The sequence below is a fragment of the Streptomyces sp. NPDC043685 genome, assembly GCF_056436585.1.
This window is the reverse complement of the sequence record NZ_JBWKCH010000015.1, coordinates 1-55067: the sequence shown is the minus strand read 5'-3', so window position 1 is coordinate 55067 and position 55067 is coordinate 1. Positions and strand designations below refer to the sequence as shown.

The 55067-nt window shown below is 72.3% G+C and carries 53 protein-coding genes and 1 pseudogene (1 of these 54 running past the window's edge); 23 read left to right on the top strand and 31 right to left on the bottom strand.

What is annotated here, in order from left to right:
• A protein-coding gene (locus AC0665_RS36135; protein ID WP_478706656.1) for a hypothetical protein crosses the window boundary here: on the bottom strand, positions 1-1644 show its 5' portion. Its footprint begins 78 nt before the window's first position; the window shows 1644 of its 1722 coding nt (coding positions 1-1644); it begins with the start codon at positions 1642-1644; the stop codon falls past the left edge of the window.
• A 180-nt stretch (positions 1645-1824) separates the two neighbouring features.
• Here AC0665_RS36135 and AC0665_RS36130 point away from each other — a divergent pair, with 180 nt between their 5' ends.
• The 3 genes and pseudogenes from AC0665_RS36130 to AC0665_RS36120 all read left to right on the top strand — a co-directional run.
• Complete coding sequence (locus AC0665_RS36130) at positions 1825-2055, top strand: hypothetical protein (RefSeq protein ID WP_363122374.1); 231 nt, start codon at positions 1825-1827, stop codon at positions 2053-2055.
• Between the two features lie 262 nt (positions 2056-2317).
• Complete coding sequence (locus AC0665_RS36125; protein WP_366053800.1) at positions 2318-2728, top strand: VOC family protein; 411 nt, start codon at positions 2318-2320, stop codon at positions 2726-2728.
• 132 nt (positions 2729-2860) lie between these two features.
• A pseudogene (locus tag AC0665_RS36120) lies at positions 2861-3091 on the top strand (sugar ABC transporter substrate-binding protein); the annotation flags it as partial.
• A 7-nt stretch (positions 3092-3098) separates the two neighbouring features.
• Here AC0665_RS36120 and helR read toward each other — a convergent pair.
• Positions 3099-5258 (bottom strand): RNA polymerase recycling motor ATPase HelR, encoded by a 2160-nt coding sequence (helR, locus tag AC0665_RS36115; protein WP_478706655.1) that lies wholly within the window; start codon positions 5256-5258, stop codon positions 3099-3101.
• Positions 5259-5449: 191 nt separating this feature from the next.
• Between helR and AC0665_RS36110 the strand changes: the two genes are divergently transcribed.
• Positions 5450-6331, top strand: coding sequence for a Gfo/Idh/MocA family protein (locus AC0665_RS36110; RefSeq protein WP_478611107.1), 882 nt, complete (start codon positions 5450-5452; stop codon positions 6329-6331).
• A 12-nt stretch (positions 6332-6343) separates the two neighbouring features.
• Here AC0665_RS36110 and AC0665_RS36105 read toward each other — a convergent pair whose 3' ends face one another.
• On the bottom strand, positions 6344-7231 hold the full coding sequence (locus tag AC0665_RS36105) for a GNAT family N-acetyltransferase (RefSeq protein ID WP_478706654.1): 888 nt from the start codon (positions 7229-7231) through the stop codon (positions 6344-6346).
• Positions 7232-7531: 300 nt separating this feature from the next.
• On the opposite strand from AC0665_RS36105, the gene AC0665_RS36100 reads away from it, so the two are divergent.
• Entirely contained in the window at positions 7532-8632 is a 1101-nt protein-coding gene (locus AC0665_RS36100; RefSeq protein WP_478611184.1) for a PP2C family protein-serine/threonine phosphatase, read from the top strand.
• Between the two features lie 66 nt (positions 8633-8698).
• Here the strand turns inward: AC0665_RS36100 and AC0665_RS36095 are convergent, their stop codons facing one another.
• Positions 8699-8935, bottom strand: a complete 237-nt coding sequence (locus AC0665_RS36095) for a chaplin (protein WP_468412737.1) — start codon at positions 8933-8935, stop codon at positions 8699-8701.
• A gap of 219 nt (positions 8936-9154) precedes the next feature.
• On the opposite strand from AC0665_RS36095, the gene AC0665_RS36090 reads away from it, so the two are divergent.
• Complete coding sequence (locus tag AC0665_RS36090) at positions 9155-9361, top strand: hypothetical protein (protein ID WP_468412739.1); 207 nt, start codon at positions 9155-9157, stop codon at positions 9359-9361.
• A 99-nt stretch (positions 9362-9460) separates the two neighbouring features.
• On the opposite strand, the gene AC0665_RS36085 is transcribed toward AC0665_RS36090, so the two are convergent.
• Positions 9461-9967 carry a DUF5709 domain-containing protein gene (locus AC0665_RS36085; protein WP_468412741.1) on the bottom strand — a complete coding sequence of 169 codons (507 nt, stop codon included), beginning with the start codon at positions 9965-9967 and terminating at the stop codon, positions 9461-9463.
• A 392-nt stretch (positions 9968-10359) separates the two neighbouring features.
• Between AC0665_RS36085 and AC0665_RS36080 the strand changes: the two genes are divergently transcribed.
• On the top strand, positions 10360-11826 hold the full coding sequence (locus tag AC0665_RS36080) for an APC family permease (RefSeq protein WP_478706653.1): 1467 nt from the start codon (positions 10360-10362) through the stop codon (positions 11824-11826).
• 11 nt (positions 11827-11837) lie between these two features.
• Positions 11838-12809 carry a hypothetical protein gene (locus AC0665_RS36075; RefSeq protein ID WP_478706652.1) on the top strand — a complete coding sequence of 324 codons (972 nt, stop codon included), beginning with the start codon at positions 11838-11840 and terminating at the stop codon, positions 12807-12809.
• Positions 12810-12816: 7 nt separating this feature from the next.
• On the opposite strand, the gene nicT is transcribed toward AC0665_RS36075, so the two are convergent.
• From nicT to AC0665_RS36050, 5 genes are all read right to left on the bottom strand, one after another.
• Positions 12817-13968 carry a Nickel transporter NicT gene (gene nicT, locus AC0665_RS36070; RefSeq protein ID WP_478706651.1) on the bottom strand — a complete coding sequence of 384 codons (1152 nt, stop codon included), beginning with the start codon at positions 13966-13968 and terminating at the stop codon, positions 12817-12819.
• A 148-nt stretch (positions 13969-14116) separates the two neighbouring features.
• On the bottom strand, positions 14117-14965 hold the full coding sequence (gene prcB / locus AC0665_RS36065) for a proteasome subunit beta (RefSeq protein WP_478706650.1): 849 nt from the start codon (positions 14963-14965) through the stop codon (positions 14117-14119).
• 75 nt (positions 14966-15040) lie between these two features.
• Entirely contained in the window at positions 15041-16519 is a 1479-nt protein-coding gene (locus AC0665_RS36060) for a hypothetical protein (protein WP_478706649.1), read from the bottom strand.
• A gap of 103 nt (positions 16520-16622) precedes the next feature.
• Positions 16623-18977 (bottom strand): glycoside hydrolase family 65 protein, encoded by a 2355-nt coding sequence (locus tag AC0665_RS36055; RefSeq protein ID WP_478706648.1) that lies wholly within the window; start codon positions 18975-18977, stop codon positions 16623-16625.
• A complete protein-coding gene (locus tag AC0665_RS36050) occupies positions 18974-19711 on the bottom strand; it encodes a beta-phosphoglucomutase family hydrolase (protein ID WP_468639588.1) in 738 nt (245 codons plus the stop codon). Before AC0665_RS36050 ends, AC0665_RS36055 begins: the two co-directional genes overlap by 4 nt.
• A gap of 118 nt (positions 19712-19829) precedes the next feature.
• Between AC0665_RS36050 and AC0665_RS36045 the strand changes: the two genes are divergently transcribed.
• The 3 genes from AC0665_RS36045 to AC0665_RS36035 all read left to right on the top strand — a co-directional run bounded on the left by AC0665_RS36045 (position 19830) and on the right by AC0665_RS36035 (position 21691).
• On the top strand, positions 19830-20486 hold the full coding sequence (locus tag AC0665_RS36045) for a nucleoside/nucleotide kinase family protein (RefSeq protein ID WP_468639590.1): 657 nt from the start codon (positions 19830-19832) through the stop codon (positions 20484-20486).
• Between the two features lie 22 nt (positions 20487-20508).
• The gene (locus tag AC0665_RS36040; RefSeq protein WP_478706647.1) at positions 20509-21111 is read left to right on the top strand and encodes a hypothetical protein; all 603 of its coding nucleotides are present in this window, start codon (positions 20509-20511) and stop codon (positions 21109-21111) included.
• Positions 21112-21181: 70 nt separating this feature from the next.
• A complete protein-coding gene (locus AC0665_RS36035) occupies positions 21182-21691 on the top strand; it encodes an N-acetyltransferase family protein (RefSeq protein ID WP_478706646.1) in 510 nt (169 codons plus the stop codon).
• A gap of 53 nt (positions 21692-21744) precedes the next feature.
• On the opposite strand, the gene AC0665_RS36030 is transcribed toward AC0665_RS36035, so the two are convergent.
• The 5 genes from AC0665_RS36030 to AC0665_RS36010 form a co-directional block, all read right to left on the bottom strand.
• A complete protein-coding gene (locus AC0665_RS36030; RefSeq protein WP_478706645.1) occupies positions 21745-23472 on the bottom strand; it encodes a hypothetical protein in 1728 nt (575 codons plus the stop codon).
• 2 nt (positions 23473-23474) lie between these two features.
• Positions 23475-24377, bottom strand: coding sequence for a carbohydrate ABC transporter permease (locus AC0665_RS36025; RefSeq protein WP_468412763.1), 903 nt, complete (start codon positions 24375-24377; stop codon positions 23475-23477).
• On the bottom strand, positions 24374-25285 hold the full coding sequence (locus tag AC0665_RS36020; RefSeq protein ID WP_468412765.1) for a carbohydrate ABC transporter permease: 912 nt from the start codon (positions 25283-25285) through the stop codon (positions 24374-24376). The genes AC0665_RS36025 and AC0665_RS36020 overlap by 4 nt, the downstream gene beginning before the upstream one ends.
• Before the next feature lie 123 nt (positions 25286-25408).
• Positions 25409-26731, bottom strand: a complete 1323-nt coding sequence (locus AC0665_RS36015; protein WP_468414827.1) for an ABC transporter substrate-binding protein — start codon at positions 26729-26731, stop codon at positions 25409-25411.
• 274 nt (positions 26732-27005) lie between these two features.
• Positions 27006-28127 (bottom strand): ROK family protein, encoded by a 1122-nt coding sequence (locus AC0665_RS36010; protein WP_478611130.1) that lies wholly within the window; start codon positions 28125-28127, stop codon positions 27006-27008.
• A 240-nt stretch (positions 28128-28367) separates the two neighbouring features.
• Between AC0665_RS36010 and AC0665_RS36005 the strand changes: the two genes are divergently transcribed.
• Both AC0665_RS36005 and AC0665_RS36000 read left to right on the top strand, forming a co-directional pair.
• Positions 28368-29267 carry an N-acetylglucosamine kinase gene (locus AC0665_RS36005; RefSeq protein ID WP_468414829.1) on the top strand — a complete coding sequence of 300 codons (900 nt, stop codon included), beginning with the start codon at positions 28368-28370 and terminating at the stop codon, positions 29265-29267.
• Positions 29268-29489: 222 nt separating this feature from the next.
• Positions 29490-31406 (top strand): phosphatase PAP2 family protein, encoded by a 1917-nt coding sequence (locus tag AC0665_RS36000; RefSeq protein WP_478706644.1) that lies wholly within the window; start codon positions 29490-29492, stop codon positions 31404-31406.
• 205 nt (positions 31407-31611) lie between these two features.
• On the opposite strand, the gene AC0665_RS35995 is transcribed toward AC0665_RS36000, so the two are convergent.
• Both AC0665_RS35995 and AC0665_RS35990 read right to left on the bottom strand, forming a co-directional pair.
• The gene (locus AC0665_RS35995) at positions 31612-32013 is read right to left on the bottom strand and encodes a DUF3662 domain-containing protein (protein ID WP_468414831.1); all 402 of its coding nucleotides are present in this window, start codon (positions 32011-32013) and stop codon (positions 31612-31614) included.
• A 53-nt stretch (positions 32014-32066) separates the two neighbouring features.
• Positions 32067-32228, bottom strand: a complete 162-nt coding sequence (locus tag AC0665_RS35990; protein WP_366053782.1) for a hypothetical protein — start codon at positions 32226-32228, stop codon at positions 32067-32069.
• A 155-nt stretch (positions 32229-32383) separates the two neighbouring features.
• On the opposite strand from AC0665_RS35990, the gene AC0665_RS35985 reads away from it, so the two are divergent.
• The 4 genes from AC0665_RS35985 (at position 32384) to AC0665_RS35970 (ending at position 37055) form a co-directional block, all read left to right on the top strand.
• Complete coding sequence (locus tag AC0665_RS35985; protein ID WP_366053781.1) at positions 32384-33301, top strand: MurR/RpiR family transcriptional regulator; 918 nt, start codon at positions 32384-32386, stop codon at positions 33299-33301.
• Positions 33302-33561: 260 nt separating this feature from the next.
• On the top strand, positions 33562-33942 hold the full coding sequence (locus AC0665_RS35980) for a hypothetical protein (RefSeq protein WP_363122526.1): 381 nt from the start codon (positions 33562-33564) through the stop codon (positions 33940-33942).
• 44 nt (positions 33943-33986) lie between these two features.
• Positions 33987-34553 (top strand): antibiotic biosynthesis monooxygenase, encoded by a 567-nt coding sequence (locus AC0665_RS35975; protein WP_478706643.1) that lies wholly within the window; start codon positions 33987-33989, stop codon positions 34551-34553.
• 105 nt (positions 34554-34658) lie between these two features.
• Positions 34659-37055 (top strand): SpoIIE family protein phosphatase, encoded by a 2397-nt coding sequence (locus tag AC0665_RS35970; protein ID WP_478706642.1) that lies wholly within the window; start codon positions 34659-34661, stop codon positions 37053-37055.
• A 249-nt stretch (positions 37056-37304) separates the two neighbouring features.
• Here AC0665_RS35970 and AC0665_RS35965 read toward each other — a convergent pair whose 3' ends face one another.
• On the bottom strand, positions 37305-37793 hold the full coding sequence (locus tag AC0665_RS35965) for a flavin reductase family protein (RefSeq protein ID WP_468414835.1): 489 nt from the start codon (positions 37791-37793) through the stop codon (positions 37305-37307).
• Between the two features lie 9 nt (positions 37794-37802).
• Complete coding sequence (locus AC0665_RS35960; RefSeq protein ID WP_478611145.1) at positions 37803-38501, bottom strand: peptidoglycan-binding domain-containing protein; 699 nt, start codon at positions 38499-38501, stop codon at positions 37803-37805.
• A 232-nt stretch (positions 38502-38733) separates the two neighbouring features.
• Between AC0665_RS35960 and AC0665_RS35955 the strand changes: the two genes are divergently transcribed.
• Positions 38734-39402: a TetR family transcriptional regulator gene (locus tag AC0665_RS35955; protein ID WP_468414848.1), complete on the top strand. Its 669-nt coding sequence runs from the start codon at positions 38734-38736 to the stop codon at positions 39400-39402.
• Between the two features lie 151 nt (positions 39403-39553).
• Positions 39554-39964: a Zn-ribbon domain-containing OB-fold protein gene (locus tag AC0665_RS35950; protein WP_363122531.1), complete on the top strand. Its 411-nt coding sequence runs from the start codon at positions 39554-39556 to the stop codon at positions 39962-39964.
• Between the two features lie 7 nt (positions 39965-39971).
• Here the strand turns inward: AC0665_RS35950 and AC0665_RS35945 are convergent, their stop codons facing one another.
• The 3 genes from AC0665_RS35945 to AC0665_RS35935 form a co-directional block, all read right to left on the bottom strand.
• On the bottom strand, positions 39972-41309 hold the full coding sequence (locus tag AC0665_RS35945; protein ID WP_478706641.1) for a Gfo/Idh/MocA family protein: 1338 nt from the start codon (positions 41307-41309) through the stop codon (positions 39972-39974).
• Between the two features lie 64 nt (positions 41310-41373).
• Complete coding sequence (locus tag AC0665_RS35940; protein ID WP_478611149.1) at positions 41374-41754, bottom strand: PPOX class F420-dependent oxidoreductase; 381 nt, start codon at positions 41752-41754, stop codon at positions 41374-41376.
• Between the two features lie 29 nt (positions 41755-41783).
• Positions 41784-42959: a MalY/PatB family protein gene (locus AC0665_RS35935; RefSeq protein ID WP_478706640.1), complete on the bottom strand. Its 1176-nt coding sequence runs from the start codon at positions 42957-42959 to the stop codon at positions 41784-41786.
• A 24-nt stretch (positions 42960-42983) separates the two neighbouring features.
• Here AC0665_RS35935 and AC0665_RS35930 point away from each other — a divergent pair, with 24 nt between their 5' ends.
• Together AC0665_RS35930 and AC0665_RS35925 are read left to right on the top strand one after the other, a co-directional pair.
• A complete protein-coding gene (locus tag AC0665_RS35930; RefSeq protein WP_478611154.1) occupies positions 42984-43973 on the top strand; it encodes a hypothetical protein in 990 nt (329 codons plus the stop codon).
• Between the two features lie 122 nt (positions 43974-44095).
• The gene (locus tag AC0665_RS35925; RefSeq protein ID WP_478706639.1) at positions 44096-45442 is read left to right on the top strand and encodes a S1 family peptidase; all 1347 of its coding nucleotides are present in this window, start codon (positions 44096-44098) and stop codon (positions 45440-45442) included.
• A gap of 32 nt (positions 45443-45474) precedes the next feature.
• On the opposite strand, the gene AC0665_RS35920 is transcribed toward AC0665_RS35925, so the two are convergent.
• From AC0665_RS35920 to AC0665_RS35895, 6 genes are all read right to left on the bottom strand, one after another.
• Positions 45475-46299 carry an EamA family transporter gene (locus AC0665_RS35920; protein ID WP_478611160.1) on the bottom strand — a complete coding sequence of 275 codons (825 nt, stop codon included), beginning with the start codon at positions 46297-46299 and terminating at the stop codon, positions 45475-45477.
• A 70-nt stretch (positions 46300-46369) separates the two neighbouring features.
• A complete protein-coding gene (locus AC0665_RS35915) occupies positions 46370-46528 on the bottom strand; it encodes a hypothetical protein (RefSeq protein WP_180989589.1) in 159 nt (52 codons plus the stop codon).
• Between the two features lie 216 nt (positions 46529-46744).
• On the bottom strand, positions 46745-47440 hold the full coding sequence (locus AC0665_RS35910) for a L,D-transpeptidase family protein (protein ID WP_478706638.1): 696 nt from the start codon (positions 47438-47440) through the stop codon (positions 46745-46747).
• Between the two features lie 183 nt (positions 47441-47623).
• Positions 47624-48538 (bottom strand): SDR family oxidoreductase, encoded by a 915-nt coding sequence (locus tag AC0665_RS35905; protein ID WP_478706637.1) that lies wholly within the window; start codon positions 48536-48538, stop codon positions 47624-47626.
• A 90-nt stretch (positions 48539-48628) separates the two neighbouring features.
• The gene (locus AC0665_RS35900; RefSeq protein ID WP_468414844.1) at positions 48629-49258 is read right to left on the bottom strand and encodes an MBL fold metallo-hydrolase; all 630 of its coding nucleotides are present in this window, start codon (positions 49256-49258) and stop codon (positions 48629-48631) included.
• Positions 49258-50346: an S-(hydroxymethyl)mycothiol dehydrogenase gene (locus AC0665_RS35895; protein ID WP_478706636.1), complete on the bottom strand. Its 1089-nt coding sequence runs from the start codon at positions 50344-50346 to the stop codon at positions 49258-49260. Before AC0665_RS35895 ends, AC0665_RS35900 begins: the two co-directional genes overlap by 1 nt.
• 159 nt (positions 50347-50505) lie before the next feature.
• On the opposite strand from AC0665_RS35895, the gene AC0665_RS35890 reads away from it, so the two are divergent.
• Positions 50506-52260: an ABC transporter ATP-binding protein gene (locus tag AC0665_RS35890; RefSeq protein WP_478706635.1), complete on the top strand. Its 1755-nt coding sequence runs from the start codon at positions 50506-50508 to the stop codon at positions 52258-52260.
• 59 nt (positions 52261-52319) lie between these two features.
• Here AC0665_RS35890 and AC0665_RS35885 read toward each other — a convergent pair whose 3' ends face one another.
• Entirely contained in the window at positions 52320-52607 is a 288-nt protein-coding gene (locus AC0665_RS35885) for a hypothetical protein (RefSeq protein WP_366053769.1), read from the bottom strand.
• A gap of 173 nt (positions 52608-52780) precedes the next feature.
• Here AC0665_RS35885 and AC0665_RS35880 point away from each other — a divergent pair, with 173 nt between their 5' ends.
• The gene (locus AC0665_RS35880; protein ID WP_478706634.1) at positions 52781-53146 is read left to right on the top strand and encodes a nuclear transport factor 2 family protein; all 366 of its coding nucleotides are present in this window, start codon (positions 52781-52783) and stop codon (positions 53144-53146) included.
• A 60-nt stretch (positions 53147-53206) separates the two neighbouring features.
• On the opposite strand, the gene AC0665_RS35875 is transcribed toward AC0665_RS35880, so the two are convergent.
• The gene (locus AC0665_RS35875; RefSeq protein ID WP_478706633.1) at positions 53207-54250 is read right to left on the bottom strand and encodes a CU044_5270 family protein; all 1044 of its coding nucleotides are present in this window, start codon (positions 54248-54250) and stop codon (positions 53207-53209) included.
• Positions 54243-54803, bottom strand: coding sequence for an RNA polymerase sigma factor (locus tag AC0665_RS35870; protein ID WP_468414847.1), 561 nt, complete (start codon positions 54801-54803; stop codon positions 54243-54245). The genes AC0665_RS35875 and AC0665_RS35870 overlap by 8 nt, the downstream gene beginning before the upstream one ends.
• Between the last annotated feature and the right edge of the window lie 264 nt (positions 54804-55067).

Here is a 55067-nt window from a genome sequence, read left to right as displayed (position 1 = left end):
GGTCAGGACGTCGAGGTGCTGGTAGCCGTCGGCGACCACCGGGTGCAGGTCGGCGGGGACCCGGCCGGCCAGCAGCCCCTCACCGGCGAGCACGGTGAGCACCGGGTTGGCCTCAATCCCCTCGGGGTGGACGACGAGCTTCTTCACCTGCGGCGAGGTGGCCAGCTGGATGTCCGTGACGAGCTTGGTCGGGAAGTACTGCTCGGTGAAGTCCAGCGGCTGCTCGGCGAGACTGCGGGCCAGTTGCCGCACATCGGTGACCTCCTCGCCGGCGCCCGTGAACGGGGTGCCGTCGGCCGACCGGTGGCCGGGGTCGTCCGGATCGCCGACGCGGTCGTAGTTGCGCCAGGTGTAGAGCGGCCCCTGCGGCTTGCCGGGGATGGCCTTGTACGCGGTGCCGTACAGCCCGGCCTGCTGGTCACCGCCGTTGGCGACGGGGAAGGTCTTGTCGACGACGGGCCCGCCGTCGAAGAAGCCGACGCTGGTCTGGAGGAACGCCAGCGGTACGGAGTTGTCGTCGAGCAACGCCCCGAGCACCGCCCCGTTGGTGAGCCGGAAGTCCTTCACCGAGGGTGTGCCCGTGAGGAAGGCGGCGGTGTCCTTGGAGAACAGGAAGCGGTTGGTGGCCTCGATGTTGAGGCTCCTGGGCAGGTAACGGGGCAGGTCGGCCTCGCCCTCCAGGTCGTTGAGGGCGCCCAGGCCCGCGATGCCGAGCAGGGTCATGGTCTCGGGGTTGAGCAGCACCGGCGCGGACAGCGTGCGGGGCAGTACCCCGCTGTCGAGCCCGGCCTGCACGACGCCGTACCCGAGGCCGATGTCGGGGAGGTTGGTGTCGTCGGGAATGCTGCCGCTGAGGTCGGCCAGCGAGGTGGAGACGGTGGTGTCGAGGGCGAAGTAGCCGGCGCACTGGTTGTATCCGGCGTCCGCGGTGGTGGCGCGGTTCCCGTCGAAGTCGGCGGTGGCGAAGTAGCCGGTGATGACACCGCCCAGCGAGTGCCCGCCGCACAGCACCTTCCGCTTGCGCTGGGCCTGGGAGGGCAGCTCGGCGGTGAGCAGGTCGTACTGGTCGCGTACGGTCTGCTCGATCCCGAGCTCGGCCATCCAGCCCAGTTGTCCGTTGCCGACGAACCCGTCGAACGTCCGGCCGCCGACCGGCTTGCCTCGGTAGTAGTAGTCGACCGCCGCGTGCTGGTCGCCGGAGGCGATGCCGGTGCGGTCCTCCAGGCAGTTGGAACGCCTGTCCAGGGCCCAGAACTCGATGTGCCGTCCTTGCTCGGCGGCCTTCGCGACGGTGTTGCGGGCGACGCTGTCGAAGGCGCCCGCTCCCTCCAGGATGCCGGGCTGGGCGATGAGGATCCGGTCCGCGTCGGCGGACGCCGCCGGCCCGTCGGCGGAGCGGTAGCGCAGGTACGACAGCCAGTCGCACGCCGCCGGACGGGCCCCGGCCGACTCCGGCAGCGGCACCTTCACCCGCACCACCGATTCCTTCACCGCGGTCACCGGGGAGGTCGATCTCACCGGTGTCTCGGTGCGGGCCGTGTCGGCCCGGGCACCCGGGGCGGCGGCCGTCAGTGTCCCGGTGGTCAGCAGCACCGCCAGCACGGCACCGCCCCACTTCCCTCTGCACATGCGGTTCATGTCCATGCCACGGACGCTAGGGCGGTGGCACGGCCGTTCTCAGGCGGTGCTGATGAGAACTCAGCTTCCGCCTCGCGCCTTGTCACCGGCGCACAGCGGCCCCGGCGCCCGCGCCCGGCACGGGTCCGTACCGCTTCTGGACGCCACCGAGCTGCGAACCGGCCGTTTCGGGAGCATGGTGGGGCTATGGACGGTCAACCCCCTGTGGTCGTGCAGCCGCCCGCGACGGACGGCGGACGGCTGGTGACCATCCGCGGCGAGCGCATGGGCGTCGCCTACAGCCTCTTCGACGTACTGGACCTGCTGCACCGCGAGGGCCTGCCCACCACCGACACGGCCGTCGACGACACCGAGCTGATCGAGTGGCAGGGCGGCGGCCCCTACGACTGGAACAACGGGGCGTCCGAGGAGGCATGAGCCCCGGCGCCCCGACCCCGGCGCATCCAGCCTCGCGACGGGTTGCCCCACGGTGAACCGACGACCCGGCCCGCCCCCGGGTGCCGGCCCCGCCGTACTCCCCCGGCCGGTGCTCGACCTGAGTACCACCCGGGCACGGACCGGTCGCGGCTCTCCCCAGGGCCCTGCTCCGCCCCGTGCGCGCCCCGCTCGGCGCGCCGACGCCGGTGCTCGGCGATACGCTGCGCGGAAACCCACCTTTGCCCCTTTCTGGGAGGTTTTCATGGCCTCGCGTCTCAACCCGTACCTCACCTTCAACGGCGACGCCCGGCAGGCGATGGAGTTCTACAAGGAGGTCTTCGGCGGCACACTCGACCTCAACAGCTACGGAGACTTCGGGCAGGCGGACGCCCCGAACGCCGACAAGATCATGCACGGCATGCTGGAGACCCCTGCCGGCTTCACCCTGATGGGCGCCGACAACCCGCCGGGCACGGAGCCGGAGCAGGGTGGCTCCTACTCCGTCAGCCTGAGCGGCGACGACGACGCCGAGCTGCGCGGCTACTGGGAGAAGCTGTCCGAGGGCGGCTCGGTGTCGGTGCCGTTGGAGAAGCAGATGTGGGGTGACGTGTTCGGCATGTGCACGGACCGCTTCGGCGTCCCGTGGATGGTCAACATCAGCTCGGAGAGCTGAACGCCGAGCCCGGCACCCCGGACCGTCCGCCCGAGGCCGCTCGCACACACGGTTCACCGCCGGCGTGTACGGGCGGCCTCGTTTTGTCGGTACGTCCTGACAAAGTGGTTGACATCCCTCGTGGACAGCCGCACCGCCGCCAAGCCGAACGCGATGAAGGGCGTGGTGGCGAAGGCCGAAGCGGCCGGCATCCCCCTCGCCGGCTTCAACTCCGGCCTGGACGACTGGAAGAGACTCGGCATGCTCGAGTACGTCGGCCACGACGAGAACATCGCGGGCCAGGCGTCCGGCGAGCGCCTCGGGCGGCCGGGCGCCGAGCACGCCGTCTTTGTCGTCCCTGGCCGCCTGAGCCGCCCCGCCCGGGCGTACGTCAGGAACTGGTGAGGACCACGAGTTCCTGCGTGGCCCGGGTCATCGCCACATAGCGGTCGACTGCGCCCTGGACGCCGTCGCCGAAGTCCTCCGGGTCGACAAGTACGACCAGGTCGAACTCCAGCCCCTTCGACAGCTCCGGCGTCAGCGCGCGCACGCGGGGCGACGCCGACCGGAACGCGGGGTCGCCGATGACACAGGCGATCCCGTCGGCGTGTTCGGCCGCCCACCGGTCCAGGACGGAGTGCAGCTCCGACCTGGAGCCGTGCCGGACGGGGACACCGCCGCTGCGGATCGACGTCGGCACGTTGGCGTCCGGCAGCACCGCCTTGATGACCGGCTCGGCCTCCACCATGATCTCCGCGGGTGTCCGGTAGTTGACGGTCAGGGCGGCCGACTCGACGCGGTCCAGACCGACCCGCTCCAGCCGTTCCCGCCACGACTCCGTGAACCCGTGGCGGGCCTGGGCTCGGTCCCCGACGATGGTGAAGCTGCGGGACGGGCAGCGCAGCAGCAGCATCTGCCATTCCGCGTCGGTCAGTTCCTGCGCCTCGTCCACGACGATGTGCGCGAACGGCCCGGCGAGCCGGTCCGGGTCGGCCGTCGGCAGGACGCTCTCGTCGACGAGGGAGTTGCGCATGTCCTGCCCGCGCAGCATGACCAGCACTCCTTCGCCGTCGTCGTGGCTGTGGGCCTCCAGCAGGTTGTCGATGACGTCGGCCATGCCCTCCCGCTGGGCGGCGACGGCGGCCTCCTGACGGCGCCTGCGGCGGGAGGTCCGCGGATCGCCGAGCCGCTGGCGCGCCGCGTCCAGCAGGGGCAGGTCGGACAGCGTCCATGCCTGGGGCTGTGCGCGTTGCAGCCTGCGGACCTCGTCGCGGTCGAGCCAGGGCGCGCACCTGCGCAGGTAGGCGGGGACCGACCAGAGGTCCCCGACGAGGTCGGCCGCTTCTAGCACGGGCCAGGCACGGTTAAAGGCCTCGAACAGCTCCCGGTCCCGGGACAGCGCCGTGCGCAGCGATGTCTCGGACGCCTCGCCCTCGTGCTTGTCCACGAGGATCGTGAGCAGTTCCTCCCACACCTGCTGGCGCGCCTCGTTGTGCGGTGTGCCCGGCTCCGCCGCCTCGAACGCCGTGGCCCAGTCGTCGGGGCTCAGCGGGATGCCGGACCAGTGGGTCGTGACCGTCATCGCCTCGGTGGGTGGCTCCTCGTAGAAGCGGACGGCCTCCTCGATCGCCCGCACCATGTCCGCGGAGGACTTCAGGCGCGCCACCTCCGGGTCGGTCTCGGCCTGCGCGCAGGCGCCTTCGTCCACGAGGTCGCGCAGGATGCAGGTCTGCACGCCCTCCTCGCCGAGGCTGGGCAGGACGTCGGAGACGTAGGACAGGTAGGGCCGGTGCGGGCCCACGAACAGCACACCGCCCCTGCGGTGCTGTGCCAGGCGCGGGTCGGAGTGGAGAAGGTAGGCCGAGCGGTGCAGGGCGACGACGGTCTTGCCGGTGCCGGGGCCGCCGTCGACGACGAGGGCGCCGCGGGAACCGGCGCGGATGATGGCGTCCTGGTCGGCCTGGAGGGTGGCGAGGACGTCCCGCATGCGGGGTGAGCGGTGGGTGCCGAGGCCGGCGATGAAGGCGGACTGGTCGTCGAGCGCGGCGTGCCCTTCCAGTCCGTCGGCGGTGAAGACCTCGTCCCAGTAGTCGCCGACCCGGCCTTCGGTCCAGCGGTACCTGCGGCGGCTGGCCAGGCCCATCGGGTCGGCGTGGGTGGCCCCGAAGAACGGCTCGGCCGCCGGGGAGCGCCAGTCGACCAGGAGCCGGTGCCCTTCGCTGTCGGTGAGGCCGAGCCTTCCCACGTACACGGGCTCGGAGCCGTCGGCGCCGACCATGCGCCCGAGGCACAGGTCGAGTCCGAAGCGGCGCAGGGTGCGCAGCCGGGCGGTCAGCCGGTGGATCTCGGCGTCCCGGTCCATCGCCTGCCGTCCCTTGCCGCCGGGCGCCCTGCGCGCGGCTTCCAGACGGCCCGACAGTTCGGCGATCGACTGTTCCAGGCAGTCGGCGACGGCGGCGAAGTGCTGTTCGTCCCCGGCGATCAGCGCCGGTTCGGCCTTGTGCGCGAGGCGGTCGGGAAGATCGAACGCGCTCGTCGTCGCAGGGGTCACGTCATGCTCCCGTTTCCGCAGGTCCTGGGCCTAGGCCGGACATTGTGCGGGAGCCGGGGGGCCTTGCCGCAAGGCCCCCTGTGGGCTATAACTTGAGAGTGGCAAGGAGAGCGCTCCTTGCCTTTTCTGTTGTCCGCCGGTCGTTTCCGTGTGGCACGCTCTTCGTTCCGGAGGCGTGGAGAGGCGGCGGCATGCGCATAGGACTGCTCGGTACCGGACCCTGGGCCCGGCTGGCCCACGCGCCCGCGTTGAGCGGGCACGGGGAGCTGGACTTCGCGGGGGTGTGGGGCCGTCGCCCCGAGGCGGCGAAGGAACTGGCCGAGCGGTACGGCGTCCGGGCCTACGACGACGTCGACGAGCTGTTCGCCGACGTGGAGGCCGTCGCCGTGGCGCTGCCGCCCGAGGTGCAGGCCTCGCTCGCCGCGCGGGCGGCGCGCGCCGGATGTCACCTGCTGCTCGACAAGCCGCTCGCGCCGACCGTGGAGCAGGGGCGGGCGGTGGTCGAGGCGGCCGGGGAGGCGGGGGTCGCCTCGGTCGTGTTCTTCACGACCCGTTTCCAGCCGGAGCCGGCGGCGTGGATCGCCGCACAGGCGGCGCAGGGAGGCTGGTTCACCGCGCGCGCCGAGTGGCTCGGGGCGGTGTTCACCGGCGACAGCCCCTTCGCGACCCCATGGCGGCGGGAGAAGGGCGCCTTGTGGGACGTCGGCCCGCACGCGCTGTCCGTGCTGCTGCCGGTCCTGGGGGACGTGCGGCGGGTCACCGCGGCGGCGTACGGGCCCGGCGACACGTCCCATCTCGTCCTCGACCACGCCGGTGGCGCGTCGAGCACCCTCACCCTGAGCCTCACGGCGCCGCCCGCCGCCGCGGGTGCCGCCGTGGAGCTGCGGGGCGAGGCCGGCGTCGCGGTGCTGCCGGAGAGTTCCGACGGCGCGGTGCCCGCCCTGACGCGGGCCGCGGACGCGCTGCTCGACGCCGCCCGGACCGGCCGCCCGCACGCCTGTGACGCGGCGTTCGGGCTGCGGGTCACGGAGATCCTCACGGCCGCCCAGGATCTGCTGACCAGCGGATCCTAGGCGGCTGGTGTCCTACACCGGGGTGAAGTCGATCCGTTCCCTCACCACCGGATAGCCGGCCTTGGCGAAGTTGGCCGCCATGGGGAAGTTGCCCCGGTCCGTGGCCGCCGCGATGAACTCCGCCCCCTGCTCGACGAGGAAGTGGGTGCAGTCGGCCAGCAGGTCGTAGGCGTAGCCCTGCCCGCGCTGGTCCGGCAGGACCCCGATGAAGCCGACGCAGGGGCCCGAGGGGTTGTGGGCGGGGATGTGAATGCCGGCCGCCTCGCCCCGCGGGGTGTACGCCACCCGCCACCACTCGCGCGGCGACGGGCACCAGTGGAAGAAGTCGAGTTCCTCCTGCGCCGCCTGGTCGAGTCCGCCCTGCTCGATGGCCTTGAGCGCGTGGCCGTCCAGGGTGACGGAGTGGATGCGGCGCAGCGCGTCGAAGAACACGGCGTCGTCCGGTTCGGCCCGGAAGTCGAGGCGCCCGGGCCGCTCGGGCAGGCCGCGGTCGGGGGTCCAGCGGTACAGCAGGCGCTCGACCAGGAGGTCGTAGCCGGCCTTCCGGGCGGCGGTGAAGCGGGTTTCGGCGGCGGCTCGCAGGGCCGGGTCGTCGCGCCACCCGGCGGGCAGGTTCAGTTCCAGGTCGACCTGCCAGGGGGCGGAGCGCAGCAGCGCGGCGCCCGCTTCCTCCTCGCCTTCGGCCACGTCGAACCAGTTGACGTTGAGGGGCTCGGTGTCGTCGGGGCCGCCCCACCAGGCGCCGCGGGCGACGACACGGCCGTGGCGCAGGGCGACCCGCTTCCAGTCGGGGCGGTGCCGGGTCAGCCGGTGGCCCTCACGGGCGCCCAGCGGGTCGGGCAGGGTGTCGAAGAGATGGGCGTCGCTCGTGTCGAGCGCGCGGATGACCGGATCGGTCATGGGATGTCCTCCGGGACGAGTGCTGTGCGAAGCGCTCCCGGTGGGTCAGCCGAAGCACGCCGGAACAACGGGGAGGGAGCGCGGGAACGGTGTGAACTGCACGGCTCTGCCCTCCTTCCACCGGTCTCGGGCGTGGCGCGCCACACGCTACGGGACCCTCGGTGGACCGTCCATCGCTTTTCCCGCACGGCCCGGCCGCTCCTCGGGCGCCATGGGTCGGACGCCGGTCTGTCCGGCGAGGTCGCGGGGGCCCCGCGTGCGGCGCCCGGCCGGGCATAGCAGCGTGGTGGTGTGAGCAGTCTGCGCGGCCGGCCTGCGCGCCGGGACCCGGAGCGGCGGGGCTGGCTGCGCGGCGCACCGCCGCCCGGCTGGGCTCGGGTGCTGCCGTCGGCCCTGCTGGCGGGCGTGTGCGCGGCGGAGCTGATCAGCCCGGATCCCCTGGACATCGGCTTCCTGCTGGGCGCGATTCCGCCTCTGGCGGTACTGGCGCACGGACCGGTGGCGACCGCCGTGCTGGGCGCGCTGGTCGTGGTCGTGCTGACCGTGCCCGTGTTCGACCTCGACGATCCCGGCAGCACCGACCTGCTGACCGTGTGCTTCGTGTCGGTGCTGAGCGTGCTGCTGTCGTACGTCCGGACCAGGCGGGACGCGCAGCTGGTCACCGAGCGGACCGTCTCCGAGGTCGCGCAGCGGGCCGTGGTGCCGCCGCTGCCGGAGCGGGTCGGGCCGGTGCGGTGCGCGGGCCTGTACCGGGCCGCGCAGAGCGGGACGCTGGTCGGTGGCGACTTCTTCGACGTGCGGGCGGGCCCCTACGGCGTGCGGGCGGTCATGGGCGATGTGCAGGGGCACGGGCTGTCGGCCGTCGCCACGGTCGCGTCGCTGCTGGGGGCGTTCCGGGAGGCGGTGCTCGACCAGCCGGACCCGGAGGCCGTGGCGGCCCGGCTCGACCGGAGGCTGGCGGTGGACTCGGCGGGTGAGCCGCACGCCGAGCTGTTCGCGACGGCGGTGCTGCTCGACTTCTCCGCCGACGCCCGGGTGGTGCGGATCGTGGCGTGCGGGCAGGCCGGGCCGTTGCTGCTGCGGGACGGGCGGGTCGTGGAGCTCGACGTCGAGCCGTGCACTCCGCTCGGTCTCGGTCTCGCCGAGGTCGCTCCGCCCCGGGTCGTGTCCGTGCCGCTGAACGTCGGTGACCGGCTCTTCCTGGCCTCCGACGGGGTCACCGAGGCCCGGGACACCGACGGGGTGTTCTACCCGCTGGCCGAGCGGCTGCCGGTGCTCGCGGCCGACGATCCCTTCACGCTGGCCGAGCGGGTCTGGGCCGACCTGCTGCGGCACTGCCCGGACGTGCGGGACGACGTGACGATGCTGGTGCTCGCGCCCGGCCCGTGGACCGGGCGCTGACAACGCGGCCGGCGGCGGCCCGCGATGATGCGGGGCCGCCGCCGGCAGGGCCGTACGACCGGGACGTCAGTCCTTGATCTCGCACTCGTTGCCGAACGCCGGGTTGAGCAGCCCGACCACGTTGATCGTGTTGCCGCAGACGTTGGCGTTGATGTCGATCGGGATCTGGATGACGTTGCCGGAGAGGAAGCCGGGGCTGTTGGCGGCGATGCCGACGGGCCCGTCGTCCGCGCTCGCCGTACCGGCGAAGGCCAGCAGGGCGGCGCAGGCCAGGCCGGCTGCGGCAGTCACACGTGTGCGCATGGGTAAAGCTCCTGTCATTCGCAGGGACACGTGTCTCCACCGTCACCCGGAGTGCGCCGACGCGACATCGGTGAGCGTCCGAACGGGGTGCACCGGGTCCCGCGGGACCGGGTCCGCCCTCTCCGGATGCACGCCGCGCTCGCGCGGGGAATGGTGATAGCGGACCCGTTTTTCAGCACCGGGGCCGCACCAGCGATCCGGACCCTAGGAGCAGAGAACATGTCGACATCACAGCCCGCCGCGTCCCAGCAGCCCGAGGACCGCGCCACCCCGGACCGCCTGCTCCACGCCCGCACCGGCACCGACGTGTCGCCGGAGGACTTGGTCCTCGCCTCGGGCAAGGACCTCACCCCGCACAACATCGAGTGGGCCCGGCGCAAGCTGGCGGCGGAGGGACCCGCCGCCCTCGAGAAGCTGCTGCCCTAGGTAAGAGCCGCTCAGGCATGCGGGAGGCCACCACGGCCGGACGTCCGGTCGCGGTGGCCTCCCGTATGCCTGCCCCCGCCTCAGGTGGCGGGCGGCGCGTCACCTACTGCCGTCGTCCTCGGGCAGCAGGACGTCCTCCTCGACCACGTGCACGGCGGCCTCCTCCGCGCCGGCCGCGCCGCCGTCGATGCCGACGTCGGCCGCGACGCTCTCCTTCGTGGTGTCGGCGTGCGCACCCTCGTCCGGGGCGACGAGGCGTCCGGCCCTCTCGGTGCCCGCCTCGGGGTCCACCGGTTCGCCGTCGCCGTCGGGACTGTCGCCCACCCCGTCGCCCACCGGCTCGGCGGACACGTCGGGGACCTCCTGCGCGAGCCGTTCGTCGAGGGACTCGCCCTCGTGCTGCTCGGCGGCGGTGGTGCCGCGCTTGGTGACACCGAGGGGCTTCTCCGGCGGGGAGTAACCCTCGTCCAGGGTGTCGTCGTAGGTCCGTTCGTCGACGGCGTCCTGCAGGTCGAGCGGCGCGGCGTCCTCCTGCTCCTCGTTGGTCCCGGTGGGCTGGTACACGTCGTCCGCCATCGGTTCGGGGTGCGTCGGTTCCGTGCCCATCACTCCTGCCTCCTTGTCGCGCTGCGTCGACTCGTGGGTCTGTTCTGTCCGTTCCGCGTTTCCCGTTACGCGGGCTCTAACCTCGGCGAATGTCTCCCGGTCGGGAGGGCGGCCGAACGTCCGGCCGACCGACGGGAGTTGAAACCGGGCGGCCGCCCGGACATTACCGACCAGTCAAGCTTGAAACATCAAGGAGTGGGGCTATCATCACTCGCACACACGGTGTGACCGAGTGCCGACGCGGCGGCAGCACGGTATCCACCACCCCTTTGTCATCGCCCCCGGGCCCGAGGCCACCTTTCTCCGTCCGGCGGCGAGCTCCACCCCACCCCTCAACGTCTCCGGGACGGCATGCCCGCTTCCGGTCGTGCACAAGTGAAAGCAGCGCATCCATGAGCAACAGCAGGGGCAGAGGGCTGCAGGCCAACGTCCTCGGCACGTTCGACACCGTGGTGATGGCGGTCGCGGGCAGCGCCCCGGCGTACTCGCTGGCCGCGACCACCGCCGTCCTCGTCGGTGCGGTGGGGCTGGCCAGCCCGGCCGCCCTGCTGTACTGCGCGATACCCATGCTGGGCATCGCGCTGGCGTTCAGCTACCTCGGCCGGATCGACGTCAACGCGGGCGCCAGTTACTCGTGGGTGGGACGCACGCTCCACCCGTTCCTCGGCTTCATCAGCGGCTGGGCGCTGGTGATCTCGGCGACGATCTTCATGGTGGCCGGTTCGCTGCCCGCCGGATCCATGACCCTCGCGCTCTTCGACGACACACTCGCCGACAACACCGCGCTGGCCACGGTGGTCGGCGCGGTCTGGTTCCTCGTCATGCTGGGCGTGGTGCTGGGCGGTGCCCGGCTCACCGTCCGGGCCCAGCTGATCATGTCCGGTGTCGAGCTGGCCATCCTGGCGTTGTTCGCTGTGCTCGCCTTCTTCCACACCGGCAACGCCCGCGCCTTCGACTGGTCGTGGCTCGGCTTCTCCCACTTCGACGGCATGGCCGGCTTCGCCTCGGGCGCGCTCGTCGCCGCGTTCTACTACTGGGGCTGGGACGTCACCAGCAACCTCAGCGAGGAGACCCGCAACAGCCGCCGGACCACGGGCCTCGCGGGCCTGATCGGGGTGGGCATCGTCTTCCTGCTGTTCGAGGTGTTCACCATCGCCGTGAACGTGATCCTGTCCTCGCGGCAGATCGAGGAGAACGACGCGAACGTGCTGGCGGTGCTCGGCGAGGAGGTCTGGCCCGGCTGGGGCGGCAAGGTGCTGATCGTGGCGGTCATGCTGTCCACCATCGCCACCCTGGAGACGACGCTGATCCAGGTCACGCGCTCGCTGTTCGCGATGGGCCGGGACCGGACGATGCCGTCCGCGCTGGGCCGGGTGCATCCCCGGTGGAACACGCCCTGGGTGGCGATCGTCGTGGTCGGGGCGGTGGCGCTGGTGATGTTCATCGCCTCCAACGCCCTGGGCTCGGTGGGCGACATCCTCTCCGACGCCATCTCCGCGATCGGCCTGCAGATCGCGGTCTACTACGGACTGGCCGGGCTCGCGGTGGTGGTCGCGTACCGCAAGACGCTGCTGACGTCCCCCGCCAGCTTCCTCTTCGGCGGCCTGTGGCCGCTGTGCGGCGCCCTGTTCATGTTCTGGGTGTTCGTGGAGTCGCTGGGCGAGCTGAGCAGCGCCGCCGTCGCCATCGGCGTCGGCGGCCTCGCGGTCGGGCTCGTCCCGATGCTCTGGTACTGGAGGCAGGGCAGCGACTACTACCGGCCGGCGAAACTGGACGCCTCGCGCGCGGTCGAGACGGACTACGTCCCCGACGAACAGGCGCACGCCCGGGTCCACGAGGGTCTCTCCACCGACTTCTGAGGGGGACTCCCATGGCGCGAGGCGGTCTCAGACGTGGTTTCACTCCCGATTTCGACCCCGACTGCGGGGACGCCGGGCTCACCTCCGCCCGCCAGGACGTGGTGATCGGCCGCTGGCAGGGGCTGCGGGAGCTACTGGGCGCCACCGGGGGCGACTGGGCGGCGCGGGGGCACCGTGTCCGGCAGCTCGCCCAGGCCTGCGCGGGCAGTTCGACGGTGGAGTCCTGGCTCTCCGCGGACCCGCACAGCGCCGACGCGCTGGTGCTGCGGGCGGCGACGGAGACGGCCCGTACCTTCAACACGGCCATCGCGGCGGGGCGGGGCGTGCCGATCGACCAGCACCGCGTGGACGCAGCGGTGCTGGCCTGCCTGGCGGCGGCACAGGCCTACCCGGAGGATCCGACGCCCTGGGTGTCGCTGATCTCGGTGGCGCGCCTGTACCCGTCAGGGGTGCGCCGGCAGGAACTGGGGCGCTGGTGGGACGAGTTGCACGCGCGTGATCCCTACAGCGTCGAGGGACACCTGCAGGTGCTGCACTACTACTCGGCGCGCTGGCACGGCACGCACGGCCTGATGTACGACTTCGCCCGGGACGCGGCCGGGGTGGCACCGCCCGGCTGCCCGCTGCCGGTGCTGGTGCAGTACGCCCGGGTCGAGGAGTACCGCTTCGCCCTGGACGCGGCACAGGGCAGGCACTCCGCCGTGGGGCTCTCGCAGCACTGGAACCACGACGGCGCGCTGAGCGACGTACGGCGGACCTGGCAGCGCTGGGTCATGAGCCGGACGGAGACCGCGATCGCGCCCGCCGAACTGCGCGACTTCTGCTACCTGGCCCACGCCGCCTGCTCCGCCGGCGCCACGGACATCGCGGGCGTCCTGCTCGGCATGCTGGGGACCCGCGCGACCCGCACGCCCTGGTCGTACACGGGCGACGCGGAGAAGCAGATCGTCAAGTGGCGCAAGGAACTGCGGCTCGGCTCCTGAGCGCCTGTCAGGAGCCCGGCGGCCCGGCCAGGTCCCCCGACCACCTCTCCTCGATGCGTCCGACCCTCCACACCACCAGGGCCACCACCCACGTGGCGAAGAACAGGGCGACGACCACGTAGCCGAGGACGTTGAGGTCGAGGCCGGCGACGCGGTCCCAGAAAGGGCCGTGCAGGCCGAACCGGTCGGCGAGGAGGCCGAGGAGTTCCACGGTGCCGATCAGCAGGGCCACCGCGACGGACAGGCCGGTGATGGTGAGGTTGTAGTAGACCTTGCGGACGGGCTTGGAGAAGGCCCAGCCGTAGGCGAAGTTCATGAAGGAGCCGTCGATGGTGTCGAGGAGGCACATCCCCGCGGCGAACAGGACCGGCAGGCACAGGATCGCGTACCAGGGCAGTCCGGAGGCGGCGCCGGAGCCGGCCAGGACGAGCAGGGCGATCTCGGTGGCGGTGTCGAAGCCGAGGCCGAACAGCAGGCCCAGCGGATACATGTGCCAGGGCTTGGACACCGACTTCATGACACGGCCCAGCAGACGGTTCATGAAGCCGCGGTTGTTCAGCTGCTCCTCCAGGGCGGCCTCGTCGTAGCGGCCCGAGCGCATCGCGCGGAACACCTTCCAGATGCCGGCCAGGATGACGAGGTTGACGCCCGCGATGAGGTAGAGGAACGTCCCGGAGACGGTCGTGCCGATCAGGCCGGTGGCGTCGTGCAGCGCCGAGCCGTCGTCGCGCACCGGCCCGGCCAGGGTCTTCACACCGAGGGTGAGCAGGAAGGCCAGGGCGAAGACGACGCTGGAGTGGCCGAGGGAGAACCAGAAGCCGACCGACAGCGGGCGCTGCCCCTCCCCCATCAGCTTGCGGGTGGTGTTGTCGATGGCGGCGATGTGGTCGGCGTCGAAGGCGTGCCGCATGCCGAGCGTGTACGCGGTGACGCCGATGCCGACGCCGAAGGTCTGTGTCCCCAGGGTGCGGTGCTCCGGGGCGACGATCGCGACGAGGGTGAACCAGCCGATCACGTGCAGGGCCAGGATGAAGGCCGCCATCCCCCCGACCCTGGTCCACTCCCGCCGCGTCATGGAGGTGCGGACGCGGTGCCAGGCCGTGCGCTGGGCGGAGGCCGGGGCGGGGAGGGGTGGAGTGGACTCAGGGGCGGCCGTCATCGGGGGATGGGTCTTTCTGTCGTACGGACGGCTGCGTCGAACAGCCTCGTGTCATCCTCCGGTACCTGCAAGTGTTGTGCAGTAAAGCCCGTGACAGGTCTTGTCCATGGAAGCGAAAACTCCGCCCGGCGGTGGCGGGCCGACGGGATCAGACCTCGGCGTTCGGCCCGTCCGGCCGGGTCCGGCGCCGCTCGGCCAGCTCGTGGCTGAGCTCCTCGGTCTCCTCCTCGGCCAGCCGCTCGAAGCCGTCCTCGGTGATGACCGCGACGATCGGGTAGATGCGGCGCGTGAGGTCGGGGCCGCCGGTCGCGGAGTCGTCGTCCGCCGCGTCGTACAGCGCCTGAAGGGCGGCCAGAGCCGCTTCGCGACGGGTCATGCCCGGGCGGTACAGCTTCTTCAACGCGCCCCGCGCGTACGGCGATCCGGAGCCCTCGGCGTGGAAGCCGTACTTCTCGTAGCGGCCTCCGGCGACGTCGTAGGAGAAGATGCGGCCGTGTTCGCCCCCGGGAGCCGCGGGATCGTAGCCGGCGAGCAGCGGGACGACGGCGAGGCCCTGCATGGCCTGGCCCAGGTTGTCGCGGATCATGGCGGCGAGGCGGTTCGCCTTCGCGGTGAGGGTCATGGGGATGCCCTCGATCTTCTCGAAGTGCGCCAGCTCGACCTGGTACAGCCTCACCATGTCCACCGCGAGCCCGACCGTGCCCGCGAAGGCGACCGCGCAGTGGTCGTCGGCGGGATGCACCTTCTCCAGGTCGCGCTGGGCGATCAGATTGCCCATGGTGGCCCGCCGGTCGCCCGCGATCAGCACGCCGTCCCGGTGGGTCAGGGCCAGCACGGTCGTGCCGTGCGGGGCGCCCGCGGCGCGGACACCGTCCGGCAGGACCCGACGGGTGTTCAGCAACTCGGGGCGGTGGGCCGCCAGGAACTCGGTGAAGGACGAGGAGCCGGGAGTGAAGAACTCCCGCGCCGGCCTGCCCTCGTGATCGCTCGCCGCCATGCCGTTCCCCCCTCGATCGTGGCCGTCGACGCACTCCTACCTGAGCCGGGCGGCGGGGAAACCCGCCGTGCGGCGTCAGGGCCGCGGTGCGACACGGACGTCCAGGTCCGAGATCCGGTGCACGGGCCAGGAGCGGGCGTAGCGGGGCGGGGTGCCGCCGGCCGGTGCGAGGTGGGCGAGCGGGATCCGCCGCGCGGTGTGCAGGATGCCCGTCACGGTGATGTTCTCGTTGTTGCCGGACGTCGCCCCCGAGGAGCAGCCGGTGTAGTAGCCGATCGGGATGGCCTCGTGGCCGGTGAGCAGGCAGGGCGCCCGGACACCGAGCCGGTGCAGGGCAGCCGCGGTGCGGTCCCAGTCCCGTCGGCTCTCGGTGTTGCGGCTCACGGTGCCGTTCAGGACGGCGAGCTGCGCCGCGAGGTGCCCGGCCAGGCAGAGCGCGACGAGCGTGGCGGCCACCGGACGCCATGCACCGCCGCGGGTGCGGACCAGGTGCCACAGGGCGTCCGCGACCGGGAGCGCGAGCAGCGCGTAGGCCGGCTGGAGGAAGCGCGGCGCCGCGTAGCCGATCATGAAGAGGTACGGCAGGGCGACCGCGGTGGCGCAGGCCAGCGGGACCAGGGTCGGCGCCGGGCGCCGGGCCCGCACCGCGACGACCAGTGCCAGGCCGGCCAGGACGGGCAGGGCGAACCACCAGACGGTGACCAGCGGGCTGGGCATCGAGCCGGTGCACGGCCGGCACAGGGCCCGCCCGCCCAGGCTGCGCAGCTGGTCGTCGACGGCGATCTGCCAGCCCAGTCCGCCCTGGATGCGAGAGGCCTCCGCCAGCCGCTCCGCGAGACCGCCGTACCCCGTGTAGGCCTCGATCACCCAGGGAACGGCGCCCGCCGCGAGTCCCGCCGCGAGCGCGAGCAGGGCTCGCCCGTGGCGCCGCGCCAGGGCGAGGACGAGCAGGGGTGCGGCCACGTAGACCGCGTCGGTGGGGCGCATCCACGCCATCAGCGCGGCGCCGGCCGCCAGGCCCCACAGTGGTCTCGCGGAGGGACGTTCCGCCTGGAGGCGCAGGAAGCAGCCGACGCTGATCAGGGCGCCGATCGCGACCCAGTAGTTCGGCATGGCCTGCGGACCGTAGAAGAGCGTCACCCACAGCGAGGTGAACAGGGCCCCGCCGACGACCAGCACACGGGTCGGGAACAGGCCCCGCCAGGCGCGCAGGGCCAGGTAGAGGGCCAGCCCGGAGAGCAGGGCGAGATAGACGCGCAGCAGCGGGACGGACGACGACCAGGACGCGACGGGCGCGACCAGCAGCGAGACGCCCCGGGAGCGGGGCGCGCTGAAGAAGGCGGCGGGGTGGTGGGAGGTGACCTGACTGACGTACACGATCTCGTCCCACCCGAGGCCCAGGACGGGCCGGACCAGGACGAGCTGCGCGAGGGTGAAGACGGCGGCCAGGACGGCGAGCGGCCGGTCGCCGCGCACCCTGACGGGGGTACGCGGCCCGGCCGTCTGCCGCCGTCTTCTCCTCCGGACGAGGACGGCGCTCGCGCCATCGGCCATGTTCGCCCCTTGTTCCGGTGATCAACTATCCCGGTCAAGCTAACCCGCGGTGCGGTGCGGCGCAGGGCGGAACTCGGCCATGTGCCTGACCCCGGAGGCGGGATCAGCGCGTGTGCGGGGCGCGGTGCGGGGGCTGGTGGGGGGCCGGGCGGTGGACCGGCTCGGGAACGGGCCGGGAGACGGGCGCCTCCTCGGTCACCGTCAGTTCGCTCCCGTGGTGGTGGATGGTCAGGGGCAGGCCGGAGTTGAGGGTGTACGTGGCCTCGTCGGCGGTGAGTTCCACGCGCAGGCACCGGTCGAGGAAGCCCACCGTGAAGGCGAGTCGGCTGTAGCGTTCGGGCAGGCGGGGCGCGAACCGCAGGGTGCCGTCGGTGCACCGCATGCCGCCGAACCCGGCGACCAGCGCCATCCAGGTGCCGGCCAGCGAGGCGATGTGCAGTCCGTCGCGGGTGTTGTGCTCCAGGTCGCCGAGGTCCATCAGCGCGGCCTCGGCCGTGTAGTCGGCGGCCAGGTCGAGGTGGCCGGAGCGGGCGGCCATGACGGCCTGGACACAGGCCGAAAGGGAGGAGTCCCGTACCGTCAGCGGCTCGTAGTAGGCGAAGTTGCGGGCGATCTGCTCCTCGTCGAAGTACTCCTCGAAGAAGGCGCCGCAGGTGTACATCGCCAGCACCAGGTCCGCCTGCTTGATGACCTGTTTGCGGTACAGGTCGAAGTAGGGGAAGTGGAGCATGAGCGGGTACTGGTCCGGGCCGGTGCGGTCGAAGTCCCAGCGCTGGTAGCGGGTGAAGCCGGCGTGCTGTTCGTGCACGCCGAGTTCCTCGTTGTAGGGGATGTGCATGGCCTCGGCCGCGTCCCGCCAGGCGGCCCGCTCCTCCTCGTCCGCGCCGAGCCGCGCGGCCTCGTCGGGGTGGCGTTTGCAGGCGTCGGCGGCGGCGAGCAGGTTCGCCCGGGCCATGAGGTTGGTGTAGGTGTTGTCGTCGGCGATGGCGCTGTACTCGTCCGGTCCGGTGACGCCGTCGATGTGGAAGAGGCCCCGGTCGTCGTGGTGGCCGAGGGAGCGCCACAGGCGGGCCGTCTCCACCAGCAGCTCCACCCCGACCTCGCGTTCGAAGGTCTCGTCGCCGGTGACGGCGACGTACCGCACGACGGCGTCGGCGATGTCGGCGCCGACGTGGAAGGCCGCCGTGCCGGCCGGCCAGTACGCGGAACCCTCCGAGCCCTCGATGGTGCGCCAGGGGAACGCCGCGCCGCGCAGGCCGAGTTGGGCCGCGCGTTCGCGGGCCGCGGGCAGGGTGTCCAGGCGCCAGCGCAGGGCCTCGGCGGCGGACTTCGGCGCGGTGTAGGTCAGCAGCGGCAGCACGAACGCCTCGGTGTCCCAGAAGGCGTGGCCGTCGTAGCCGGAGCCGGTGAGTCCCTTGGCGGGGATGGCCCGCTGTTCGGCGCGGGCACCGGCCTGCAGGACGTGGAACAGGGCGAAGCGGACGGCCTGCTGGATCTCCTCGTCGCCGTCGATCTCGACGTCGGCGCGCGCCCAGAAGTCGTCGAGGTAGGCCTTCTGATCTTCCAGGAGCCCCTCCCAGCCGCTGTGCCCGGCCGCCGCGAGGGCCGCCTCGACCTGGTCGCTCATCGCGGGCCGGGAGCGGGTGCCGGACCAGCCGTGCGCGACCAGCTTCTCCACGCGCAGCCGCTCGCCCGGTTCCAGCACGGAGGTGACGGTCAGCCGGGCGACGTCCACGTTGGACTCGCTGCTGGTGGTGGTCCGTTCGGGGCCGGTGACGGTGTGGTCGGCGGCCACGGCGACCCGCAGGCCGCTGCGGCGGGTGCGGTGGACCAGCCGCAGCCTGCTGCCCTCGGCGAGGTCCTCCTCCGGCTCCAGCGGCGACTTCAGCGCCTTGGCGGCGCGCGGGTCGCCGTCCGGCTCGGGCAGGCTCTCGTTGGCGACGAGTTCCGACTGGAGCACCACACGGGTGCGGCTGTCGACGGGCTCCACCTCGTAGGCGACGGCGGCTATCGCGCGCTGGGTGAGGGACACCAGGCGTGTGGAGCGCACCCGGACGGTGGAGCCGGCCGGGGAGGTCCATTCGCAGACCCGTTCCAGGACGCCCCGCCGCAGGTCGAGGGTCCGCTCGTGGGTGACGAGCCGCCCGTAGCGCAGGTCGAACGGCTCGTCGTCGACCAGCAGCCGCAGCACCTTGCCGTTGGTGACGTTGATGGAGGTCTGGCCGGACTCCGGGTAGCCGTAGCCGGCTTCGGCGTACGGCAGCGGGTGCACTTCGTGGACGCCGTTGAGGTAGGAGCCGGGCAGGCCGTGCGGTTCGCCCTCGTCGAGGTTGCCGCGCCAGCCGACGTGACCGTTGGACAGGGCGAACACGGACTCGCTCTGCGCGAGGACGTCGAGGTTGAGTTCCGTCTCGCGCACGGTCCAGGGCTCGACGCCGTACGCCCGCTGTGTGATCACTGCGCGTCCCCCAGTTCGGCCAGGTCCTTCACCACGATGTCGGCGCCGTGCTCGTACAGCGCGTCGGTCTGCCCGACCCGGTCGACTCCGACGACGTACCCGAAACGGCCCGCGCGGCCCGCGTCCATGCCGGCCAGGGCGTCCTCGAAGACGGCCGCTTCGGAGGGCTCGACGCCGAGGTCCCCGGCGGCGGCGAGGAAGGTGTCGGGGTGCGGCTTGCCGGGCAGGTCGCGCTCGGCGGCGATCACGCCGTCGATGCGTACGTCGAAGAAGTGCTCGGCGCCGATCGAGCGGAGCACGTCACGGCAGTTGGCGCTGGAGGAGACGATCGCGGTGCCGAGCCCGTGGGCGCGGACGGCCTCCAAGTACCGCAGGGTGCCGTCGTAGGCCTCGACGCCGTCGGTGCGGATCTTCTCCAGGACCAGGTCGTTCTTGCGGTTGCCCAGTCCGTGCACGGTCTCGGCGCCCGGCGGGTCGTCCGGGTCGCCGTCGGGCAGGTCGATGCCGCGGGAGGCGAGGAAGGTGCGCACCCCGTCGGCGCGTGGCCGCCCGTCGACGTACTCGTCGTAGTCCGCCGCCTCGAACGGCCGGAAGTCCGCGCCGTCACGCTCGCGCAGGAAGGCGTCGAACATCTCCTTCCAGGCCGCGGCGTGCACGACGGCCGTCTTGGTGACGACGCCGTCGAGGTCGAAGAGACAGGCGTGGATGCCTTCGGGTAGTCCGAGCTGCGTCATACAGGTCCCGTTCCCCGCCCGGCGATGTTCCAGTGAGTGGCGCACGCCACACCACGGGGGGCGTGCGGGGTGCAGACGCCGGGAGTTCTCGCCCGGCCCCGGGTGACACACTTTCCGTGTGCCGCTCACTTTCGACGACCTCGTCCGCCGTGCCCGGGCCCTCCCGCAAGGCGGCCGGCGCGCGCTCCTCGGTATCGCGGGCAGCCCCGGCGCCGGCAAGTCGACGCTCGCCGAGCACCTGGTGAGGGAGCTGAACGGCACCGGTGACCCCTGGGTCGCGCACGTCCCCATGGACGGCTTCCACCTCGCCGACGCCGAACTGGAGCGCCTCGGCCGCCGGGACCGCAAGGGCGCGCCCGACACGTTCGACGCGGCCGGTTACGCGGCCCTGCTGCGGCGGCTGCGCGACGAGTCGGGCGACGATATCGTGTACGCCCCGGGTTTCGAACGCGTCCTGGAGCAGCCGATCGCGGGCGCGATCCCGGTGCCCGCGACGGCCCGTCTGGTCGTCACCGAGGGCAACTACCTCCTCCTGGACACCGGCGCCTGGTCCCGGGTCCGCGCTCTCCTCGACGAGGTGTGGTTCTGCGAGCTGCCCGAGCCGGAACGCGTCCGCCGGCTGGTCGCCCGGCACGAGGAGTTCGGCAAGACGCACGAGGAGGCGGCGGCCTGGGTGGATCGCTCCGACCAGCGCAACGCGGAACTGGTGGCCGAGACCCGTGGCCGGGCCGACCTCGTGGTGCCGGAGTCGGCGCTACCGCGCCTGTCGGCGTGAACCGTCCGTCTAGGGTGCCCTCATGGGCTTGGACATCACCGTGCTGGCGGTGGACTGGGAACGACTCGAAGGGACACCGGCCGAGGACCGGTACGGCCTGCTGACGCACGCCGCGTCCTACGACGACGAGTTCAGCTGGGGCGCGGAGCCGCAGCGGGGCTGGGCCTGGCCGGCGGCACCGGACATGCCGTGGTGCGGCCGGTACGAGTTCCACAGCACGACCGGCTCGTACAAGCCGCACTTCTGGGCCGGGCAGGCCTGGGACGACCTGCGGGAGCACGTCGCCCCGGAAGCGCGCGAGTACCTGGACGCCTTCCTGAGGGACCTGATCTGGGAGGCGGACGACGAAGCCGAAGCCGACGACGGCGTCATCGCCGGTCTGTTCCCGGCGGACCGCCGGCTGCTGCTGGCCTGCCCGCCCGCCACCGTCTCCGCCCTGACCGCGCACTGGGCGCGGGCCGAGCCGCTGCTGGAGGACCTGCGTGAGCCGTACGGTGTCCATGCCGCGTGCCCCGGGCGGTGGATCGAGGACTTCGACGAGTTCTCGGTGCTGCTGCGGGAGTGGGGCACCGTGGTGACCGAGGCCGGCCGCCGAGGACGGGGCCTGATCGGTCTGCCGCTGTGATGCGGGCCCGTCGCCGTGCCCGCCCCACGCGCCGGTTCCCTGTCCGGGCGGGATGAGGCAGGATCGGCCCATGATCAGGTCCGCCACCGTGAACGACATCCCAGAGATCCGGTCGATGATCCGTGAACTCGCCGCTTACGAACGGGCCGAGGAGCAGGCGCGGGCCACCGAGGAGCAGCTGCGCGAGGCGCTGTTCGGCGAACACCCGGCCGCCCACGCCCTGATCGCCCAGGACGACGGCACCGGCGGGACCGTCGGCTTCGCCCTGTGGTTCCCGCGCTTCTCGACCTGGACGGGCATCCGGGGCATGCACCTGGAGGACCTCTACGTACGTCCTTCGGCGCGCGGATCGGGCCACGGCAAGGCCCTCCTCGCGGCCCTGGCCGCGACCTGCCGGCGCAACGGCTACGACCGCTTCGAGTGGTGGGTCCTGAACTGGAACACGCCCACGATCGACTTCTACAAGTCGCTCGGGGTAGACCTGATGGACGAGTGGACCGTGTGCCGGCTCAGCGGCGAGCCCTTGGAGCTGCTCGCCGCCCAGGCACCCGACGTGGTGGATCCGGCCCGCGGCGCGTGAGGCGCGGGCTCAGCCCGGCAGGGCCGGTTCCGCTTCTCCGGACACGTCGCCGGTCACCCGCGTGAGGGCCCCTGCGCGGGACGGTGGGCGCGCAGTGCCAGGGTCAGGGTGTGCGGGCCGAGTCCACCGATGTAGACGCGGTTCCCGGTGGTGGCGTCCGTGCCGCCCACCACGGTGTAGTCCTGACCCGGGTCGTACCGCAGGACCTCGCTCCGGTCCGGCCCGGCCAGCGGTTCACCCGACTCCACCTCGGCCTCGACCCGGATCTCGTCGTCACCGACCCGGTAGGTCATCGGCCCGGTCGTCAGGCACCAGCGCCCGTCGCCGAGGGGGACGGCGCCCTCCGGCACACCACCGGGCCGGAAGGTCAGTTCGAGGCACCAGGGCACCCGTGGTCCGCTGATGTCGATCCGCAGGTCGGCGCCTTCCTCCCGCAGGTCCACCTCGACGCGGGTCGTGTGGGAGACCTCGTCCCGCGGCCGGTCGGGGAAGGCCATGGCGGCCGAGAAGCGTCCCTCGTCCGCCACGAGGTAGGCGCCGTCCCGCCGTTGACGGTCCGGCGACAGCGGCTGGTAGTAGGCGGCTGTGAGGGTTTCGGTGAGCCGGTACCGGTGGTCGGCGGGCTGCCGCACGTCGGCGGCGCGGAACGGGCCCAGGTCGAAGAACCCCCGGGAGAGCCGGACCGCGTCGAGGATCGCGTCCCCGGCGAACAGGCGCAGGAAGGTCGGGTTGCAGGCGAGGCCCGAGCGGATGCGCCGGTGCTCGGGCACGTCGGAGCCGCCGTACACCACGGTGTGGGCGGTGGTGGAGGCGCGTGCGGCCAGGCGGGCGGTGGTGAGGTACCGCTCGCGCGGGAGTGTCTCCGCGTCCGGTGCCGGCAGGACCCGGCACAGCTGAGGGGTGAGGAGGGTCTCGGCGAGCAGGTCGGGGTCGTCGATGCCACCGGCCGCCGCGAGGAGCGCCGCCCGGCTGAAGTCGCCCCGGCCGGTGCGGATCGCGAGCAGCCGGTAGTGCGGCAGGTAGGACGCCAGCGGGAACGGCTGGTTCTGGTCCTGCCGTCGCGAGAGGACCGTCTCCACCGTGCCGTCCGGCCTGATGAGGTCCAGGGTCGTGGCGAGATTGCGTTCGACGGCGTCCCGCAGATCGGGGCGGCCGAGGACCTCGGCCAGCAGCAGCAGCGACGGGTTGGACACATGGGCCGCGTAGTTGGCGCTGCGTTCCGAGTACAGGCCCTCCGCGTCGATGTCCACGCCCTCGGCGAGCCACTCCCCGACGCGGTCGAGGAGCCGGTCGTCGGGGAACGACCTGTGCAGCCGGGCTAGCGCCGCGCACAGCTCCCAGCGGTGGTTCGGGGTGTGCACCCCGCCGGTCAGGAGACTGCCGGTCGCGGCGCCGGCGATCTCGGCGAGCGCGGCCGTGACCTCGCGCAGTTCCGGCCCCGCCCCGGCGGCGAGGACATGCGCGTCGCACACGTCGTTGACGGTGAACCCGGAGTCCGGCGGAGACTGCACGTTGTCGCCCCCGGCGAACAGACCGGTGGACGTCTGCACCGCCCGCAGCGCGCGGAGGTGGGTCATCGCGGCGGCGACGGCCTGTCCGCTGCCGTGCAGAGCCGAGTCCGGGGACCGGTACGCCGCGATCAGGGTCTTCGCCCGGCGCGCCAGGGCGCGGTGGGGCACACCGGCGGGTTCCTCGTCGGGGCGGGCGGCCAGCGGTGCGGCCAGCCGGTCGGCGGCGCCGGCCACCGCGCGGACGAACTCGTGGTCGAGCGCAGGGGGCACGGTCAGTCCTTCAGTCCGGCGTTGATGTCGGCGCCCATGACGTAGCGCTGGAAGACCAGGAAGATGGCGATCAGCGGGATCATCGAGATGACCGACGCGCCGAGCAGGACCGACCAGTTGATGTTCTGCGCGCCGACGATGCTCTGGATGCCGATCTGCACCGTGAACTTGTCGGGGTCGTTGAGCATCAGCAGCGGCCAGATGTAGTCGTTCCACCGCCACTGGAAGGACAGGATGGCGAGGGTCAGCATGATGGGCCTGGAGAGAGGCACCATGATCCGCAGGAAGATCGCCAGTTCACGGGCGCCGTCGATGCGCGCGGCTTCCACGAGTTCGTCGGGAACCGTCAGGAAGAACTGGCGGAACATGAAGCATCCGGTCGCGGTGAGCACGGCCGGGAGGATGATGCCGGCGAAGGAGTTGTAGAGACCGAGGTCGCGGACGACCAGGAACTCCGGGGCGAGCATGACCTCGGACGGCAGCATCGTGGTGGCCAGGATGCCGATGAAGAACACCTTGAGCCATCTGTTGTCGTACTTGGCCAGCGCGTACCCGGTGCAGCAGCTGGCGCCCACCGTGAGGATCGTCGTGATCACGCACACGATGGTCGTGTTGATGAAGTACTGGGAGAAGTTGGCGCTCTCCCACGCCGCCTTGAAACCCGACAGGGTGGGGTCGTGCGGAACCAGCGTCAGCGGATAGGAGAACAGGTCGCCGGCCGGCTTGAAGGAGCTGAGGACGAACCACAGCACCGGCAGTCCGTAGAGGCAGGCCAGGAGCCACAGCAGTGTCGTCGCGGACACCGCCCGCCGGATCCCGCCGGTCCGCGCGCCGCGGGGCCGCTTCTTGGAGACGGCCCGTCCGCGACCGGTGTCGACCGGGCGTGGCATGTCTGTGGTTGTCATCGGTTCTCCACCCGTCGGTTGACGATCAGCTGGATGATCGCGACGGCCATCAGGATGATCATGAGCACGAACGACGCGGCGCTCGCGTAGCCGATCTGGCCCCGTTTGAAGCCGGTCTCGTAGATGTACTGGACGAGCAGGTTGTTCGACGTTCCGGGTCCGCCGTTGTTGAGGGCGACGAACACCGGGTATTCCTTCATCGCGTTGATCGTGTTGAGCAGGATGACGATGAACGAGGTGGGCGCGATGCTCGGCAGGGTGATGCTGATGAACTGGCGCCAGGGGCCGGCGCCGTCGAGCGAGGCCGCCTCGTAGTACGACACCGGCACGTTCTTGATCGCGGCGATGAACAGCAGCATCGAGAAGCCCGTCCAGGCCCAGGACGCCGCCATCACCACCACCAGCAGCGACAGGTCCGCGTTCGACTGCCACGGCACGGCGCTCCCGCCGAACTCGTGGACGATGTAGTTGACCAGTCCGAAGTTCTCACCGAACAGCCACCGCCACAGGACGCCCACGACGATGGGCGACAGCAGCCACGGGATGAAGAAGATGACGCGGGCCACCGACGCGCCCTTGGCGTGCTTGCTCACCACGACGTTGGCGATGAGCAGCGAGAACACGAAGTTAAGCGGAACGAAGAGCACGGTGTACAGCAGCGTCCGGCTCAGCGCGTCGTAGAAGGTGGAGTCCCCGAACAGGGTCTGGTAGTTGTCCAGTCCGACGAACTGGAACGCCCCCACACCCGTGTAGTTCGTGAAGGAGTAGACGAGCCCGATCACCGCCGGCCAGACGAAGAACAGCGCGAAGAGCACGACATTGGCCGAGATGAGAACGAGCGGCGCAAGCGTGTACTTACTGCGTCTCCTGGGCGGGCTCACGGACACGTCCGGGGCGCGTTTGGTCATCTTCCTGACTCCGTGCTGGTGGAATGGGTTCCGGTGGGCTCGGGCCATGAGCCCGGCATCACGTGGGGCCCGGGCCCGGGCGGCGGTGTGTCGACCCCGCCGCCCGGGCCTGCCGGCCTGCGCTCAGCCGCCGACCTGCTGGTTGTAGATGTCCACGATGTTCTGCAGGGCCTTGTCGGACGACTGCTGGCCGTTGATCGCCTTGCCGAGTTCCGTCTTGGTCGGGTCCTCGGGGAGGCTCTTGCCCTTCAGCACCCACTTCGTCTGCGCGGAGTTGAAGTAGCCGGAGATCGGGGCGTACAGCGGGATCGACTCGTTGTACAGCTTGAACGCCGCCTGCGCCGCCTCGGACTTGAAGGGGTACTTGGGGTTCAGGCCGCTCTCGACCGGCAGGAACCCGGACGTCTCACACAGCACCTTGTAGTGGGCCGGCTCGTACAGCCAGGACAGGAACTTCTTGGCGGCGTCGGCCGCGGCGGCGTTGTTGTTGAAGCCCACCGTCATGCCGCCGCTGTTGACGTCGCTGGCCTGCACCGGCTGGGCGGGAGTCGGGACGCTCGCCCACTCGAACTTCTTGATGCTCTCCGCGAAGGCGGGCACCTGCCACACGCCGGACCAGTAGGCGACCACGTCGCCGCTCTGGAACATGGCCGACGGGTCGGCGCCGCTGGTCCACACCGACTTCGGCATGGTCTTGTCGTCGTTCAGTCCGACGAAGTACTTCACGGCCTTCTTGGTCGCCGCGTCCACGGAGAACTTGCCGGAGGAGTCGGCGTGGACGTACTTCCCGCCCATCTCGTACACCATGGCGCGCAGCCGGGACGGCGACTGGTCGAACGTGAGGGAGTACTTGGCGCCGGTCTTCTCGCGGACCTTGTCGGCCGCCTTGATGAAGTCGGTCCAGGTCCAGGTCTTCTGCGGCGAGGCCGGGAAGGAGACGCCGGCCTTCTTGAACAGCGTCTTGTTGATGAACAGGCCGGACGCGGTGACGTCCGAGGGGATGGACAGCACCTTCCCGGAGGAGTCCTTGGCGAGGAAGTTGCCGTTGATCTTGTTGCTCTTCTTGTTGGCGATGGAGCTGAGGTCGATCAGCTTGTTCGCCCAGATCGGGTCCAGCGCCGGTACGGCGGCCACGTCGGGCAGGGAGTTCGCCTGCGCGGCGTTGTGCAGCTTGGCCGGGTAGCCGTCGTAGGGGATGTTGACGAGCTTGACCTTGACGCCGGTTTCCTTCTTGTACTGCGCCACCATCTTCTTCCAGCCCGCGTCCTGACCCGGGACCGTGGAGATCCAGAACGTCAGCGACTTGGCGTTGCCGCCCGAGTCGGAGCCCGACCCGCAGGCGGAGAGCAGAAGGGCACCTGCCGTGGCGACGGCAGCGAGGGGAACAACGCGACGTATACCGCCGCGGCCGAGCCGGCGGGAGCGCCGCACACCCAGACTGGTCATCTTCAATCCCTTTTCGTCGTAGCGGAAGAAGCACGGCGCCAGCCGAGGCGGCACGGGTGCATTTTGCAGGAAATTTCGCTTTCCGGGGGCACGGCCTCGCCCGGCCGCGTCGCCTTGACGGGTGGGGTCCCCGGCCCTGACGGCCGACGTCGCACAAGCTCGCCCTCGTGCGGCTGCCGTACTTCGCGTACGTGCGGGAGGCTCACCCGGAGTCGGCGTCCCGGCCGACTCAGAAAGCGCTTGTCCGGACATTGGCAGACCGATGGCGCAGCCGTCAATGCTTCGCTCGTACAGCTCCGGTCACGGTTTGAATTCCATGGGCGACCGCGAGCCTGCTGGCCCCGGCCACGGTGCCGGTGTCGCCCACCACGCTGCTGACCACCTCGGTGGGCCAGCTCAGCCGGTCCAGCTCGGCCCGCACCCCGGGCAGGAGCTGCGGATCCGCGCCGGTGCCGCCGCCCAGCACGATCAGGCCCGGGTCCAGTACGGCGGCGACGGCGGCGGCCAGCCGGCCCACGTCGGCGGCGTGCGCGTCGATCACGGACCGGGCCGTGACGTGCCCCTGCCCGGCCAGGGCGAGGAGCCGCTCGGCGGTGCGCGGGCGGGGGCCGTCGGCGTCCTGCCAGGCCTCGGCGGCCCGGCGCAGCAGGGTGGGCGAGCCCATGCGCTGCTCCAGGCCCTCGTGGCGCGGGGCGCGGTGCTCGTCCCAGGGGTAGGGCAGCCGCGCCACCTCACCGGCCGCGCCGTTCGCGCCGCGCAGGACCCGGCCGCCGATGACGACGGCGAGACCGATGCCGACGCCGATGCGCAGGTAGCCGAAGGTGTCGCGGCCGACAGCCGCGCCTTCGTGCAGTTCGGCGAGGGCGGCGCAGTTGACGTTGTTCTCCAGGTGCACGGGCACACCCTCGGGCAGCGCGACGGCCATGGCGTCGAAGACCGGGCCGGCCTTGGCTGTCGCGGGACGTTCCCCGGCCCCCTCCCCGTCGCGGGTGGTGACATCGCCGACGGCGACGACGACGGCGCGCAGCGGGGCCCCGGCCGGCAGGGCGTCGAGGACCGTGCGGACGGTGCCGGCGGCCTCCGGCCGGGAGCCGGTGCCCTCGGCGAGCAGGGCGCCGTCCAGCGCGCAGCCGCGCACCCGTGTCGCGGCGGGCCCCAGGTCGACGGCGAGCACGGCACCGGCGGCGGGCCCGAGCCGGTAGACGGCGGCGCTGCGTCCGGTGCCGCCGGAGGCACGCCCGGAGTGGGCGGCGAGCCCGGCGGCCTCGAGTTCGGCCACGGCGGTGGAGACGGTCGGCTTGGAAAGGCCCGCACCGGCCGCCAGCTGGGGGCGGGTGGCCGTTCCCGCTCCCGCCAGTACGTCGAACACCACACGGGCACTCTCACTCAGATGCATGGTCTCCCCAGGTCGTGCTGCGGCCGAGCAGGGCGCCGCAAGGGTCGCGCGGCATCGGGATTCCGTGCCTCTTGACGCGCACCCTACTTCGTTAGTTAACTTCCTAACGAAGTGCACGGTACTCGCCTGCCGTGTCCGGCAGAAGCCCGTCCCGGGGCTTCCCTACCTCTTCAACTGCCGTGGTCCAGCGCGCTGTTCGCCTGCCGTGCGCCGTGTCCGCGCAACGACGAAAGAGGATCCGTGCAGGACTCCACGCCTTACGCGGTCGGTATCGACGTGGGCGGCACCAAGACGCAGCTGCGCGCCTTCGCGGACGGCGAGGACCTCGTCGACCGTGTCCGCAGCAGCAGCGGATGGCGGCCGCACGACCCGGGGGCCGCCGCCGACTGGCTGGCCGCCCTGCTCGCCGACACCCTGCCGTCCGGCGTCCGGCCGGCCGCGCTCGCCGTGGGCGGGCACGCCTGTGAGACACCACGCCAGTGCGCGGGGATCCGGGCCGCGCTCCAGGAGCGACTGCGGGTCCCCGCGCTGGTCGTGGGCGACGCCGAGCTGCTCGTCCCGGCCGCGGGGCTGGACAAGGGCGTCGGCCTGGTCGCCGGCACCGGTTCGGTCGCGGTGGGACGGTTGCCCGACGGCACGGCGGTCCAGGTCGGCGGCTGGGGCGCGGTCCTCGGTGACGAGGGCGGCGCGGCCGGCCTCGTCCGTGAGGCCGCGCGGGCCGTCTGGGCCGCGCACGACCGCGGCGAGGAGCCCGACGCGCTGGCGACCGGACTGGTCGCGGCGTTCGGGGTGGCCGAGGTGCCCGCCCTCGGCGCCGCCCTGGAGGCCGCCACGGACGTCTCCGCCGAGTGGGGCCGTCGCTCCCCCGCCGTGTTCGCCGCCGCCGAGGCCGGCTCACCGCTCGCCCGGGCCGTGATCGCCGAGGGCGGCCGGGCGCTCGCCCGGCTCGTCGTACGGCTGGCCGCGCGCGGGGTGCCGGTGGACGACGTGGTGGTGGCGGGCGGCACGGTGCTCGCCCAGCCCACGCTGTACGAGGCGTTCACCTCCGCGCTCGCCGAGTCCCTGCCCGGAGCCCGGCCGCGGCCGCTGCGGGTGCCGCCGGTCGAGGGCGCGCTGGCCCTGGCCCGTTCGCTTCTGTGAGACGGGCGGCCGCCGTTCACCTTCCGGCCACCGGCCGGTGACCGGACCCTCTCCGGAGGGTCACGACCCGGCCGTAGATCTTCGCTCGTACGCAACAGGTGTCACAGAAGTCGTCAGAGGCACCGGTAGTCGCACCGACCGCACCACCTTCGGCCGCACGGCCGACGCACTGTCGCGCAACGCCACGACTCCTTCCTCGCAGAACTCCAGAGAGGCGCACCCATGCCGTCATCAGCCGGGCACCGCTCCCCCGTCACCGTCGACCGGCGGGGGTTTCTCAGGACCTCCCTCGGTGCCACGGCGGGCCTGCTCGCCGCACCGGCCTTCGCGACGTGGCTCGGCGCCGCCGACGCCAAGGCCGCCACGGGCTTCGCCGCGTTCGTCGACGACTACAAGTCGAACGTCGTCACCAACCTGACCCCGGAGACCAACGCCGTCGTCCGGATCCTGGGCGGCATGGCGAAGGTGTGGAAGACCGGGGACGCCTGGAACACCGGCCGGGTCCTGGACCATGAGGTGCTGCGCGCCAACATGCGCTACTGCGCCCGCGTCACCCAGACCCGCACCGAGGCCCAGGCGAAGGAGGCCTTCCTCTACGACCGCCAGCACCAGAGCTACGCCATGATCGCGGGTCTCGGCCCGCTGGCCGACCTCTACAAGGCGGGCGCCAAGGCCGTCACGTCCATCATCACCGCCCCGGAGGGCACTCCGCCCGGGAAGATCAACGACACCCTGCCGGCCGACGCCCCGGCCGGATCCGCGCTCGGGGCGGGCTCGTACGACTCCGACCTCGGCACGGTGGCCCGGCTGGTCGACACCGTGCGCGGGCCGTTCGCCTCGGGCAACCCGGGCAAGTTCGCCTTCCAGTACCCGCGCCCGTGGCGGATGAACGAGGACAGCGAGGTCGTCGACACCGGGAAGAAGGACGCCCTCGGCTACCCCGTGTACGACTCGGACGTCGTCGTCGCCCCACAGCTGCTGCGCCAGCGCTCCGAGAACGCGGCGGAGGACGGCGGCTTCCCCAGCGGCCACACCAACGCCTTCCACCTGGCCGGTCTGGCCCTGGCGTACGCGGTGCCCGAGCGGTTCCAGGAGCTCGTGACACGGGCGTTCGAGCTCAGCCACACCCGGATCGTGTCGGGCATGCACTCCACCGTCGACGTGATCGGCGGCCGGATCATGGCCACCGCCCTGACCGCCGCGACCCTGGCCGACCCGGCGAACGCGGAGCTCAAGGCAGCGGCCCGCGCCCAGGCCCTCGCCTACTTCACCCAGCGGACCAGCACGACCGCGGACACCCTGTACGCCTACGCCCACCCGGGTGCCGGGGACGCCTACGCCGACCGCGAGGCCAACGCCCGTGCGGTCGGGCCCCGTTTGACGTACGTCCTGCCGCGTCGCGGCCGCAAGGACCCGCTCACCGTGCCGAAGGGTGCGGAGGTGCTGCTGGAGACGCGGCTGCCGTACCTGACCGCGGCCCAGCGACGCGAGGTGCTGCGGACGACCGCGCTGCCCTCCGGGTACGTCCTGCTGGACGGCTTCGAGCAGTGGGGCCGGCTGAACCTGTTCGCCGCGGCGGACGGCTACGGCGCCTTCGACCGGGACGTGACCGTGACGCTGGACGCGGCGGCCGGGGGCTTCCACGCGGCCGACAGCTGGCGCAACGACATCGAGGGCGAGGGCGCTCTGACCAAGCGCGGCACGGGCACGCTCACCCTCACCGGTCACAACCGCTATCGCGGCGGGACCGTCCTGGAGGCCGGCACGCTGGTCGCCGCCTCACCGCGCGCCCTGGGCGAGGGTGACGTCCGGGTCACCGGCGGCACGCTCCGCGCGGACGCGGTCCTGCGGGTGCGCGGTTCGTACGTCCAGGAGTCTGCGTCGACGCTGGAGCTGCCCCTGCGCCGGAGCCACGGCCCGGCCCTCACGGTGGCCCGCCGGGTCCTGCTGGGGCCGGGCAGTGTGCTGTCGCTGCGGCTGGACCCCGAGCGGCCGCCGGTGGCGGGGACGACCGTGCCCGTGCTGTCCGCTCCGCGGCTGCGCGGGCGGTTCGACCGTGTCGAACTCGACTCCACGACGCTGCGGGCCGTGCCCGTCCACACGGCTGACGGTCTGTCGGTGCGCCTCGTGAGGCGGTAGCGCTCTCTGCGGCGGGGGCTGATGCGGAGTGGGCCCATGAGGGACCTCCGGGTCGCTCCCGCCGTTCCCCGCCCCGCGTCAGCCTCGTGCCCGGCGACGAAGGCCACGGGGCGGCCGGCCGCGATCGGCGGCAGCCGCCCCGTCGAGGACGTCGGGCACGCGATCACGGTGTATCGCCGCTGAGCGCCCGGTACGGCGCGAAGCCTCAGTGGGCCGCGTAGAAGAACCCGTCCGCGCTCACGTGCCGCATGACCCGGCCGGCCACCCGGTAACGGCCGTTGGGCACGTCGGGGCACCTCGCCACGTGGACCGCCAGCGGACCGGCGAACTCATAGCCACGGCGTTCGGCGTGGTCGGACAGGCTGTCGGTGAGTGCCTGGCCCACGTCCGTGCCGGTGCGGGTCAGGTGGTCGTGCACGTCGTCGGGGAGTTCCACGTCGTAGGCGTTGGGGACCATGACGCGGCCCTCACTGCACACCACGGCGTTGTCGTCGCACTCACGCCGCAGGGCGTCGACGATCTCGACCGGTTCCTTGTCCGTGAGCCGCGCCCACAGGGCGTCCCATCGGTTCTCCAGCGTCTGTTCCAGCGCACTCAGCGCGCCCATGCCGTCTCTCCTGCCGCATTCGTCGGTTCGGTCGGGGATGCCGGTCGGTGGACCTACCGGCCGTCGAAGTCGTCGGGGCGCACCTCGGCCTCTTCCAAGGCCTCGCGCAGCGTGCGTCCCGTGCCGCCCTGCGGCCGGGAGCGGTTGTCGTCGCGGTGTTCCAGCAGCTCGTCGGTGGTCTCCGTCTTGGGACGGTTCTCCTCGGGCACGGTCATGCCGGTGGCTCCTTACGGGGTCGTGTGCGGCGGCGGGTTCCCGCCCGGCGTACGGGTAACCCCGCGCAGGGCAGCTCATGCTGCCGGAAGAAGCCCTGGTCACCACGGGGCGTGAGCTATGTTGAACGTCCGTGGGAGACGAAGGAGGCGCACCGGTGCCATCGCCGCAGCAGGCACGCGCACAGGCGTCCGCGATCACCTCGGGCAAGGCCGCCCCCGAAGCGGAGGTCTCCGCGTCCGCCCAGCTGCGGGCGCTCTTCGACGGGCCCCGGCTCTCCCCGGGGCAGCGGCGCATCGCGCAGTACCTGATCGAGCACATCACCGAAGCGGCGTTCCTGTCGATCACGGATCTGGCGGACCGGGTGGGTGTCAGCCAGCCCTCCGTCACGCGCTTCGCCTCGGCGGTCGGCTTCAGCGGTTACCCGGCGCTGCGCGAGAAGCTCCAGTCGATCGCGCTGGGCACCTTCGCCGCCGGCCCGGGCGAGGAGAACCGGGGCAACGAGCTGCAGGCGGCGGTCGACGCCGAGATCGAGAACCTGGAGAACCTGCGACGGGACCTCGCCGACCCGGACCAGGTCATCGACGTCGGCCGCAAGCTCTCGTCGTCCGCCCCCCTGACGGTCCTCGGCCTGCGGATCTCGGTCTCGCTGGCGGAGTACTTCGCCTACGCCGCCCGCCGGATCCATCCGGACGTACGGCTGGTGACGCGGGGCGGCAGTGTCGCCTACGACGCGCTGCTGCAGTCACGGGAGGCGGGCGGCACATGGGTGCTGGCGTTCTCCATGCCCCGGCACGCCCAGGAGACCCTCACGGCCGTGCGGGTCGCGCGGGGCGCCGGGCTCAAGGTCGCCCTGATCACCGACCTGGCGCTCGGGCCGCTCGCGGACGAGGCGGACGTCGTCTTCGCCCTGGGGACCGGCTCGCGTCTGGTCTTCGACTCCTACGCGGCGCCCGGGGTGATGTGCTCGGCGCTGCTCCAGGCCATGACGGACGCGGATCCGGAGCGGACCCAGGCGCGGCTGGAGGAGTACGAGCAGGTCGCCGACCAGCACCAGTTCTTCCTGCGGGACTGAGCGGCACCCGGCGCGACCCCACAGCAGGACCATCCACAACAAAGCGCGCATGAATGTTTTCATGCTCCTTGCAAACCGGATGGCATATATAAATACTGCTCACGGATCGCGAACCGGTCGTCCCGGATCCGTTCCGCACCCGTGGGGCCGGGTCCTACCCACTCCGGCGTCCCGGGTGTCCGTGGCGGCCCCGGTCATCCCCTAGGCCGGGGCCGCCCCGACTCGTCGTCCACCCTCACGACGCCGCACACCCGAGAGCGATGATCATGCCCCTGACGACCACGCGCATCAGCCCGGACTGGCCCTGCCAGGTCAAGACCCCCGGGAGCTTCGACTGGGAGCGCTCGGCGGCCAAGTGGCTGCGCGAGCTGGTGCCCACGCGCTACGCCGGATACCCCGCCTTCATCCGGCACCCCGTCCTCCTCGCGCGGCATGCCCAGATCCAGGTCCAGAACGAGATCAGGGTCGCCCGCACCGCCCTGCAGACCGCCCGCGCCGACCTGCCGGGGCTCGGCCTGCACGAGGGGGTCATCGAGCACACGATCAAGCTGTACGCGGCCGAGGTCATGCAGCTCCAGCACATCGCGCGCAGTGTCCGCGCGGTCACCCAGGCCCTTGTGGAGGCGCACCGCCAGCCGTGAGCCGGCGGGCATGATCCGGGCCGTCGCGTGGCACCCGCGGAGGAATGAGCACCATGGAAGTCCGGCGCGGTGAACCGGTGACCACCGTCCTGACCTGGCAGGTGCGTCCCGGCCAGGAACAGCGGTTCGAGGAGTGGACGCACGGCATCACCCGTTGCGCCAGACAGTTCCCCGGCAACGAGGGTGTCTCCTGGCTGGCACCCGAGGACGGCCGCCGCTACCACGCGGTGCTGCGCTGGTCCGACCAGCACCGGCTGGCCGCCTGGCTGGAGTCCGACGAGCGCGCGCACTGGCACCGCCGCATTCAGGACATCGCCACCGAGGTCAGCAGCGAACGCCAGTCGACGAGCGGGATGGAGACCTGGTTCAGCCTGCCCGGGACCACCGAGCAGGCACCGCCGCGGTGGAAGATGGTCCTCACGACCTTCCTCGGCGCCTACCCCTTCACCCTGCTCGTCCAGTGGCTGGTGGCGCCCCGCACCACCGACTGGCCGCTGCCGCTGCGGGCCGCCGTCTTCCCGCTGGTCCTGCTGCCGGTGCTGACCTACCTGGTCATGCCGCGGCTGAGCCGGCTGCTGCGGCTGTGGCTGTATCCGACCCATGGCCGCTGACCGTGTGGGCGAGGCCCGTGTGATGTGTGGGGCGCCCGGGGCGGGTGAGGGGTTCATCCGCACAAGGCGGTCTGCGAATCGGGCCAGGTGTGCCATGCTCAACGCGTGACGAGCGAGCCCGTGACGCCGGCGCAGCCCGGTGCCGCACCGGACCTGGTCGAACTGGCCAAGATCGTCGCCCGGCAACGCGCCGAGCTGGACCGGCTGCGCGACCAGGCGGCCACTTCGGCTGTCGTGGAACGGGCCAAGGGCGCGGTCATGGCGCTGAGCGGGTGCACCGCCGACGTGGCGGGCGAGCAGCTGCTCCAGCGGGCCAAGGCGGCCCGTCACACCTTGCTGGAAGAGTGCTGGATCACCCTTGGGGGCCTCGCTCGCAGGCCTCCGGGCCCGGACCGGCCGGAGGCCTCCGCCGGGCCGGGGGCGCACGACTCCGAGGCGGACGCCCTGGAGCGCTCGGCCGTTCCGGACGACGTCAGCGCTGCCCTGGCGCGCCTCGGCAAGGCCCTCGTTCGGGTGACGACACCGCACGAGCTCGCCCGGTGCCTGCTGAGGCATCTCGGCCCCGAGCTGTCGGCGGACGCGCTCCTGATCTACTCCCGCAGGCCCGACGGCGGCCTCGGACTGATCGGGCACGCGGGCGTCGACGGCCGGCTGGTGGCCCAGTGGTCCCAGGTGCCCCCGCTGAGCGGCATGGCCGCGCTGGACGCGCTGCGGGCGGGAGAGCCGCGCTGGCTGGAGGACTTCACGGCGGACGAGCGGCAGTACCTGCTCATCGGCGACCCTCCCGACCGGTGGCGCTCGCGTGCCTGGCTGCCGGTGCCCGCCGCCGGTGCGGCCGAGGTCTGCATCGGCGTCCTGCGCGGCAGTGCCGGGACGTTCACCGAGCGCGACCGGGTCCATCTGCGGGGGCTCGTAGAGCTGTGCGCCGGCCGGCTGCGTGCCTTCGACACCCCGCCGGAGCGGGACGCCGACGCCGCCACGGACGCGGTGCAGGCGCTCTTCGAGGCGCTGCCGGTCGCGGCGATGCTGCTCACTCCGCTGCGGACCGCGACGGGCGAGACCGAGGACTTCCGGGTGGAGGCCGCCACCGCCCAGGTGAGCGACCTGCTGGGTCGCAGCGGTGAGGAACCGGCCGGGCGGCGGCTGCTGGAGCTGCGGCCGGTCCTGGCGGCCGAGCCGCTGTGGCAGGCCTGCCTCCACGTGCTGACCACCGGGCAGGCGTATGACGGTGAGCCGTTCGCACACGAGGAGCTCGTGGCGGGCGTCGCCGAGCTGTCCGTGTACACCACGCGCGTGGCTCCGCTGGGCGACGCCCTCGTCGTCTCCTGGATCCGGCACGGCTCCTCCGACCGGCAGGAGCAGCGGCTGGCGGACCTGCAACGGCTGGGCAATCTCGGCTGGGCGACCTGGAACCTGGTCACGCAGGAGGCCTCCTGGTCGACCCAGGTGTTCTCCCTCGTCGGCCGGGACCCCGCGCTGGGCCCGGTGCGCCTGTCCGAGGTACCGGAGCTCGCGCTGCCCGAGGACACGCCCGCGCTGACCCGCGCCGTCGGTGAACTCGTCCACGGGGGAAAGGCGTTCGACGTGCCGTTCCGGATCCGGACGAGCGGCGTCATCCGGCATCTGCGGCTGGTGGCCGAGGCGGTGGCCGACCGGCACGGCACACCCGTCGAGGTGCACGGCTTCGTGCAGGACATGACCGCCCGGCGGCGGGCAGAGCTGGCCCTGGTCGAGAGCGAGCGGGCGATCCTGACCCAGCACGACGTGCTCCAGGCCGAACGGACCCTGGCCTCACGGCTCCAGCACGCACTGCTGCCGATGGCCAACCGGCCCGTGCACCTGGCCGGGTTGCGTGTCGAGGTCGCCTACCTGCCGGCCCAGTCCGGGGTGCACGTCGGCGGTGACTGGTTCAGTGCGATCGAACTCCCCGACGGGGACGCGCTGCTGGTCGTCGGCGATGTCGCCGGGCACGGGGTCGACGCGGTGGCCACCATGGCCCAGCTGCGGTTCACCGCGAAGGGCATGGTCATCACGGGCTCGTCGCTGACCGGCGCCCTCGCCCGGCTGAACACGCTGCTGCTGCACTCGCGCGACTCCCACGCCACCGCCACGATGGTGCTGGCCCGCTACAACCCCCGCCGCCGGCGCCTGGTCTGGGCGCAGGCGGGGCACCCCCCTCCGCTGCTGTTGCGTGACGGGGAGGCGCGGTACCTGCCCCGCCCCGGCGGGATCCTGCTCGGGGCGACCTCGTCGCCGGTCTACCAGGAGGCGGAGTGCCGCCTCGACCCGGGCGACCGGCTCATCCTGTACACCGACGGCCTGGTCGAGCACCCGCCGGACAGCATCGACCGAGGTCTCGAGCAGCTCGCCGAGGCGGTGGCGGCTCCGCACGGCGACGGGCCCGGCTCGCTGGGCCCGCTGCTCGCCCGGATGCTCCCGGACGAGCGGCGGGACGACGTGTGCGTGGTGGACGTCCGGGTTCCCGGGGGGCAGGACCGCTAGGCCTGTCCGCCCGTCTCACGTGTCCCCGCGGTGTCTCCAGTACCACCACAGGCCCGCGAGCAGGGCCAGCAGGAACAGGGTGGGCAGCACCAGACCCGGGATGCGGGAGCCGTTCATGGGCGTGGCCTTCGTCGTGCGGCGGTTCGGGCGCCTCGTGCGTCGCCCCGGGCCCAGGGTGCGGCCGGACGCACCGGCCGGTCCGCTGTTTTCCCCAGCCCTTGCCCGCTGTTCGAAGGACGGGGAGCGGCGTCAGTCGGCCGGGTGACCGGGCTCGATGGTGAGTGCGTCGGACAGGCGCAGCAACGGCCCCTCGTGGTCCGCGTGTCCGCCCCATTCGACCGGGTCGAGGACGAAGCCGATGTGGTCACCGCCGCCCACGCGTGTCACGATCCGGCCGACGAACCAGGCCGGCGCGTCCTCCAGGACGAGGGCCCCGCCGTACGCCTCCCGCAGGCGGACGTCCTGGAACTTGTCGGTCAGGTCGCCGGTCCGGCCGCCGAACAGCTCGGCGAGACCGTGCTGGTCACGGCCGAGCAGGTGCACGGCGAGGACATCGGCGTCGCGCGCCACCCGGAAGGTGTGGTTGAGCTCGGACAGCCACACCACGAACCGCACGGGCCGCATCGAGCACTGTGAGGCGAACCCGACGAGACAGCCCGCCCGTTCTCCGCCCGCGGCGGCCGTCACCACGCACATGTCGGGGTTGAGCCGATCGATGAACTCGTCCATGCCGGCCATCGTCACACATCAGCTCGTACGGGATTCCAGGGCGGTCCGGGTGTCGTCGCCGTAGACGCCGGTCTCGTCGCCGCGGATGCCGTACCAGAGCTGGAAGCGGGCCACCGCCGCGGTGAGGGTGGCGTCGTAGCGGCCGCTGGTGGAGCCGTCCCGGTAGACGTCCGGGATGCGCAGGAGGCGGCGCTGGAGTTCGGTCACCTCGGGGCCGCCGGCCCCCTCGCGCAGGGTGCCCGCGCCGTCGGGATCCACGCCTGCCGTGACCGGTGGGGTGGGGGTCGGGGTGGGGGCGGGGGCGGGCGTGTGATCGGGAGCGGTGGTGGCGGAGCGGGGCGGGTGGGGTGCGGGGGCCGCGCCGGTGGCCTCCCGCTCGCCGCGGAGCAGGAGGGCACCGCCGAAGCCGATCACCGCGGCCGCGAGGACGGCCACCGCGACCGCGGCACGGCGCAGTCCGGCTCCCTGAGGCCCGGCAGGCGTGGACCGGCGGGCCGCGTGGGCGACGGGCGGGAGTTCCTGGGTGAGGGCCTCGGAACCGGCCGGCGGCCTCCCCGGGAGCGCGGCGGATCGGTGGTCGCCGGGCTCCTGACCGGTGTCCTGGCGGAACTCCCGCATCAGTTCGGCGAGAGCGTCGGTGCGGCGGGGCCGCAGGACACGGATGGGTTCGAGGGCCGGGCCGTCGTGCGGCTGCCGGGGCTCGGACGGTGTCGACACGCTGTTTCTCCTTCGTCCGGCCCGGGGGCGCCCGACTTCGAGGATCGTCCTGCCGGGGGATACGTGGTGCGGGGGCCCGGAGTTCAGCCCTCGAGGTTCGGGGGCCGCTCCGGACGGCTCGCGGAGCACTCAGTACCTCCCGTATGTGCACTGAGTGCCACCATCCCTCCCGGGTGCTACGTTCACGCTCATGAGCTCCGAGAAAGCCGAGGCCACCACCGGAAAGCCGCCCATGCGGGACGCCTTGGTGGCGGCGGCCTTCCAGCTGTTCCTGGAGCGGGGGTACGAGCAGACCACCGTCGACGACATCGTGGCGCTCGCCGGTGTCGGCCGGCGCTCGTTCTTCCGCTACTTCCCCTCCAAGGAGGACGTGGTCTTCCCGGACCACGAGCGGTGCCTGGCCGACATGACGGCCTTCCTCGCCGGCGGCTCCGACGCGGACGAACCCGTGGGGCGGGTCTGCGACGCGGCCCGGCTGGTGCTGCGGATGTACGCCGAGAACCCCACGTTCTCCGTCCAGCGCTACCGCCTCACCAAGCGGGTGCCGGGCCTGCGCGCCTACGAGCTGTCGGTGGTGTGGCGCTACGAGCGGGCCCTCGCCGCGTATCTGCGCCGGCGCTTCGCCGCCCGCCGGGACGGCACCCTTCAGGCCGATGTGATCGCGGCGGCGGTGGTCGCGGCGCACAACAACGCGCTGCGCTCCTGGCTGCGTTCGGACGGGCAGGGGGAGGCGAGCGCCGCGGTCGACCACGCGCTGGCCCACGTGCGGTCGGCGTTCGGCGCCGTTCCGGTGCCGCCGACCGTGGAGCAGCCGGACGACGTGGTCGTCGTCGTGTCGCGGCGCGGGACGCCGCTGTGGCGGGTCGTGCAGGAGATCGAGTCGGCGCTGGGGCGGGGCTGAGGCTCCGCATATTGAGGGTACGGAGTGCCTTTACGAGTGGCACTGAGTGCCATACTCTGTGCTGCGTGCACGGTGGCACGGCGAACCGCGCACACGTGTGCGCGGGTGATCGCGTGCGCGGATTCCGGCCGAGTGCAGGGAGTTGACCAGCGTGTACCACTCAGGAAGCGTCGCTCAGCAGGCAGCCGGCTCCGCGACGGGTCTGCTCGACCCGAGGGGCCAGAACTCGGACGCCATCCTCTTCCAGCGCTGCACCTGGTGCGGCACCGCCATGTACCACCGGCTGCTGTGCCCGGTCTGCCGGGGCAGTGATCTGCGCACGGAGCGCGCCGAGGGCACGGGCACCGTCCGCCACTCCACGGTGGTGCACCGCAACACCCCGGCGGCGCGCAATGTGTCGCAGATAGAGATGTCCGAGGGGTTCGTGGTGCGCGGCCGGGTGATGGGTCCGCCGATCGGCATCCACAGCGGCGACCGGGTCCGGCTGTCCACGGCCAAGGATCCGGTACGGGGCGAGCCGGTCTTCCAGCTGCTCGACGAGCCGTACCGGGCCTGGAGCTGACGCCCCCTCAGCCGGGGACCAGCGCGTCGGTGCGCACCGGCCGTCCGGTCTCGAAGCTCCGGTTGGCCGCCAGTCCCACCGCGAGGGCCAGCGCCCCGTCGCGTTCGGTGGCCGTGGGATGCGTGTCGGCGGCGGTGTCCGCAGGGCGGGCGGGGTCGGCGGGTCCGAACAGCGCGTCGAGCATGCGCGGATCGCCGCCGCCGTGGGCCTCGTGCGCGACCGCGAACGGCACCTCCACCGGAGGCCGCCACAGCGGGCGCAGGGTCAGACGGGCGCCGCCCGCGTGCTCGGCCGCCGTGTCGCCGTGCACCGCGCCGGCCGCCGGGGTGAGCCGGGTGCGCGGCGACTGCCAGCGGCTCTCCTCCACCTCCAGCTCCAGCCGGCCCGCGCTGCCGTTGAACATCACCCGGTAGCCCTCCCACGGGGAGTAGGCGGTCAGGTGGTACGTCATGGTGGCGCCGCGGGCGTACCGCACGAGGACGGCCATGTCGTCCTCGATGGTGACCGGCCCGTCGAAGACGTTGCGGTCCCGCAGGTACCCGTCGTCGTGTTCGGCGTCGAGGTAGAGGGCGCGCAGCGTGTCGTCGGCCGCGAGGTCCAGGGCGAAGGGGTCGTCGGCGGCCCGCTCGGCTCCGTGGGCACGGTCGTAGTCCCGGCGCAGTCCGTGCCGCTCCCCCGCCTCGCGGCCGTAGAAGCCGAGCCGCCCGTAGCCGAACGCTTCCCGGGGCTCGTCGTCGAGCCACCAGTTCACCAGGTCGAAGTGGTGCGAGGACTTGTGCACCAGCAGGCCGCCGCTGTGCCGCTTCTCGCGGTGCCAGCGGCGGAAGTAGTCGGCGCCGTGCCGTACGTCGAGGAGCCACTCGAAGTGGACCGAGAGCACCTCGCCGACCGCGCCGTCGGCGAGCAGGGCGCGGACCTTCTCGTGCACGGGGTTGAAGCGGTAATTGAAGGCGACCGTCAGGGAGTTGCCCGTCTCGCGGACGGTGTCGAGGATGCGGGCGCAGCGCCCGGCGTCGACGGTCATCGGCTTCTCGGTGACGACCCGGCAGCCCGCTTCGAGGGCGGGGACGATGTAGCGGTCGTGCTCGGCGTCGACGGTGGTGACGACGACCTCGTCGATGCCCTCCTCGGTGAGCAGGTCGGTGAAGCGGTCGGGCTCCCACGGGGTGGCGGCCGGTGCGACGGCCTCGGCGAGCAGCCGGTTGTGGAAGGCCATCCGGGTCGGACTGGGGTCGCACAGCGCGGCCACGACATGGCCGGGGCGTTCGGCGAGGCCTCGGGTGTACAACCGGGCCCGGTGGCCGGTGCCGACGACGGCTGCGCGCAGGACGGGAGTTCGGCTCATGGCAGGTGCCCTTTCCCCCGGACCGGGCCTCCACTCCCCTGCGGCCGAAAGCGCTTGCCAGGTCTCAGAGGGTGATGCGGATGCCCACGGTGCCGTCCGTGCCCCGGCGCAGCCGGCTGCCGAGCAGCGAGAGCCGGCCGGTCAGGCCGTACTTGCGGGCGATCAGCTTCCGGTAGCGGGCGGTGGTGGCCGGGTCGCAGATCTCCGCCGTGCCCGGCACCTGACCGCCGGTGGGGTTGCCGCGCAGGTCACAGGGGCCGACCAGCACGTCGGCGCGGTCGCGGATCCGCTTCACCTTCCAGGACCCGGCGGCCGTCCAGGCGCCGAGCGCGTCCCCGTCGCGCACCACCCAGACCGGGGTGGCGACCGGCGTGCCGTTCTTGCGGTAGCTGGTGAGGAGCAGGTACTTTCCCGCGCCGAGTGCGTCCAGTGTCCTGTCGTCCATGGCGCAAGTGTACGAGCGCGCCACCGGGTTCAGCGCGACGCCGCCATTCTGCGCACGGCCTCGGTGAGCACCTCCGCCGAGGCCGCCAGGTTGAGGCGGGCGTGGCCGGCGCCACCGGGGCCGAAGGGGAGGCCGGAGGTGAGGGCGACGCGGCCGCGGCGCAGGAAGACGTCGGCCGGGTCGTCGCCGAGGCCGAGGGCACGGCAGTCGAGCCAGGCCAGATAGGTGGCGTCGCCCGGCCGGTAGCGGACGGCGGGCAGGTGCTCCGCCAGCAGGTCCGCGAGCAGCCGCCGGTTGCCGTCGAGGCCGGCCAGCAGCGCGTCCAGCCAGGTGACGCCGTCGCGCAGGGCGGCGGTGTGCGCGATGACGGCGACGTGGCTCGGGCCGTCTCCCACCTCCTCGGGCATCCGCTCCAGGTCGGCGGCGGCCCCCGGCCCGGCGATCGCGAGGGCGGCCTTGAGCCCGGGCAGGTTCCAGCCCTTGGAGGCCGACATCAGCGACAGGCCGCGCTCGGCGCCCGGCACGCTCAGATACGGCACGAAGCGGGCGTCACCGAGCACCAGCGGGGCGTGGATCTCGTCGGCGACGACGCGCACGCCGTACCGCTCGGCGAGGGCGGCGACGGCGGACAGCTCCTCGGCCGTGTGGACGGTGCCGGTCGGGTTGTGGGGGTTGCACAGCAGGTGGGCGGCCCGCCTGCCACCCGCGACGGCCTGCCGGAAGGCCTCCTCCAGGACGCCGAGGTCGATGCGCCCGTCCGGGCCGAGCGGGGCCTCGGCCACCCGCCGGTCCATGTGCGTCACGAACGGGTAGAACGGCGGGTACACGGGCGGGTTGACGATCACCGTGTCGCCGGGTCCGGTGACCAGTTTGAGCATCTCGACGACACCCAGCATGACGTCGGGCACGATCGCGGTGCGCTCCACGGCGAGCCCGTCCCAGCCCCACCGCTTCCCGGCGAAGGCGGCCAGGGCCTGCGCGTACGCGGTGCCGGTCGCGTAGCCGGTGTCGCCCAGGTGGAGCGCGTCGGTGACGGCCCGCACCACGGGCTCGGCGAGCGGCACGTCCATCTCGGCGACCCACAGCGGGAGCACGTCTTCCGGGTAGGTGCGCCACTTCGCGCTGGTGCGCTGCCGGAGCCGGTCGAGGGTGAGGGCTTGCAGAGGATTCGGTTCACCGGACGTCTCGTGCGGGATCCTGGTCATGGGCACACGATAGGGGGCTGTGCGGTGAGCGGGAATCGTGCGGAGGACGAGCGGGGCGGGGTGGCGGGCGCGTTGCTGGAGATCGCCTGCGACGAGTCGGGGTCGGACGGTGAGAACCTCACCGGCGGCAACACGGACGTGTTCGCGCACGCCGGCGTGTCGTTGTCCGTGGCGTCGGCCGCGGCGACGGTGGGAGAGATCCGGGACCGGATCCGGTCACCGGCCGAGGAGTACAAGGCGAACCACCTGCTGCGGGAGAAGCACCGCGCGGTGCTGGAGTGGCTGCTCGCTCCGCAGGGGCCGATCCACGGGCGGGCACGGGTGCACCTGATGGAGAAGACCTTCTTCGTGGTCGACCGGGCCGTCGGCCTGCTGCTGGACGACCCGGCCGAGGCGATCGCCCTGTTCCGCGCAGGGCGCCCGGCCTTCGGGGAGGAGGGCTGGCGGGCGTTCCTGGAGGCGGCCAACCGGCTGTTGCGGGTGCGCCACGACGGGGACCCGGTCGGCGACTTCTACGGCACGGTCGACGACCTGCTGCGCACGCGTCCGGCGACGGACGCGGCGCGGATCCTGGAGCGGCTCGCCACGACCAGGACCCGGGCGGTGGCGTACCGGGACGGGCTCCTGGCCGGGCCGCCGCTGGTCCCGCCGCTCAACCCGCTGCTGCCGGCGATCGTGCGGACGGCCGCCCTGTGGAACGGGCACGGGCGGCCGGTCCACCTCGTGCACGACCGGCAGAACATGCTGACGCCGGACCGCATCGCGTGGATCGAGGCCACGGCCCGGCGGGCCGGGATCGGTCTGGCCGGGCTGCGGCTCGTCGTCGCCCGCGACGACGCGCGGGTGCAGGTCGCGGACTTCCTCGCCGGGATCGCCCGCAAGATCGCCTCCGACGAGCTGAACGGCCGCGGTGACCCGGCGCTCACCGCCCTGCTGCGGCCTTACGTCGATCCGCACTCGGTGTGGGGCGACGCCCGCAGCGGCGCCCTGCTCGCGGCCCCGGTCGCCGGGTGACGCCGAAGAGATCACCGGCGCGGTGAACACGGCACGACTGCGCCCCGTATGAATGAAGGGCACTCAACTCAAGGAGGGCTCCGCGGTGTTCACACCGTGATGTTCGGGTTCGGGAGCCATGCATGAGGCACGCACGACGACGGGTCGTCCGGCGAGTGACACGGCTGGCGGCCGTCGGCGGACTCCTCCTGGGAGGAGCGATGGTCACCAACGCCGTGGCGAGCGAGCCCGCGGCCCCGTCCATCGGCGTCCCGTACACCGCGCCGCCGGCGACCGGCAAGGGCACCGACCTCGTGTCCCGGCTCGGGAACTCCCGCACCGCCGGCAGCTGGGTCGACTCGGCCGGGCGGCCGGTCGTCGCGGTCACCGACGGCAAGGCGGCGGCCGAGGTGAAGCGGGCCGGCGCGCAGGCCAAGATGGTCGAGCACAGCATGAGCGACCTCAAGTCCGCCGCGGCGGCGCTGCGTTCGGCCCCCCGGGTCGCCGGCACCTCGTGGGCCCTGGACTACAAGAGCAACCAGGTGGTGGTGCGGGGCGACAGCACCGTCTCCGCCTCCGACTGGTCCAGGATGACCAAGGTCGCCGAGGGCATCGGCTCCTTCGTCCGCATGGAGCGCACCGAGGGCACGTTCACGACACGGATCAACGGCGCGCAGCCCATCCTGTCGACCGCCGGGCGCTGTTCGGCGGGGTTCAACGTGACCGACGGAACAAGCGACTTCATCCTGACGGCCGGGCACTGCGGGCCCGACGGTTCCGTCTGGTTCGCCGACAACCGGGGCCGGAACCAGGTCGGTACGTCGCTCAAGGGCAGCTTTCCCGGCGACGACTACTCCCTGGTGAAGTACGACGGCGGCCGTGCGGGCAAGGGCGCGGACGTCGTGGCGGTCGGTGACGGCAAGGGCGTGCGGATCACAGGCGTCGCCGATGCGGAGGTCGGGCAGAAGATCTTCCGCAGCGGCAGCACCAGCGGGCTGCGCGAGGGCGAGGTCACCGCGCTCAACGCGACGGTCAACTACCCCGAGGGCACGGTCACCGGCCTCATCGAGACGAACGTGTGCGCCGAACCGGGCGACAGCGGAGGCCCGATGTTCGCCGACGGCGTGGCGCTCGGCGTGACCTCGGGCGGCAGCGGGGACTGCACGGCGGGCGGTACGACGTTCTTCCAGCCGGTGACGAAGGCGCTGACCGAGCTGGGGGTCAAGCTGATCGTGGCCGAGTCGGCCGGTGGCACGGGCGCCGCACCGGCGCCCTCGGCCTCGCAGGGCGCCGCCTCCCCGGGTTCGTCGGCACCGGTCACGGACACGGATGCCTCGACGCTGCTGAGCCGCCTGACCGACCCGCGCAATGTGGGCCCCGGCATGCTCGTCATCGCGGGCAGCCTCGTCGCCCTGGTGGCGACCCGGTGGATCCGGGCGGAGCAGGACCGCAAGGCGTACCGGCAGTACTACTCGGCCACTTGGGGATGACACCGGCGGCTGGCCGCGGTGGGACGCGCCGCTCAGCCCAGGGTGAGCAGCACGGTCGCGACGCCCGCCGCCACCAGTCCCCCGGCCTGACGGCGGCTGATCCGCTCGTGCAGCAGCACCAGGCCGAGCACCACCGGCAGGGCCGGGTAGAGCGAGGCCAGGACCACCGCCACGGCCAGCAACTGCCGCTGGACAGCGAGCAGATACAGCACGAGGCCGAGGGCCGCCCCGGCTCCGACGAGGACCGCCTGGACGCAGCGGACCGGCGGCAGCCTCAGTCGGCGGGCGTGACGCGCGGCGTCCGGCAGGAGGACGAGCACCGCGGCGACCCGGCCCGCGGCGACGGGCCACAGGCCGCTTCCGGGCCCGGCCTGGCCCAGGGCGAGGTACTGCACGGCCACGCCCGCACTGGCGATCAGCCCGTCCGCCGTTCCCTTCCCCGCACCGCTCCCGCCGCCGGCGACGCACCACAGCGCGGGCACGGTGACGGCGATGCCGAGCCAGGCGACGGCGCCCGGTCGGTCGCCGAGGACGAGGACCCCGCACAGCACCGACAGCGCGACGCCGGTGACGGCGCTCACGGGCACGACGACGCTCATGTCGCCGCGGCTCAGGCCGCGGTTGAGAAACCGCATGGCCGTGCCGCTGCCGACCCCGGACAGGGCGCCCCACAGCAGATCGGTGCCCCGCAGGGCGTCGGAGGGCAGCAGGAGGGCGGCGGCACAGGCGAGCGCCAACCCGCCGAACTGGCCGTAGAGGGTGACGGCGGCGTGGTGCACGCGCCGGGACAACAGGCCGCCCGTGAAGTCGACGATGCCGTAGACGACGGCCGAGGACAGTGCGAGAAGGGCACCCATTCGGTCAGGGGTGCCCCGTCACGAAGGACTGATGCGTCAACGGGCCGGGACGAAGACCGGACCGCGGAACCTACTGCGGGGCCGCGGAGGCCCACTCGAGGACGAGCCGCTGGTACTCCTCGCGCTGCTCGACGCTCAGTGTCCCGCCCGACCGGCGCCACAGCGCGCGGATCTCCTCGTTGACCTCGTCAGCCGATCGCTCGGATGAGGTTTCAACAGTGGTGGACATGCTGTGAAGCATACGTCGCCGGACGTGAAGGCGATGTGAGTAATCAGGAACCAATCCGGCATATCGGACAGTGTTGCTGATCACGTCCATCTCCCGGTAAACGTGAGGCTGTTCACATCAACCACCTGCGAGTACCTTTCGCCGCCCCGCCGTTCACCTTCGTCCAGAGTCGGCACGGCAGGGCGGGGTCGGGCTGGAGGTACTTCGCGGCTCGGATCAGGTGCCCGGCTTGCGGCCGTAGACGAAGACGTCGTCGCCCTTCTTCAGCAGCGACCAGTACTTCTTGGCGTCGGTCTTCGTCATGTTGGTGCAGCCGTGCGAGCCCGGCGGGTTCCACATGCTGACGCCGACGGAGTGGAAGGCCTGGCCGCCGTCGAAGAACTGCGCGTAGGGCATCGGCACGTGGTAGATCGACGAGACGTGGTCGATGTTGCGCCAGTAGATCTTCTTCAGGCCGGTGCGGGTCTCGTACCCGTCGCGGCCGGTGCGGACCGGCACGGGACCGTAGACGAGCTTCTCGCCGTCCTGGATCCAGCTCAGCTGGAGCGTCAGGTTCACACAGGCGATCCGGCCCTTGTTCACCGGGCACTTGCCGTCCTTGCTGGGGGTCTTCCCGACGGCCTTCTGCTTCTGCATCAGGTCCATCACCCCCCAGGTGACGGAGCCGGCGTAGCCGATGTTCGGCGAGATGCCGTGCTTGGCCTGGAAGGCCTTGATGGCCTTGCAGTCGGCGGCGGACTGCTTGCCGTCGACCGGACGGCCGAGGAACTTCTCGACCTGCTTCTGGTACGGGCCGGCCTGCGTGCTACAGCTCGCGGCCTGAGCCGGTGCGGCGCCGAGCGCCAGCGTGAGCGGTGCCACCAGGCCGGTGATCCCCAGTGCGACGGCACTCCGTCTGCGTACGTCCCCCATGGCTGGTCCTGCCCCTTCGCGACAGTCGATTCTGTGATGTCTGCCTGCTAGACGGGCGAAGACCGGTTCCGGTTGTGCTCTCGGCGGCGCTGGGACGGAACAGTGACATACCCCATCGACCCAAGGTGGTGATATCCGGGCATACCCACTGATTGTGTCGATCCGGCTGTCCGGTCGTGCGCGTCACCGGTATCCGGTGACGTCCGCGGGTCTGCCCGCGTCCTGGACCTCCACGAGGTAGCGCCAGGCGTCCGGGCGGCTGCCGTCGAGGTCGGTGAAGCCGTACACCTGGGCGAGCCCTCCGCTGGACAGCGACTGCCCGTTCCAGTGCGCCACGTCCGTGTCGGCGGCGAGCGCTGCCACGGCCCGGCCCACGTAGTGCGGGGTCTCGGAGATGGCGAAGTGGGGGACGCGCTCCAGGGCGTCGCGCCAGTTGTCCTCCCGCACCCCGAAGGTTTCCAGCATCAGCTCCGAGCGCAGCCAGCCGGGGGTGAGGGCGACGGCCGTGGCGCCCCGGGGGCCGAGTTCGTGGCCGAGGGCGAAGGCCATGCGCAGGACCGAGGCCTTGGCGAGGTCGTAGAAGAAGTTCACGCGGTAGTTCTCACCGTTGTACTCGGCGGTGCCGTCGGTGACCTCGACGACCAGGCCGCCGGGACGGCGCAGCAGCAGCGGCAGCGCGTGGTGGCTGGTGACGGCGTGCGTCTCGACGGCGAGCCTGAGCAGCCGCAGGCCGTTGTCGAGGTCGTGCTCCCACAGCGGGGTGTCCCACTCGAAGAGGGTCTCACCGCCCCAGATGTCGTTGACGAGGACGTCGAGGCGGCCCTGTTCGTCGGCGATCCGGTCCACCAGGGCCCGGACCTGTGCCGGGTCGAGGTGGTCGGTGGGGACGGCGACGCCCCGGCCGCCGGCGGCGGTGACCAGGTCGGCGGTGTCCTCGATGGTCTCGGGCCGGTCGTACTCCGAGCGGCGGGCGCGGGTGCTGCGGCCGGTGACGTAGACCGTGGCACCGGCCGCACCGAGTTCCACGGCGATCCCCCGCCCGGCACCCCGGGTCGCCCCGGCGACCAGTGCGACCTTGTCCTGCAACGGAGCTGACATGTCCGACCTCCCGTGACCGTGGCTGCTTGACGCCTTCACAGTGACGGGTAAGCCGGACATCTTCTGTCGCCTTTTACGAGCGACACGCGGTCAGTGGCCCCGGGCGATCCATTCCTCCAGGTGCGGGGCCTCCGCGCCGATGGTGGTGGAGTCGCCGTGGCCGGTGCGGACGGTGGTCCCGGGCGGCAGGGTGAGCAGCCGGTCGCGGATCGAGTCGATGATCGTCGGGAAGTGCGAGAAGGACCGGCCGGTGGCGCCTGGCCCGCCCTGGAAGAGGGTGTCGCCGGTGAAGACCGTGCCCAGCCCCGGGTCGTGGAGGCAGACCGCGCCGGGCGCGTGCCCCGGGGTGTGCAGGACCCTGAGGTCGGCGCCTCCGGCTTCGATCGTCTGGCCGTCGACCAGCCAGGCGTCGGGATCCCGGTCCGGGTGGGTCTGCTTCCACAGCGGCAGGTCGTCGCGGTGCAGCCAGATGGTGGCGCCGGTGCGCTCGGCGAGGGCGGGGGCGGCGTCGATGTGGTCGTTGTGGGCGTGTGTGCACACGATGGCCGTGAGCCGGCGGTTTCCGACGGCCTCGGCGATGGCGTCGGCGTCATGGGCGGCGTCGATGACGATCGCCTCGTGGTCGTCGCCGACGATCCACACGTTGTTGTCGACGTCCCAGGTGCCGCCGTCGAGGCTGAACTGCCCGGAGGTGACGAGGTGTTCGATGCGCGTGGCCATCACAGCACCACCACCGAGCGCAGCACGTCGCCGTGGTGCATCCGCTCGAACGCCTTCTCCACCTCGTCGAGCTGGATGGTCTCGGTGACGAACGCGCCGAGGTCCAGGCGACCTTGGAGGTGCAGGTCGATCAGCATGGGGAAGTCCCGGGAGGGCAGGCAGTCGCCGTACCAGCTCGACTTCAGCGACCCGCCGCGGCCGAAGACGTCCAGCAGCGGCAGTTCGAGCTTCATCTCGGGTGTCGGGACGCCGACGAGGACGACCGTGCCCGCGAGGTCGCGGGCGTAGAAGGCCTGCTCGTACGTCTCGGGGCGGCCGACGGCCTCGATGACGACGTCGGCACCGAAGCCGCCGGTGAGGTCGCGGATCGCCGCGACCGGGTCGTTCTCGCGCGAGTTGACGGTGTGGGTGGCGCCCATGGAGCGGGCCGTCTCCAGCTTGCGGTCGTCGATGTCGACGGCGATGATCGTCCCCGCTCCGGCCAGCTGTGATCCGGCGATGGCCGCGTCGCCGACACCGCCGCAGCCGATCACGGCGACCGAGTCGCCCCGGCCGACGTTGCCCGTGTTGATCGCGGCGCCGATGCCGGCCATCACCCCGCAGCCCAGCAGTCCCGCCACCTGCGGGGCGACGCCCGGGTCGACCTTGGTGCACTGCCCGGCCGCGACCAGGGTCTTCTCCGCGAAGGCACCGATGCCGAGGGCCGGGGACAGCTCCTGGCCGGTCGAGGCGAGGGTCATCTTCTGCTGCGCGTTGTGGGTGTCGAAGCAGTACCAGGGCCGGCCGCGCAGACAGGCCCGGCACTTGCCGCACACCGCACGCCAGTTGAGGATCACGAAGTCACCCGGTTCGACGTCGGTGACGCCGGCGCCGACCGTCTCGACCACACCCGCCGCCTCGTGGCCCAGCAGGAACGGGAACTCGTCGTTGATGCCGCCCTGCTTGTAGTGCAGGTCCGTGTGGCACACGCCGCAGGCCTGCACCCGCACCACGGCCTCGCCCGGGCCCGGGTCGGGCACCACGACCGTCTCGATCCGCACCGGCTCGTCCTTGCCGGGTGCGATCACGCCGCGTACTTCCTGGGCCATGGTGCTGACTCCTTCGTCGGCCGGGTTCCGTTCCTTTCCGACCCTACGCGCGACTGATCGGCAAGGGGCGCGGATCGGCCACCCACGGCGTGGAAAGGCCAGGCCGCGCGGGTCGGCGGCGACGTAGCCTGAACGCTCCGTCGACGCCGAAGGAGCGCCGTGAGCATCGCAGAGACCGAGACCGCCACACCCGCGTGGCGGCAGCTCCTCGGGTACGTACGGCCGCACCGCTGGTCCCTGTTCGCCGGCGCGCTGCTCTCACTGGTCACCGGGGCGACCGGGCTGCTGCTGCCGCTGGTCGCGCGGGGCCTGATCGACGACCTGTCGCACGACCGGGCCATCACCGGCGCCCTGCTGGCCATGTCGGCCCTCGTCGTGACCAACGCGGCGCTGGGCGCGCTGGGTTCGTACGTGCTGACCCGCACCGCCGAGTCGGTGGTGCTCGGCGCGCGGCGCGCCCTGTCGTCGTATCTGCTGCGGCTGCGCGTCGCGGCCGTGGACCGCACCGAACCCGGGGACCTGATGGCCCGCATCACCTCCGACACGACCCTGCTGCGGGCGGTCACCACCGACTCGCTGGTCGGCCTGGGCACGGGCGGGCTCACGCTCGTCGCCACGGTGGTGATGATGGGCCTGGTGGACGCGGTGCTGCTGGGCGTCACCCTGGCCGTGATCCTGGGCGCGGGCGTGGTCCTCGGGGTGATCGTGCCGCGCATCAACAAGGCGAGCCGGCAGGCGCAGGACGCGGTGGGCGTCATGGGCGCCTCATTGGAGCGGATCCTCGGCGCCCTGCGCACCGTGAAGGCGTCCGGGGCGGAGCACCGCGAGGAGCGGACGCTGCACGAGGCGGCGCAGGAGTCGTGGCGTCAGAGCGTACGGGCCGCCAAGTGGTCGGCCGCCGCCGGCAACACCGCCGGGCTGGCCATGCAGATCGCCTTCATCACGGTGCTCGCCGTGGGCGGCGCGCGGGTCGCGACCGGCGCGGTCGACGTGGGCACGCTCGTGGCGTTCCTGCTGTACGTCTTCTACCTGATGTCCCCGATACAGCAGGTCGTCGGCGCCATCACCCAGTACCAGACGGGCGCCGCGGCCCTCACCCGCATCGAGGAGGCACTGCGCCTGCCCGCGGAACCGGCGGCCGAGTCGGCGCCGCTGCCCTCCCCCGGCGCCGAGCCCGCCGCCCTCACCTTCCACGACGTCCGCTTCCGCTACGCCGACGATCTTCCGCCCGTGCACCACGGAGTGACGTTCACGGTGCCCGCGCAGGGCATGACGGCGTTCGTCGGCCCGTCCGGCGCCGGCAAGACCACCGTCTTCTCGCTGATCGAGCGGTTCTACGACCCCGAGTCCGGTGTGATCACGCTGGACGGACGCGACCTGAACGACTGGGAGCTGCCCCGGCTGCGTGCCGCGATCGGCTATGTGGAGCAGGACGCGCCGGTCCTGTCGGGCTCCCTGCGGGACAACCTGCTGCTGGGCAATCCGGAGGCGGACGAGGACGCCCTGGCGCGGGTGCTCAAGACGACCCGCCTCGACGGCCTGGTCGCCCGGCTGCCCGGCGGCCTCGACACGCTCGTGGGACACCGCGGCACCAAGCTGTCCGGCGGTGAGCGCCAGCGCGTCGCCATCGCCCGCGCGCTGTTGCGCCGCCCCCGGCTGCTCCTGCTCGACGAGGCGACCTCGCAGCTGGACGCGGTGAACGAGGCGGCGCTGCGCGACACCGTCGCGGACGTGGCCCGGACGACCACGGTGCTCGTCGTGGCGCACCGGCTGTCCACGGTGACGATGGCCGACCGGATCGTGGTGATGGACGCGGGCCGGGTCCGGGCCGTCGGCACGCACCGGGAGCTCGTGGCGGCCGATCCGCTCTACGCCGAGCTGGCGGCGACGCAGTTCCTGGCCACGGCGGACTGAGCCCGGGCACGCAAGACAGGGCCGCCCGGCTCCGGGCGGCCCTCACGCACGCGGCCGTGTCAGCGGACGTTCGGAAGGAAGCCGAAGACCGGGGAGACCAGGCCGACGACCTGGTTCAGCTGGTCGAGGTCGTTGAGGCGGTTGAGCCCGGCCAGCTGCGAGGAGGGCCGCGGGATCTCGTCCTTGTGCTCGGCGGGGATGTCGCTCACGGTCAGCGAGTCGAGCGTGGCCATCGGGCTGAGCGGGCTCTTCGCTTCCGCGTCGGCCGCGTTCGCCATCGGCGCGGCGAGGCCGGTGACCCCAGCGGCGAGACCAACGGCGGCGACGATACGTCGTGTTGAGATCATGCCTTTCGCAACGCGGACGGGTCCCCCGCGGACACGGGCGGACGCCCCCGCTCACCCGTCAGGCCCAGTGCCCGGTTGCGCTTGCCGTGCCGGCCGGGCAGGAGGAGGCTCGACAGGGAAGGCCCCTCGCGGCCCGCTCCTCACAGGGCCGCGGCCCTGTGAAGGGAGTCATCATGGGAACCGCCGCAGACCCCGCCTTCGACCGGGAGACCCTGCGCCGAGGCGTGGAAGGACAGACCCCCGACCTCCTGCTCTCCCTGTACGCCGACGACGCCGAGCTGCGCATCGTGGACCACACGACCCAGCCCAGCCACCCCAAGGTCCTGCACGGCCGGGACGAGATCAGCCGGATGCTGGAGGACGTCTACAGCCGCGACATGTCGCACAAGCTGGAGCGGTGCGTCATCCAGGGCGACGAGGCGGCCTACAGCGAGAGCTGCCGGTACGCGGACGGGGTGCGTGTCCTGTCCGAGTCCATGATCGCCCTGCGCGACGGCAAGATCGCCGAGCAGACACTGGTCCAGGCCTGGGACGAGTAGCGGGGGCGTCAGCGGGCCCGGCCCGGTCGGGCAGGGGCGGGCCGTGGCGCTGGGGGCTGATCAGCGCATCCAGGCGCTGTACGACATGACGTCGCCCTCCTCGACGCCGAACGCGGGTTCCGGCTCCGTGAGAGTGCTCTCCAGACCGAGGACAGCGCCGGTGGCCGGGTCCATGATCAGCATGCGGCGGACGCCCCGCGCATCGTTCACATAGGCCTGGCCGCGCCGACCGAGCCGGTCGGTGACCTGGCCCACGGGCCGCAGAGCCTCGACGTCCGCCAGGAGCCGGGCCAGCGCCGCGCTCTCCCGTGCGCCGAGGGTCCAGTGGTCGAGCAGCGTCGCCACGGCGTCCAGCAGTTGGGGCGTGGTCAGCGGCGCGTCGGTGTACTGGGCCTCCGCCAGGTAGGCGCGCAGCCGGGCCGGATCGCGGGGCGGCGGCGACTGGGGCGGGGCGTCGCTCCAGCTCGGCGGGTAGGTGCGGTCGAGCAGGACATGGCCGTCGGCCACGAGGTGGGGGTCGCCGCCCTCGTCCGAGAGGACCGGACGGCCCGGGTGTCTCGGGTCGGTGGCCACGACGAGTTCGGTGTGGCTGTCGTCGGCCTTCCAGCGCACGATGCGCTCCTCGGGGAGGGTGATCGGGGGTTCCTCGTCCGACAGGGCGAGGCTCCAGGACCGCACATGGGTGCCCTTGCGCAGCCGGACCGCGTCGTGGGCCCCTGCCGCGGCCGCGGCGCGCTCGGCCAGCCTCGCCAGCGGTACCGGTGCGGAGCCGGTGTCGATCGCCAGCGGGCGGGGCGCGGCGACCGCGGGCGGGGTGCTCGGGCCGCTCAGCACGAGGGTGAGGGTGAGAGCGGCGACGACGGCCGTGGCGACCAGGCCCCAGGCCAGGCGGATCCGTCCGGGGGTCGACAGCGGCCGCTCGCCCAGCCGGGCCGGGTGCCGGTCCCACCGGGCCTGCGCCGGGGACGGGTGCCCTTCGCCCCGCTCCTTCAGCAGCTGTTCGAGCCGGCGCTCGGCGTTGTGGTCGAGGGGACCGTCGGTGAAGCGGTGGCCGTCGGCGGGCACCGGGTCGGCGGCCCGCAGCAGTTCCAGTTCGTCAGCCATGGCCGTGTTCCTTCGGGGCGGTCGTGCAGGAGTGCTCGGTGATCCGGGACTCGGGACGCATGCGGTCGATCTCGGCTCTGAGGCGGCGCCGGGCCCGGTGCAGCCGCATGGCGGCGGCCCGGCTGCCGCAGCCGAGGGCGACGGCGACCTCGTCGATGCCGAGTTCCTCCCAGGCCGTGAGGCGCAGTACCTCCTGGTCGGCCGCGGAGAGCCGGGAGAGCGCTTCGTGCACCCAGCCGCCGGGGGTGTCCGCATCGGGGCCCGCCGCGATGTGCCGGCCGTGCGCGGTGTCGTCGTTGCCGAGGCGATCGACGAGCCTACGGCGGCGTCCGTGGCCGCGTACCGCGTTGGCCAGGCAGTTGCGTGCCACGCCGTACAGCCAGGGCAGCGCGGCGGCCGGGAGGTCGGCCCGGCGCCGCCAGGCCACCGTGAACACCTCCGCCACCACTTCCTCCACCTCGCCGGCCCGCCCGTCCAGTCGCCGCGCGACATAGCGGCTGACCGCCCAGTAGTGCTCGCGGTAGGCAGCGGCGAAGATCTCGTCGTTGCTCATGTCCCGTTCGTGTCCGGCACCTTCACGATCGTCACACCCGGTTCTGGTGATTCTCGTCGCGCCGAAGAAGTGTGACGTCTCGCCGAGGCGCGGACACAGGCGGGGCATGAGGCACCTGAAGTGGCTGACGACCACGGATCACAAGACGATCGGCACGCTGTACCTGGCAACGTCGTTCGCGTTCTTCGTCATCGGCGGCGTGATGGCGCTGCTCATGCGCGCCGAGCTCGCCCGGCCTGGTCTGCAGATCATGTCGAACGAGCA

What these genes read in the sequence shown, in the direction of transcription:
- AC0665_RS36105 (WP_478706654.1), bottom strand. Translation starts at nt 7,231, where the DNA reads ATGACCGATCCGGTCATCCGCGCGCTCGACACGAGCGACGCCCATCTC.
- AC0665_RS35875 (WP_478706633.1), bottom strand. Translation starts at nt 54,250, where the DNA reads ATGGCTGACGAACTGGAACTGCTGCGGGCCGCCGACCCGGTGCCCGCC.
- AC0665_RS35900 (WP_468414844.1), bottom strand. Translation starts at nt 49,258, where the DNA reads ATGGCCACGCGCATCGAACACCTCGTCACCTCCGGGCAGTTCAGCCTC.
- AC0665_RS36050 (WP_468639588.1), bottom strand. Translation starts at nt 19,711, where the DNA reads ATGACGCAGCTCGGACTACCCGAAGGCATCCACGCCTGTCTCTTCGAC.
- AC0665_RS35915 (WP_180989589.1), bottom strand. Translation starts at nt 46,528, where the DNA reads ATGTCCACCACTGTTGAAACCTCATCCGAGCGATCGGCTGACGAGGTC.
- AC0665_RS35905 (WP_478706637.1), bottom strand. Translation starts at nt 48,538, where the DNA reads ATGTCAGCTCCGTTGCAGGACAAGGTCGCACTGGTCGCCGGGGCGACC.
- AC0665_RS35975 (WP_478706643.1), top strand. Translation starts at nt 33,987, where the DNA reads ATGAGCACCATGGAAGTCCGGCGCGGTGAACCGGTGACCACCGTCCTG.
- AC0665_RS36095 (WP_468412737.1), bottom strand. Translation starts at nt 8,935, where the DNA reads ATGCGCACACGTGTGACTGCCGCAGCCGGCCTGGCCTGCGCCGCCCTG.
- AC0665_RS35980 (WP_363122526.1), top strand. Translation starts at nt 33,562, where the DNA reads ATGATCATGCCCCTGACGACCACGCGCATCAGCCCGGACTGGCCCTGC.
- AC0665_RS36035 (WP_478706646.1), top strand. Translation starts at nt 21,182, where the DNA reads ATGATCAGGTCCGCCACCGTGAACGACATCCCAGAGATCCGGTCGATG.
- AC0665_RS35945 (WP_478706641.1), bottom strand. Translation starts at nt 41,309, where the DNA reads ATGAGCCGAACTCCCGTCCTGCGCGCAGCCGTCGTCGGCACCGGCCAC.
- AC0665_RS35895 (WP_478706636.1), bottom strand. Translation starts at nt 50,346, where the DNA reads ATGGCCCAGGAAGTACGCGGCGTGATCGCACCCGGCAAGGACGAGCCG.
- AC0665_RS35955 (WP_468414848.1), top strand. Translation starts at nt 38,734, where the DNA reads ATGCGGGACGCCTTGGTGGCGGCGGCCTTCCAGCTGTTCCTGGAGCGG.
- AC0665_RS35940 (WP_478611149.1), bottom strand. Translation starts at nt 41,754, where the DNA reads ATGGACGACAGGACACTGGACGCACTCGGCGCGGGAAAGTACCTGCTC.
- AC0665_RS36025 (WP_468412763.1), bottom strand. Translation starts at nt 24,377, where the DNA reads ATGACAACCACAGACATGCCACGCCCGGTCGACACCGGTCGCGGACGG.
- AC0665_RS36085 (WP_468412741.1), bottom strand. Translation starts at nt 9,967, where the DNA reads ATGGGCACGGAACCGACGCACCCCGAACCGATGGCGGACGACGTGTAC.
- AC0665_RS36110 (WP_478611107.1), top strand. Translation starts at nt 5,450, where the DNA reads ATGCGCATAGGACTGCTCGGTACCGGACCCTGGGCCCGGCTGGCCCAC.
- AC0665_RS35935 (WP_478706640.1), bottom strand. Translation starts at nt 42,959, where the DNA reads ATGACCAGGATCCCGCACGAGACGTCCGGTGAACCGAATCCTCTGCAA.
- AC0665_RS35925 (WP_478706639.1), top strand. Translation starts at nt 44,096, where the DNA reads ATGAGGCACGCACGACGACGGGTCGTCCGGCGAGTGACACGGCTGGCG.
- AC0665_RS36080 (WP_478706653.1), top strand. Translation starts at nt 10,360, where the DNA reads ATGAGCAACAGCAGGGGCAGAGGGCTGCAGGCCAACGTCCTCGGCACG.
- AC0665_RS35990 (WP_366053782.1), bottom strand. Translation starts at nt 32,228, where the DNA reads ATGACCGTGCCCGAGGAGAACCGTCCCAAGACGGAGACCACCGACGAG.
- AC0665_RS36020 (WP_468412765.1), bottom strand. Translation starts at nt 25,285, where the DNA reads ATGACCAAACGCGCCCCGGACGTGTCCGTGAGCCCGCCCAGGAGACGC.
- AC0665_RS36015 (WP_468414827.1), bottom strand. Translation starts at nt 26,731, where the DNA reads ATGACCAGTCTGGGTGTGCGGCGCTCCCGCCGGCTCGGCCGCGGCGGT.
- AC0665_RS35965 (WP_468414835.1), bottom strand. Translation starts at nt 37,793, where the DNA reads ATGGCCGGCATGGACGAGTTCATCGATCGGCTCAACCCCGACATGTGC.
- AC0665_RS36000 (WP_478706644.1), top strand. Translation starts at nt 29,490, where the DNA reads ATGCCGTCATCAGCCGGGCACCGCTCCCCCGTCACCGTCGACCGGCGG.
- AC0665_RS36075 (WP_478706652.1), top strand. Translation starts at nt 11,838, where the DNA reads ATGGCGCGAGGCGGTCTCAGACGTGGTTTCACTCCCGATTTCGACCCC.
- AC0665_RS35920 (WP_478611160.1), bottom strand. Translation starts at nt 46,299, where the DNA reads ATGGGTGCCCTTCTCGCACTGTCCTCGGCCGTCGTCTACGGCATCGTC.
- AC0665_RS36060 (WP_478706649.1), bottom strand. Translation starts at nt 16,519, where the DNA reads ATGGCCGATGGCGCGAGCGCCGTCCTCGTCCGGAGGAGAAGACGGCGG.
- AC0665_RS35885 (WP_366053769.1), bottom strand. Translation starts at nt 52,607, where the DNA reads ATGATCTCAACACGACGTATCGTCGCCGCCGTTGGTCTCGCCGCTGGG.
- AC0665_RS35880 (WP_478706634.1), top strand. Translation starts at nt 52,781, where the DNA reads ATGGGAACCGCCGCAGACCCCGCCTTCGACCGGGAGACCCTGCGCCGA.
- AC0665_RS36125 (WP_366053800.1), top strand. Translation starts at nt 2,318, where the DNA reads ATGGCCTCGCGTCTCAACCCGTACCTCACCTTCAACGGCGACGCCCGG.
- prcB (WP_478706650.1), bottom strand. Translation starts at nt 14,965, where the DNA reads ATGGCGGCGAGCGATCACGAGGGCAGGCCGGCGCGGGAGTTCTTCACT.
- AC0665_RS36040 (WP_478706647.1), top strand. Translation starts at nt 20,509, where the DNA reads ATGGGCTTGGACATCACCGTGCTGGCGGTGGACTGGGAACGACTCGAA.
- AC0665_RS36090 (WP_468412739.1), top strand. Translation starts at nt 9,155, where the DNA reads ATGTCGACATCACAGCCCGCCGCGTCCCAGCAGCCCGAGGACCGCGCC.
- AC0665_RS36010 (WP_478611130.1), bottom strand. Translation starts at nt 28,127, where the DNA reads ATGCATCTGAGTGAGAGTGCCCGTGTGGTGTTCGACGTACTGGCGGGA.
- AC0665_RS35910 (WP_478706638.1), bottom strand. Translation starts at nt 47,440, where the DNA reads ATGGGGGACGTACGCAGACGGAGTGCCGTCGCACTGGGGATCACCGGC.
- AC0665_RS35995 (WP_468414831.1), bottom strand. Translation starts at nt 32,013, where the DNA reads ATGGGCGCGCTGAGTGCGCTGGAACAGACGCTGGAGAACCGATGGGAC.
- nicT (WP_478706651.1), bottom strand. Translation starts at nt 13,968, where the DNA reads ATGACGGCCGCCCCTGAGTCCACTCCACCCCTCCCCGCCCCGGCCTCC.
- AC0665_RS36130 (WP_363122374.1), top strand. Translation starts at nt 1,825, where the DNA reads ATGGACGGTCAACCCCCTGTGGTCGTGCAGCCGCCCGCGACGGACGGC.
- AC0665_RS35870 (WP_468414847.1), bottom strand. Translation starts at nt 54,803, where the DNA reads ATGAGCAACGACGAGATCTTCGCCGCTGCCTACCGCGAGCACTACTGG.